Origin of the sequence: Maribacter polysiphoniae (genome assembly GCF_003148665.1) — a bacterium.
GTDB lineage: Bacteria > Bacteroidota > Bacteroidia > Flavobacteriales > Flavobacteriaceae > Maribacter_A > Maribacter_A polysiphoniae.
Window position 1 is genome coordinate 173,015 of sequence record NZ_QGGQ01000004.1, and the last position, 57,671, is coordinate 230,685.

Here is a 57,671-nt window from a genome sequence, read left to right on the forward strand (position 1 = left end):
TTGGGAGTGGCAATCAATGGTTGCGGTTTTGATGAAAATTCAGAACATATATTTTCGTGCTATTTCTAAAAAGCCATATCAAATGTACTTGTACAAGTGATATGGCTTTTGTTTTGGTACAACTCCATCTTTAGGCGATGAACAAAATGGGTCAAGTACAATTTCTGGGTATTTGGATATTTATGCATATAGTTGAGTTAACCTAAATAGGAAGAATTCTTTATTTCTAACGCCTCTGAACGGAATCCTAAAGAAGGAACGGCCTATTTTCGATTTCGTTTTAAATCAAGTGGTTTCCGCATTGGGCTGAGGAAGCCGTACATAGAGCATTTCACTTTAGTGAAAGCGGCCTGGACGGTGTGGCCGCGGAAAGTGCGTGGATTTAAAGAAATTTAAAATCAGCCTAGCGTTTTTTGTTTCTTTTTTGGGCAATGCAAAAAAGAACGGAACACGAACTACGGGATAGTTTATACTTTCTTTTTCTAATTCACACCCAACTTTTGGGATTGACCCAACAAAATCGAAAATCGTCGAATTCCAATTGATTGAAATATCCTTCACTAAGACACCAAAAGGTTTTTAAAAACAATCCGTAAAGATTTTTTGTATTCCTAACTATATATAAAAATACGAATACGGAAAGTTCCGTGGTTCTATTTTCCCATCCATGAAGTACACAATTTTTGGTACTGCCCTGTTTTCCACTTCACAAAAAGAAACTTTTCCATTATAAATAATCCGCAAAACACAAACAATCGGCAGGGCATAAAATTGTATATTTGTTCCACTAAAATCAAATTACACAATACATGCCAAAGATTTTCTATACCAAGACCGATGAGGCTCCTGCCCTAGCAACACAATCATTCCTACCTATTGTCCAAGCTTTTACCAAGACTTCGGGCATTACCGTAGAGACCAAGGACATTTCATTGGCTGCAAGAATACTTGCTGCCTTTCCAGAATTTTTGTCCGAGGAACAGCGAATGCAAGATGATCTGGAAACTTTGGGAAACCTGGCCAAGAAGCCAGAAGCAAACATTATTAAATTACCGAATATCAGTGCTTCGATTCCCCAATTGAACGAGGCCATAGCGGAACTCCAAAGTAAAGGCTATGCCCTACCCGACTACCCCGACGATCCTCAGGATGATGAAGAACGGAAATTAAAAGTACGTTACGACAAAATAAAGGGGAGTGCGGTTAACCCTGTACTACGTGAAGGCAACTCTGACCGTAGGGCTCCAAGGGCCGTTAAGAACTACGCCAAACAAAATCCACATTCAATGGGTGCATGGAGTAAGGACTCCGCAACCCATGTGGCCACCATGGACCATGGTGATTTCAAATCAAATGAAAAATCATTGACCCTGCCTGAAGCTACCAATATTAAAGTGGTACTTAAGGGGAATGATGGAACAACCACGGTTTTAAAAGAGAATCTTCCCCTCTTAAAAGGAGAGATCATTGATGCTACGATTATGAGTAAAAAAGCCTTGGTGGCTTTTTTGACCGAACAAATCGAAGATGCCAAGAAAAAGGGTGTTTTATTCTCCATTCATATGAAGGCCACCATGATGAAGGTCTCCGACCCTATTATCTTTGGTCATGCCATCGAGGTCTTCTTTAAGGATGTGTTTGCCAAACATGGCCCTACATTCGAATCAATAGGTGTAAATGCCAATGATGGATTGGAAAATTTATTGGATAAACTCAATGAACTTCCTGCTGACAAAAGAAATGAAATTGAAAACGATATAAAAAACGCGATAAAACAAGGTCCTGACCTGGCTATGGTAAATTCTGACAAAGGCATTACCAACCTTCATGTACCAAGTGATGTTATTATCGATGCCTCCATGCCTGCCATGATTCGAAATTCAGGTAAGATGTGGAATGCGAAAGGAGAGGCTCAGGATACAAAAGCGGTCATACCCGACAGCAGTTATGCAGATATCTATTCGGCTACCATCGATTTCTGCAAAGAGCATGGCGCCTTTGACCCAACTACCATGGGTACTGTACCTAATGTTGGACTTATGGCCCAAAAAGCCGAGGAATATGGTTCCCATGATAAGACGTTCGAAATTGGAACAGACGGTAAAGTAGACGTTATTGACATAAATTCAGGAGAAACCCTCTTGGAACACACCGTGGAAAAAGGTGATATATGGAGAATGTGCCAGGTAAAGGACGCTCCTATCCAAGATTGGATCAAATTGGCGGTTTCGAGAGCCCGTGCCTCCCAAATCCCTACTATTTTTTGGTTGGATGAGGAAAGGGCCCATGATAGGGAAATAATGAAAAAGGTTAAAACCTATCTACCAGATCATGATACCACAGGATTGGACATTAAGATCCTATCCCCGCTTGAAGCCACAAAAGTCACCTTAAAACGAATGAAAGAAGGCAAAGACACCATTTCCGTTTCAGGTAATGTCTTACGTGACTTCCTAACCGATCTTTTCCCGATCCTTGAAGTAGGTACAAGTGCAAAAATGCTTTCTATAGTACCGCTAATGAATGGTGGTGGCCTTTTTGAAACTGGAGCTGGAGGTTCGGCCCCCAAACACGTTGAACAATTTTTGGAAGAAGGCCATTTACGATGGGATTCTTTGGGTGAGTTTTTGGCCCTAGGCGTTTCATTGGAATTCTTTGGTGATAAGAACAACAATCCAGAAGCCCGTATTTTAGGGGATGCTTTGGACGCAGCAACCGAAAAATTCCTATTGAACGACAAATCACCCTCACGTAAGGTAATGGAATTGGATACCCGTGGCAGTCATTTTTATTTGGCCATGTATTGGGCAGAGGCTTTGGCGAACCAAGAAAAGAATACAGCTTTGAAAAGCACCTTTTCCAAGGTTGCCGAGGAAATGAAGGCCCTAGAAACCCAAATAGTCAACGAATTGAAAGATGCCCAAGGCAAGCCTCAGGATATTGGAGGATATTACTTGCCCGATGCCCAACTTGTTGCCGAAGCTATGCGACCAAGCAAGTCTTTGAATGCTATTTTGGAAAAAATATAACACATTGTTATCCAGAGAAAAACCCTTGGCTTACGCCGGGGGTTTTTCTTTTAAATAAATGTTAACACCCCCTTATACCCTATTATTCTTCATACATTTACTAAAAATCGCATCAATGAATAAGAGGCCATTATCATTTATAATTTTATTCTTCCTTTTTTCTTTTATTCTATTTTCCCAACAAAAATATACTTTAAGCGGTACCGTATCGGAAGCTTCCAGTAACGAAACCATGATCGGCGTTACTATTGCCATTCCTGAGTTGGCTACCGGTGTGACCACCAATGAATATGGTTTCTACTCCATTACACTGCCCGAAGGGGAATACAACATACAAATCAGTTATTTAGGGTTTCAAGCGCAGACCCAAACCATCAGCCTAACCGAAAATAGCAAATTGAATTTTCTAATGGTTGAGGAAGCCCAACAATTGGAAGAAGTGGTTGTTACGGATTCAAGTGACAAATTGGATATTCGAAAACCACAAATGAGCGTAAACACCATGTCTGTGGCAACCATTAAAAAAATACCCGTGATCTTGGGGGAAGCCGATGTCATTAAATCCATTTTACTACTGCCCGGGGTCACCAATGCCGGTGAGGGATCTTCCGGTTTCAATGTTCGGGGAGGTGCCGTAGACCAAAATCTCATACTTCTGGATGAAGCCACCATTTTCAATTCCTCCCACCTTTTTGGTTTTTTCTCGGTTTTTAACCCTGATGCCATTAAGGATATAAAACTATACAAAGGAGGAATCCCTGCCCGGTATGGCGGAAGACTTTCCTCTGTTCTGGATATCTTTCAAAAGGAAGGCAATAGCAAGGAACTGAAAATCAACGGGGGTATTGGTCTGGTAGCAAGCCGTTTGCTTGTAGAGGGACCCTTGAAAAAAGACAAGGCGGCTTTTCTCATAGGTGGTAGATCGTCCTATGCCCATCTATTCCTACCCTTGTTCGATATAGACAATACCGCCTATTTCTATGACCTGAACACCAAAATCAATTTCAAGATAAACGGGAACAACAACATCTTTTTGTCCGGTTATTTTGGGAGGGATGTATTTAGCATCAGTGACAGTTTTGTGAACACCTATGGCAATGCGGTCGGTAATTTTCGTTGGAACCACTTGTTCTCCAACAAGTTGTTCTCCAATCTTTCCTTGATTTATTCCGATTACTATTATGGACTCAAATTGGATTTTGTCGGATTCAACTGGAATTCAGGGATTCAAAACTTCAATGTGAAGTATGACTTAAAGCATTACCTGAATGATAACCTGCAAATAAACTACGGCCTTAACAATATCTATTACCGCTTTAACCCTGGAAAAATAGAACCAAGCAATGCTACTTCGGGAATTGTCGAAGATCAACTTATTCAAAAATACGCCAATGAGTTTGCCGCATATATTGATATTGAACATGATATTACCCCAAATTTAAGTTTGGGCTACGGATTGCGCTTTAGCAACTTCAATCGATTGGGGCAAGAGGAAGTAAACGTATATGAGAATGACAATCCGGTTGTCTACAATCCTTCCCTTCAAATCTATCAGGAAGCGGACCCCATATCCGTTTTGAATCCCAAGCGTAGCGAAAGTCTGGCCAAATTCAACAATTTTGAACCTCGGATCAGCGTATCGTACATTATTAACGACAACAGTTCGGTAAAGGGCAGTTACACTCGATTGGCACAATACCTCCACCTAATATCGAATACAAGTTCACCAACCCCTCTGGATGTTTGGACCCCAAGTGGCTCTTTTATTGAACCACAGCTTCTGGATCAATATGCCTTAGGATATTTCCGGAATCTTAAGGATGGGGATTATTCCGTCGAAACCGAGGTATTCTATAAGGACATCCAAAACCGTATTGATTACATCGACGGCGCCAATCTTATCGCCAATGATGCCATTGAACAGGTTATCCTTAATGGTGAGGCCAGGGCCTATGGACTCGAATTCCTATTTCGTAAGAATACCGGAAAGCTTCAAGGTTGGTTGGCTTACACCCTTTCCAAATCCGAACAAAGGACACCCGGTAGAACTACGACCGAACCCGGTATCAATGATGGTCAGTGGTACAATACACCCTATGATAAGACCCATGATTTTTCCATCTATGGAAATTATGACCTTAATAGTAAATGGAGTTTCAATACAAATTTTGTTTTTCAAACAGGGCAACCCACCAATTACCCCATAGGGCAATATGAATACCAAGGATTGACGGTCCCCTACTATGGATTAAGAAACCAAGAAAGGCTACCGAGTTATCACCGCCTCGACCTATCGGCCAGCCTTACCCCTAGAAAGAATGCGAATAGAAAAGTACAGGGAGAATGGATATTCAGCCTATACAACGTATACAACAGACGTAATGCTGCCTCCATTTCGTTCGGCAGAAATGAGGATACCAATGTGAATGAAGCGGTACGAACTTCGATTTTCGGGATAGTACCTGCCGTTACCTATAATTTTAAATTTTAGGCCATGAAAAAATATATACTTATAATATTTGTGCTTTCCATAGTTATTGGTTGTGAGGATGTGGTCGAAATAGACGTACCCAAGGATGACACACGTTTATCGATTGACGCCTTGATCCGTATTGATACCGAGACATCAACAACACGCGTAGCGATAAAGGCTACCGAAACCACCAGTTTTTTCGAGGAAATTGAACCAGCGGTCTTAGACCAAATACAATTATTGAATACATCCTCAAATACGATAACAGACCTCGTGGAAGACCCCTCTGACTCTGGTGTTTATGTTGCAAATTTGCCAACCCGTGAATTGATGGAAGGTGATTTTCAATTGAACATTCTGTATAATAATGAACAATATGAGGCCACGACCACCTTTGTGCCCACGGTACCTTTCGATGATGTAAAACAAGGGGATGGCACATTATTCTCTGAAGACGAAACGGAAATCGTGGTTTCGTATACCGATGTAGCCAATAGCGATGACTACTATCTCTTCGATTTTGGATTTAATGAATACCTCGTATCCGAGGATACCTTTTACCCTGGACAGTCCTTTGAATTCTCTTACTTTTATGAAGACGGACTTGAAGCAGGAAGAAAACTGAATATCAGTATCTTAGGTGTAGATGAAGCATTTTACAATTATATGAACCAATTGATTGTTCAAAGCGGGGGTGACCAAGGTCCTTTTCAGACCCCAGCAGCCACGGTCCGGGGAAATATCATTAACACCACGGATTCGGACAACCTGGCCCTAGGATATTTTGCCCTGTGTCAGGAATATAGGGAAACCGTCATACTGGAATAAAATTATGATGTGGCGTCACCCATTTATTACGCTAGAATGGATACTTTTATTGTTCCAACATTTTAAACGACATGAGAACCAATAAGGACCTTTTGATTAAAGGCATCAAGCATTTCGCTTATACCTTCCTTTTAATGTTTACCGCTCCCACAGTGTTATGGCAGGCTTTCAAAAACCAGGAACACTCCTTTTACATCCCTGTTCTGATTGTAGGCCTTATTTTGGCCATTGCGGCAATTGCCATGGCCTTCTACAGTGTACATTTAATCATGAATGCCCTATTCAATACCCCCAAAAAGAAAAATAACGGCTAAGCTACTTTTTTGCGAATCCAAAACATTATTTTTTATCGGTACTTGCGGTACGCCATTTGTTCTCCAAATCCATATAATCGAAATCCAAAGCCGATTTTTGCGGTTCCAATTTACCGGCGGCGAAAGCCCGTTGTAAAATATCCTCGATAAGGTAGTCTTCCTGAACCATTTCAGGATTATACTCCTCCTTTAAACTGATATTGAACATTTTGGCGGTCGTATTGTACCAGAAGGCACGCCAACCATTTCTTAGTTCCTTCACCAGGTCAAAAGCGTTATATCCCGTTTGTCGGTAAATAAGTTTCACCAAAATCTGTCCCTCGGTCCGCGTCAGTTTTTTCAGTTCATCCGAAAATTCCCCTTCAATATATTTTTGGACTTTCTTCGTGTATTTTTTTCGCTTTCTTGGCTTTTTTATTTTTGAGAGACTATCATTGAGCTCCTGCAAACGCTCCGCAGCCATCTTCGCATAAGGGAATACCTTAATGGTCTTTCTTCTCAGGATATAATATCTGAGCTTTTCTTTATAGGATGGGAATTTCAGTCGGCTAAAGACATACACTTCCTCAAGGGGAATAGAGTTGTATACGATCGAATCCCCTTCAATAACGATCATTTTTTCCATGATAGAATCCAAAGGCTGTTCTTCCACCTGTGCGGTAACAAGCAGCGCGAAGAAACCGAAAACAAAAAACAATATGCTCTTTTTCATCATTGGGGTTAAAGCAAAAGCCTTGCCAAATTTAACGATAATTAACCATGGTTATTATTAATTGGAAGTGAATATTGTTAAGTTTGTATACAAATTTATTATATATGGCCACAAAGAATATTCTCAACAAAAAATCAATGGATTTTTTGGAAAAATACCTTAATAACGCAGCCCCAACAGGCTACGAATGGGAAGGACAAAAGATTTGGATGGAATATCTAAAACCTTATGTAGACACTTTCATTACCGACACCTATGGCTCTGCCGTTGGAGTCATTAATCCGGATGCCGAATTCAAAGTAGTTATAGAAGGGCATTCTGACGAAATTTCATGGTATGTCAACTACATTACCGATAACGGACTTTTGTATGTAATCCGAAATGGTGGTAGCGACCATCAAATTGCACCTTCAAAATGGGTGAACATCCATACGAAAAACGGCATTGTGAAAGGTGTTTTCGGTTGGCCCGCGATCCATACCAGAAATAAGGCAAAGGAAGAACCGCCTAAATTGGATAACATCTTTATCGACATAGGCGCAAAAGACAAGGAAGAAGTTGAAAAAATGGGTGTTCATGTGGGCTGTGTCATTACCTATCCCGATGAATTCCAGATTCTAAACAAAGATAAATTCGTATGCCGAGCTATAGACAACAGGGCCGGTGGCTTTATGGTCGCGGAAGTTGCCCGATTGTTGCATGAGAACAAAAAGAAATTGCCTTTCGGATTGTACATAACCAATTCCGTTCAAGAGGAAATAGGGTTACGCGGCGCTGAAATGATCACCCAGACCATAAAACCCAATGTGGCGATCATTACCGATGTGTGCCACGACACGACGACCCCTATGATCGAGAAGAAGACCGAGGGCCATACCGAAATAGGTGCTGGTCCGGTTATTTCTTATGCCCCTGCGGTACAGAATAAACTACGGGAACGAATTATAGAAACAGCGGAAGCCCATAAAATCCCATTCCAACGAATGGCAGCCTCCAGATCAACGGGAACCGATACCGATGCCTTTGCCTACAGCAATGGCGGTGTAGCTTCTGCCCTTATCTCCTTACCGCTACGTTATATGCACACCACCGTGGAAACCGTGCATAAGGATGATGTAGAGAACGTGATCCGTTTGATTTATGAAACGGTATTGAATATAAAGGACGGTGAGACTTTCAGTTATTTTGATTGATGGACTCTTGTAAATAATTTGATTATGGATGAATTGGTTGATATACTGGATGCTGAAGGCAACTTCACCGGAAAAACAGCCATGAAATCCGAAGCCCATAAACATGGACTGTTCCATCCGACAGTCCATGTTTGGTTTTATACCAAAAACGGACAGGTAGTACTGCAGCAACGAGGAAAGGATAAGGATATACATCCCCTACTCTGGGACGTTTCCGTAGCCGGACATGTAGGAGCGGGCGAAAATATTGAAACCTCCGCCATTCGTGAAGTCTCCGAAGAAATAGGTTTGGATATCACCTCCAATGAATTGGAAAAAATCGGGGTTTTCAAATCCATTCAAAACCATCATGAAAACTTGATCGATTGTGAATTCCACCACACCTATCTCTGTGAATTGAAAGTGCCTTTTTCGCAATTACAAAAACAGGACTCCGAAGTCGAGGCCTTGGCACTTACCCCACTCCTGAAATTTTCAGAGGAAACCTGGGGATTGGCCAATCCACAAAAATATGTCCCCCACAGCGTGGATTATTATAAAACCATAATCAAGGCCATCAAAAAGAGGTTATAGCCCTTTTATAAAATCATTGATTTCATCCAAGCTATACGTATGTTGTTCACCGCTGGCCATATCCTTGACCACGAAAGTCTTGGTGTTCATTTCATTTTCGCCGATCAGTACAACAAAAGGCACCTTGCGGTTATTGGCATATTTCATTTGCTTCTGCATTTTGGCCTTACTGGGGTAAACATCTGCGGTTACCCCTTGCTTTCGCAACTGGGTCACCAATGCCAAAGCCGACATCGATTCCCTTTCCCCAAAGTTGATGCAAAGCACATCCAGTGACTTGTCCAAGGTTTCAGGAAATAAGTCCAATTCTTCCAAAACCAAATAAATCCGGTCTAAACCAAACGAAATACCCACTCCACTCACATCTTTCAGCCCAAAGATCCCCGTTAGGTCGTCATAACGTCCACCACCGCCAATAGAGCCCATTTTAACGCCTTCTGGCGCTCCAACCTCAAAGATGGCCCCAGTGTAATAGTTAAGCCCCCTAGCCAACGTTACATCGATTTTCAGGTTAGCGGATTCCAAATCCAAATCCCCAATGGCATTGATAATAAATCCAAGCTCTTCGACTCCCTTACTACCTTGCGTGGAATCCGCAAGTAATTGCTCTAACGCCTCCAATTGGGAAGCATTGTCCCCGGAAAGGTCAAAAAGCGGCGCTGCCTTGGCTATTGCCTCTTCGGAAATGCCTTTGGCCAACATTTCCTTCTGCACCCCTTCTACCCCTATCTTATCCAGTTTATCCAAGGCCACGGTGAAATTCACCAAATTATCCTGGGCTCCGATAACCTCGGCAATACCGGCAAGTATTTTTCGGTTGTTCAGCTTTATGGTAACACCTTCCAATTTCAAATCGGTAAAAACGGCATCGTACAATTGAATCAATTCCACCTCCTGCAAAAGGGAATTTGACCCAACCACATCGGCATCGCATTGATAAAACTCCCTAAAACGTCCTTTTTGGGGTCGATCCGCCCGCCAAACCGGCTGTATCTGATAGCGCTTAAACGGAAAATCAATCTCATTCTGGTGCATCACGACGTAACGTGCAAAAGGTACCGTGAGGTCATAACGTAATGCCTTCTCCGAAATCTTCGCTGTCAATGATTTAGAATCCTTGGAGCTGTAAGTCGCATCATCCACCTTACTTATATAATCACCGGAATTCAATATCTTAAAAATCAAACGATCCCCTTCATCCCCGTATTTACCCATTAAGGTCTCCGAATTTTCAAAGGAGGGGGTTTCAATAGGCTGAAAACCAAAAATCTTAAAGTGCTTTTTTACAATCTCGAAAATATAGTCGCGTTTTGCGATTTCGGTGGGTGAAAAATCACGGGTTCCTTTAGGTATACTTGGTTTTTGTGCCATTTGGTTGTTTTCTAATGCAAATATATAGTTTTGTTGATCCTAGCCTTCGTCTGAACATGATATTATTGTTCCCCGATCATGCTGTCGAACCATTTATACAAATCGCCTTTGGTGATGGTAGCTCCTTGTTTGATCAAATTGAATTTGTCCAGGTTCTTATCTTCGGTGTACGCTTTTGATGCCATTAAATATTCAACAAAATCGGACTGCCAGTTTTTCTTGAACCAACCGAACCCTTCCTTGGTCATTAAATCGACATCCGGGTTCATCACCTTAACCGAAATAAGCTTCATCTCCTTATCGGTCAATTCGAACAAATGCATCTGTTGTGCGGAAATATTCTCTAGATACGCAACCTTGGTCAATACCCCTTCCCAAATTAAATCACTGAAAACATCCAACTCCTCTTCTGCCACTTCCGGCTTCTTGGCCTTTAGTTCTTCCCACTCTTCGGCCGTAATGGATTGTGTTGCCAAGAAATTTATGAATTCCTGATGCAGTTCTTCCAATTGTTGCTTGGTCAATCTCGTATATTTCATCGATTATCTGATTTGTTACTGGTTTCAGTCTGCAAAAATAAAAAGCCCTGACAGAATCGTCAGGGCTTTTAAGATTATTTTCTGTATTCTTCCTAAAAAATATAACGTACCCCTATTTTACCCCCCTCTACGCTTCCATAAACAGTCATCTTATCCTTTTATATTTTGAAGCGGGAGCTTGACCGTTAACGGCAAACTGTATTTACAGCATATTCAAAGTATTAATGCTATACAACAGATTTTATTCCAAAAATAAAACCGAGACCCTGACCTTCTATCTATATTTTAACGTTCACCAATGGTTGTCGTAAGTTTGGATAGTTTAGCCTGTTCCAGTATCTGCAAGGTTACGTGAACAATATTATACAATAAGATATATTGCATTTGCGTTGCCTCTTTGTTCGTGGCAAGCAATTGGGTGCTTATATCCTTGAGCATATTTTCAATCGGTTCTATTTCACTATTGTGTTGTGTTGTCAACCAATTAAAGGCATCGTCCAATGCTTTTAAAATGTCATTCTCAAACTCCAGCACCTGTAAAGTCCCTCCCTTTTCCTGTGCCCTGTGGGCCCCTAATGCCGATAAATACGACAACAAGGCATGGTTTAAATAGGTTAGCGTAAAAGCCGTTTTATTCAGTTGTTGCTGTTTTTGGGGATCTAACTGCATGTTTTGCCAAACCTTAACCAAGGCATTATCGGCACGATGGGCTTCCCTTCTGGCTATTCTATATTTTAAATCATCTGTTGTAGGGTTTTGGTATTGATCCAAAATAGCCTTAAAATAAGCTGTATTTTTATGGATAACCCCACTCAACAAACTTGGTAGTTTTTTGTATTGCCACTCCGGCCATAAAAACCGGACTACCATAAACGAAATAAACGCACCTATTAGTGTGGCCAATAAACGAGGGGCCATAACGTCTACCCCTTTGTTGGACATGATATTAAAGGCGCATAACACAAAAATGGTAATAAAAACAACCCCTACTGAGTAACGTCGTTTCATCCAAATAAAAAACAAATAGGCCGAAGTGATCAGTAGTACAATTTGTCCAGAAAAAGAAAACAGTCGAATTATCAAAACACCAACAACCACCCCCGTTAAGGTTCCTATAGTTCGTTCCAATAAGCGTTTTCTTGTTTCACTGAAACTGGACTGTAATACAAACAAAATGGTAAGGACTACCCATTCCCCTTTGTCTATATTAAAATATTGATAGACCGTAAATCCAATTAGAAAAGACACACTCAACCGCAACGCATGTCGCATTCTCGGATGATTGATGTTTAATTGCAATTTTAACCGTTCAAAATACGAACGCGTTTCTTTTTCCAATTTTGGCAAGGAATCCGTGTCGTAATTCTTATCAATGCACTTTAATGTTTCATGGCACTGCGTAATATTATTGATCAATAAACGCAAAGGAAGCGAACCTTTTAATGAATTGGTTTCCAATAATCCGTTCATGGTTCCTACCAACCAACTTAACGCCATTGGATGTTTGTACGGACTACCGGTAAGTAAACTTTCGGCAAAATTCTTGGTAGCAAGTGCCAATTCATGCAATAATTGGCGAATACCCGCAATCAATTCAATGTTGGCTGGATCCGTAGTCAATAAATCGTACCGTTCATGACTTGAGGTCGCCCGTTCGTGCAATCCTTGCAACACCATAAAATAATGCAAATAAGGCAATAAAGGTTGCTGATTTTTAAGCGCCTCCCCATAGCTGTTCAAAACTTCCTTACAGGAATCCAATGCCTCAACTATTTGTATGTTCAACAGGGCAAGTTTTGTTCTTACTTCTTTTTCTGATTGCCCATCACTGGGGAACAGTTTGGCCTTTTCATCAAAATAGTCTGAAAGCGCATAAAACCCTCTGGCCAATTGTTCATTTAGAAGACTATATGGCTTTAGAAGCAATATAACATACGAAAAAACACCATAAATAAAGGCCCCCAAAGAAAGAAGGATAGGTTGTATATACCAATTAGGACTTATTTGCGCTCCAATCATTGTATAAACCCCTATGAGCAAGGCTCCAAAAGTCACACCCCTAAAACGCTCACTGATACCCCCTATCAGTATAAACACAATGGTTGAAAGGGATAGACCAATACCTAGCAGTATGGGGTATGGTTGCAATAATTCAACTGAAAAACTGGAGATAGCAAAACTGATAATTTTTAAAGCCATGGACTTTAAGCGCCCGTTCGGGTGGTCCTCCGTTTCTGAAAGCACCCCGGCAAGTGCACCCAAACCCAATGTTACAGCATAAAATGGCAATCCCAAGATCACCATAAAAATAACCAGTGAACCTATGACGATAGTTCCTTTAAACGCCAATAGCCTATTAGGGTTCTTTAAAAACAGATTCCGATAATATTTATACCAAGAAATTTGTTTTAAGTTGAAAGAAAGTCGTTTCATCGCCATGGCTATTTGTGCCTTTTGTAATAAAACCACAAAAGTAAACAATAGCACTGGCTTCGTCTGTATTATTAGATCATATCAGTCAATTTCTTGCAAGGGTGAAGTACCCCTTCCCTACCCAGCCACATGGTTTCAACTTCCTGAAATGACGTTTTTCGAAGCTTGGATGTCCTATCATACCGTAAACAAAAAGCCCTGACGATGCTGTCAGGGCTTTTAAGATTATCTTCTGTATGCTTCTTAAAAAATGTAACGTACACCAAATTGCCCTTGCCATCTAGACAAAAGACTTGCATCATACCCAAAAGTCTCGGTCAACTCAGGATTAAACGTATAGGTAGGTACATTTGTGTTTGGATCTACCGAAACACTTAATGGATTCAGATTATTTGGCTGTTGAACAACACCCCAATCCGAATTCAATAAGTTTCCTACATTCAAAATATCAAAACTCAACTGAATGGTATGGGTCTTACCCCCTGCAACCTTAAAGTTATAGTCCTGAAGAATCTTTAAATCCCATTTTCCCCTCCATGGGGCCAAAGCACCATAACGCTCGGAATATTCCCCTCTATGGTCACTCAAATAATCATCTTGCTGAATATATGATTCAAAGGCCGCCGCTTGATTCGCTCCGGTAAATTGCATTTGTTGTACTTCGGTAGCGGTGGGAATATAGATTAGGTCATTGTTTTGGAACGAGCTATCGTTGTTTATATTACCCGCATAGGTATAATTGAACCTACCCCCTTGGGCATATTCAAAGAAAGTGGAAATGGTGGTTGCCCATTTATTGTCTGTACCGTACTGGAATTGTTTTGAACCTACACCGATAAAACGATGTGTATCCCCATATTTTGAAAAGCCCAACACATCGGCATTGGCATCACCTAAATTAGGATTGAAATCGAAAGCATCCCCTGTGATTTCAGCTTCAATGGAATTTACATCCTTGGCATTTAAATAACTATAGGCCAACATGGCGTAAATACCATTATCAAATGTTTTTTGTCCTTTTAGCGATAGGTTCCAGATACGTCCCTTGTCCGAATTTGTAAATACGTAAGCACTTGTTGGCCCTCCAAAAGCATTGGAGGAAACATCACTCCCCAAATATATCGGTCTATTATCGCCAGGAGCATTCAAGGTTCCTGATGGGTCACTGTACGCCCAATTCTGTACGTGGGAAGCATTCAAATCCTTCGTATAGGAAACATCGGCGGTTAAAACGAATCCGTTGTCAAATGCCTTATCCGCACCAAGGTTGGTTCTCCATACTTGAGGCCATTTAAAATCTGGATCTACAGCTTGATAAAAGAAGAAGTCCACACCCTGCACTTGGTTACCCAACCATACAAAAGGCAATCTTCCTGTAAACACCCCAGTTCCACCACGTAGTTGTAACGTATTATCACCTTGTACATCCCAATTGAACCCTACCCTTGGGGATATCATCCAATCATTGCTTGGCAACTGCTCAGAATCGATCGTTGTCGGTTCCCCCGTATTGGGATTGTAATAAAGATTGTCTGGCTGATAATTCGCTGATTTCCTTTCAATGTTTTCCCTGATTTTTTCCTTGGTATCAAAGTACAACGGCTTATCGAAACGAACTCCGTAGGTCAACTTAAAATCGTCCGTGGCACTCCATTCATCCTGAAGGTAAAAAGAAAGTTGGCCAACGTTTGTTTCCGCTAGCGTCCATCCACCATCCGCTCCATCCTCAAACTGATTATTGTTCGCATAAGTCGCTTCAGCACCTTGGATCATTCCATCGATCATCCCTCCTGGCTGGGCATTATCCAAAAATTCCTGTACGCTTCTAAAATTACCGAAATAGTCATCCGAGATAGGAAATCCAAATGTGCCTCCATAAAAACCTAGGTTGAAGGAATTATCGAACTGGAATTTTTCAAAGGCGAAACCAACGGTATACGTGTGATTACCTTTGAAGATATTCATATTATTTGTAATCTGAAACACTTTTTGATCCAATCTATTGTGAATGGAAAATGGTTCATGACCCGCAATAATATAGTTGGAACCTGCACCATCTTGAATAATGATACTCGGTGCCGGTGATGAAAGTGGATCCCTAAAATCATCGAAATGGGAATAGCCAATCTGTAATTTATTGGTTACTTCGTCGGACAGGGTGGAGTTCAACTCCAATTGTACGGAGTTCAATTTATTATTGATCTCGTACCCTGATTTTTCGAACTGCAACGTTGTAAAACTAGGACCCCGTACCCCAATTGCCGTAGGGTGCGCAGGTTTTTCCTTGGAAGCTTTCAAGAAATTATAAATAACCGCCAATCGGTTTTTATCATTGATGTTCCAATCCAGCTTGAAAATACCCTTGGTAGATTCAGAGCCATAGGTAAACCCTTCATAGGCCCCGGTATCGTACCCCAATGTTCCTAAAGCCGATTGTACGGCCATAAGGTCACTTTCCAACACCCTGGACTCATTGATGGCACCAGAACCCGTATTGGGTATCCATCCGTTTGTACCCAAATCATCCCGTTGTTCTTTTTCAAAGTTTGCAAAGAAGAAGAGTTTATCCTTAACGATGGGACCTCCAATGCTAAGACCGTATTGGCTTTGATTCAAATCAGGCTTTACAACACTTTCGCCGCGGATTTTTCCTCCCGTCAAACCTTCATTACGCGTAAAGCCATATACCGTACCATGAAAGTCATTGGTACCACTCTTTGTTACTGCATTTACGGTTGCCCCCGTAAATCCGGATTGGGTTACATCGTAAGGCGCGGTTGACACTTGGATCTGTTCAATGGCATCCAAGGAAATGGGCTGTGAATCGGTTTGTCCACCAGGCGTCGGGGAATCCAATCCAAAAGGGTTGTTGAAAATTGCCCCATCCAATGAAAAGTTGTTGTATTGATCGTTTCGACCCCCAAATGAATTACCACTTGCGGTAGGCTCCAAACGGGTAAAATCCTGCGCTGAACGCGAAATAGTGGGTAAACGGGTCAATTCCCTTCGCCCCACGCTGGTCTCGGCACCTGTTCGACCATCGCCAAAGGTACCTGACCGATCCGAAACCACGATAACTTCATCGAGTGCCTGGCTGTCAGTAACCATTGCAGCATCCAAATCAAAGGTTTGCCCTAAGGTTAAAAACACATTGTCCAGTTCTTGGGTCTTAAAGCCGATATAAGACAAGGTAACCGTGTAAGGTCCACCTACTCTTAGGTTTAACAGGTTATAACGCCCATCCTCATTGGTAATCGCACCATAAGTAGTACCCGTTGGGGTATGGACTGCGACAATATTAGCCCCTAATAAGGGTAAATTCCGATCATCGACCACCTTACCCCTAATATTAGAAGTCGTGACCTGTGCCATTGCCGTAATAGAAACGAACAACAACACCATACTAAGTTGTAGTTTTCTGTACATATGTTTGGTTTGAGTTAGGTCCAAAAATAGCACAAAAAAAGAGCTATGCAGGCATAGCTCTTAAAAGTTATTAACGGTAAGTTCCTATTTATCAGCAACTACCTCAAATGGGAAATCGATAATCACATCCCTGTGAAGTCTTACCTGTGCAGAAGCTACACCGGTTCTTTTTACCGTACCTCCGAGAATATTGATGAATTTTTTATCAATCTCGTGTCCTTCTTTTTCAAGTGCAGCGGCTAAATCTATTGATGTAACCGATCCAAAAAGTTTATCACCGGCACCAGCCTTTGCCTTAATTTTAAGTTCAAGGGTCTTTAATGCCTCAGCTACTTTATTTGCAGCGTCAATGACTTTCTTTTCTTTATGGGCTCTCTGTCTTAAATTTTCTGCCAATACCTTTTTTGCTGAAGGAGTAGCCAATGTGGCCAACCCTTTAGGTATTAGAAAATTTCTTCCGTAACCGTTCTTAACACTTACTAAATCGTCTTTAAAACCTAAGTTTTGTACGTCTTCCTTTAATATAAGTTCCATGGTTCGTTTCTTTTATTTTAATAAATCACCAACATAGGGCATAAGTGCCAAATGGCGGGCTCTCTTAACGGCCTGTGCCACTTTTCTCTGATATTTCAAAGAAGTACCTGTTAACCTTCTTGGAAGAAGTTTTCCTTGTTCATTAACCAATTTCATTAAGAAATCAGCATCCTTATAGTCAATGTATTTAATACCTGACTTTTTGAAACGACAATATTTCTTTTTTGTGTTGGTTTCGATATTCAATGGGGTCAAATATCTGATTTCCCCATCTTTTTTACCTTTTGCCTGTTGTTCTATAGATGCCATAGTACTTACGCTTTAGATTTTAATCTTGTTCTTCTTTTCTCAGCCCATTCAATGGCATGCTTGTCTAACTTTACAGTCAAGAAACGCATTACACGTTCGTCTCTTCTGAATTCCTGCTCATAAGGAGCGACCACCTCTCCAGGTGCTTTGAATTCAAATAAGTGGTAAAAACCACTTTTTTTGTTCTGTATTGGATAAGCCAATTTCTTGAGCCCCCAATTTTCTTTGGATACCATTTTGGCATCATTCTTGATTAAGAAATCCTCGAATTTCTTAACTGTTTCCTCTATCTGTACATCTGATAGAACGGGATTTAAAATGAAAACAGTTTCGTAATTGTTCATAAATATTTTGTTTTAAGGATCGCAAAAATAAGAATATTTGTGAGTTAACACAAGAAAACGAGAAAATCTTCGTTATAGATAGGATAAATATAATAATTGAACGAAACCAAATCTTAACTTAATGATCATTGCAGATTACACAGTATTTAATACAATGTTTACAACTTTAATTGCAGTTCAGCGTGTTTTTTCGGTAATTTGTCGATGATTTAACCCCACAAATCAACCCTTTATGAAATTAAGAAGTATTATTGTTGATGATTCATCAATGCAGCGGATGGCAGTCGCAAAATTGGTCAACAACCATCCTAACCTAGCCATGGTTGCTGAATATAGCAACGCGATCGAGGCAAAGAACGGTATCAAAAACCATGAAATCGATTTGATTTTTCTTGATGTCGAAATGCCCATCATTAATGGATTTGACCTACTCGAGTCCCTAGAAAACAGTCCTCAGGTGATTTTGATCACCGGTAAACCTGATTATGCCCTTAAGGCATTCGACTATGACGTAACAGATTATTTGCACAAACCCATTACGATGGCACGTTTTGATGCATCTGTTAAAAGAGCAGTCGCAAAATACGAACAAATGAACAGGGTTCTTGAGGATGAAGAACACATCTTCGTCAAGAGTAACCTTAAGAAAAGAAAAGTTATACTTAACGATATTAAGTGGATAGAAGCCCTTGGTGACTACATAAAACTAGTGACTGATGAAGCGAATATCGTAATTTTATCAACAATGAAATCTTTCGAAAAGCAACTGCCTGAAGAAAAATTTCTTAGAATCCATAAGTCCTATATCGTTAACCTTGAAAAGGTTGAGAAATTCAACAGTAAAAATGTTGAAGTAAGCGGAAGGTCTATTCCTTTAAGTAGGAACAAAAAAGCCGAACTGGCGGAAGCGCTAAGTAACGTTTAATTTTTCCTGGGAAATTTCTGGGATTTACAATTCTAGATGTGGTCTACATTGTAGATTACCCTAACACTTCTGAACTGCGAAATAGCATTAAAGGAATTTTCTATTCTTTTAATGCTATTTTTTGTTTTGCCCAATGGTTGTCCCAAAGGGATCTTAATAATCACATTCTTCAGGTATTGATTCCGTATTCGTGCCACAGGAGGGTATTCTGGCCCTAAAATGCCTGACCTAAAAATAGTTCTCAGGCCTTTGGCGAACCATTCGGCAGCATCGTTCAACGTATTGTAATTTTTGTGCTTGAAAGTAATCTTGATGATTCGGTTTACTGGTGGATAAAGAAACTGTTCCCGCTCGTATAACTGCTCTTTGAACATTCCCAAATAATCATTGGTTGAAACCTGTTTCAATATTTGATGATAGGGATTGAAACTCTGGACGATCACCTTTCCCCTTTTTTGGGTACGCCCTGCCCTACCCGCAACTTGGGTCAATAGTTGGAAACTGCGTTCATGGGCGCGATAATCCGGGAAATTCAATAAAGAATCCGCATTCATTATCCCTACCAGGCTCACATTTCTAAAATCGAGTCCTTTGGTAAGCATTTGCGTACCCACAAGCACATCCAATTCCTGTTGTTCAAAGGCCGTTATTATTTTTTCATACCCATATTTTCCCCGGGTCGTATCCAAATCCATCCGGCCCACTTTTGCATCGGGAAACAATTTCTTAAACTCATGCTCCACCTGTTCGGTTCCAAACCCTTTCGTATCCAAGGTTGGACTACCACAGGCCTCACAGATTTCCGGAAGGGCTATATGGTGTCCGCAGTAATGACAACGCAATTGCTTTTTAAACTGGTGATAGGTCAAACTTACGTCACAATTGGGACACTGGGGGGAATGCCCACAGGTGGTACATTCAACAATAGGCGCAAAACCCCTACGGTTCTGAAACAGGATCGCTTGTTCCCCATTATCCAACGTATCCGTGATTTCCTCCAACAATCGTTCAGAGAAATGTCCCTTCATTCGTCTTTTTCGGGTCTGCTCCTTTAGGTCGACCAATTCAATATCGGGCATTAAAACATCACCAAACCTTCTATCTATTCTTGCATAACCGTATTTTCCCGTCTGCGAATTGTAATAACTCTCTATGCTTGGGGTGGCTGACCCCAAAACAACTTTGGCCCCGTGCAGATTGGACAACACGATTGCCGCATCCCTCGCATGGTATCTCGGCGCAGGATCGAACTGTTTAAAAGAACCTTCATGTTCTTCATCGACAACAATGAGCCCTAAATTCGAATAAGGAAGAAATAATGCGGAGCGAGCGCCAATCACGATTTGTGCCTTGGCCTTTTTTGTCAGGACATTATTCCATACCTCCACCCTTTCGTGTATGCTATATTTAGAATGGTAAACAGAGATCTTTTCCCCGAAATACTCTTGAAGTCTTGAAATCAATTGCGTGGTCAATGCTATTTCAGGAAGTAAATACAAGGCCTGTTTCCCTGCGTTGATACATGTTTCGATAAGCTTCATATAGACCTCGGTCTTGCCTGAGGAGGTAACACCATGAAGCAATGCAACCTTACGATCATCAAAACTACCTTGAATTTCATCCAAAGCTTTTTGCTGATGTTCATTCAGACTTTTTAAATCAAGATCCCCCGCAGTACCGTCATAATTGACCCTATCGACCTGTATGTGGTATTCCTCCAAAACACCTTTGTCTATCAAGGTCTTGATCACGGCCTTGGAACTGCCACTCATCTGTTCCAAATCGGTGATCTTTATCGGCTTCTTATCCTTTACTTCCAATTGGAAAAGGGATAAGACCACTTGACTTTGTTTCGGAGCCCTTGTCAATGATTGCAGTAACTCCTCCAACTTCCCTTCGGATTGGTATGCTGTACCTAATTTTACATACCGTACCAATTTTGGTTTATATTGCTCGTAAATCTCGTCTTTTAGAAGAATGACCTGCTTTTCGATCAACCTGTTCAATATGGGCAGTACATTTTTCCGGTCGACAATGGCACTGACCTCATCAACCCTAAGCATCGATTGATGCTGTAAGGCCTCATAGACCAAAAATTCATCATCCTTTAGATCACTTTCATCGACCTCTCCCCTTTCATTCCGCAAGATCAGGGTTTCACTCTCCAACAAAAATGCGCTTGGCATGGCACTTCGGAACACCTCCCCAAGCGTACACATATAATAATCGGAAATCCACCGCCAATGTTGCAACTGTAAGGTGTTTACCACTGGGGCATCATCCAATATCTTATGGATTTCCTTAGCCTCATACACCTCAGGAGGGGTGGTATGGATTTCAAACACCAAGGCCGTGTATATCTTTGATTTACCAAAAGGAACCGCTACACGCATCCCAGGTTGTAAAAACTGGGATTCAGGTTCTGAAATACTGTAGGTGAAAAGCTTTTCTAGCGGAATGGGTAAGATGACGTTGATGAAATGTTGCATACACCCCGTCTTCTAACTTTCAACGCGCAACCAAGTTTGCGTTCTATAAATAAAAGCCAAATAACCCCGAACCTTGAGCTCATTGTGATTTTCCGGATTCAACCAGATCTTACATCGAAATGTCATAGCCTGCTGTGGATCGAATAGTTTTTTGCCTTTCCATTCCCCATTATGATGCTTTTTAGCTTCCTCAATGATCATCATACCTAAAATTGGCCGATCTTTTAATTCACCCTCACATTTGGAACAAACGGCATCTTCTTTGCCATCTTCCACAATCTTGACTACCTGGCCATACATGAGGCCATCTTTCTCATAAATATCAATAATGGCTTTGGGCTTGCCTGTACGGTCATCAATGGTCTTCCATTTGCCGAATACACTTTGCGATTGTACGGTAAAGGAGAACATGACCAACATTCCCAATAGTAATAGTTTACTTCTCTTTGTCATCTATATTGATGTTTTTTCGTAATGAATTAAGTGATGCGTTCAGTTCGAACCCGAGTAGCAATATATTGGAATTTAACCAAATGAACACCATTAGGATCAATAATCCTCCCAATGCCCCATATAATTCGTTATATCTCGCAAATTTCTCAACATAAACACCAAAAAGATACGAAGTCAAAACAAAGAGTATGGTGGTCATTAAAGCCCCTACCGAAAAGAATTTAGCCTGTTTTCCTTCTGCGGTACCGAAATAATATAAAATGGCGGTTGTGAAATAGGACAAAATCACAAAAAAGAGAACCTTGCCAATCTGGGCCCCTATGATGTCATTCTCCGACAAATTAAAACCATTGGATTTTGCTGCCCATTCACTTAGATAATCCAGAATATAAAATTCAAAATACACGTAGATGGCGGCCCCAATGATCAAAAGTACCGATAGGATCAACCCCACCATAAGCGCATAGGCATATTGTCGTATAAAATTTCGGGTTAATTTAACGTGATATGAATTCTCAAACCCCCCAAAAATAGCATTCACCCCATTGGCCATTAAGAATATCGAAATAAAAAATGCCGAGGATAGCACCCCGCCACTTTTCTGATCTTTAATCTGCTGATAAATATCCCCAAAATACTCACTGGTCGCCGATGGGAGAAAAGATTCCAGGAACAATAGGAATTGAGCATCAAAGTTCTCATTGCCCACACTCGCATAAGGCACGATAACAGGCACGAGGGATACCAAAAATATCAAAAGGGGAAATAGTGCCATAAAAAGACTAAAGGCAATGGAACTTGCCCTAGAGGATAATGCCCCCTGTACAATACCCAGGATATACATTTCTGCAAGATCATACAGTGAAAGCCCTTCAAAAGCAGGTAATTTCACCTTTTTCAAAAGGGATACCAGCCAATTGACTACGGGGATTTTATCAAGTTTAGCTTCTATTTCCTCCGACATTTATACCGCTTTAAGGCTAAGGTCCATATTGTAAACCGAGTGTGTTAAAGCCCCTGAGGAAATGTAATCTACCCCACATTCCGCATATTCCCTAATTGTTTGTTCGTTGATTCCTCCTGAGGATTCCGTTTGGCATTGGTCGCCGATCATGGCCACCGCCTTTCGGGTATCGGCATAATTGAAGTTATCGATCAAGATACGATGAACGCCTTTGGTTTCAAGAATCTCCCTAATCTCATTCAAATTCCTTGCTTCGACAATAATTTTGAGGTCCCGTTGGGTTTCCTTTAAATATGCCTGTGTTTTTTGTATCGCCTTGGTTATCCCACCCGCAAAATCGATATGGTTATCCTTAAGCATGATCATATCATACAGGGCGAACCTATGGTTTTCACCGCCCCCTATTTTTACAGCCCATTTTTCAAGGGCCCTAATCCCAGGGGTGGTTTTTCTTGTATCCAGTATTTTAGTTCCCGTACCTTCCAGCAAGGCAACGTAGGAATTCGTCTTGGTTGCGATGGCACTCATGCGTTGCATTGCATTCAACACCAAACGTTCTGCCTTTAATATACTTTGTGAACGTCCGGAAACATAAAAAGCAATATCCCCATATTTCACCCTAGCCCCATCCTCGATCAACGTTTCCACCTGCATTTCATCATCTACTTGGGCAAACACCTGCTTGGCAAAATCAATTCCTGCAATGATCCCCTCATCCTTGACCAAGAGTTTCGCCTTTCCTTTGGCGGTTTTAGGAATACACGCCAAGGAGCTGTGGTCCCCATCACCAACATCCTCACGAATGGCATTGGCAATTATCAAATCGATCTCATGTTGAAATTGTGCTTGTGTAATCATTGGAAAAAATGGTTTGTGCTAAATTACTAAAAACAATATCCAATATGAATATCCTATTGGCTGAAAGTTTTATTTTTGGGACATGACCATAAAACTACTTGCCATCGGAAAAACCGATAGTGCTTCTTTACAGCATCTTATATCCGATTACGAAAAAAGACTCCATCATTATATCAAGTTTGAGTTGGAAATTATCCCGGACCTGAAAAATGTAAAAAATCTTTCTGAAGTCCAACAACGAGAAAAAGAAGGTGCATTGATCCTGAAAAAACTCAACAACACCGACGTTTTGATTCTTTTGGATGAAAATGGAAAACAATTTGATTCCGTTGGATTCTCGAATTACCTTCAGAAAAAGATGAACTCAGGCATAAAACAATTGGTTTTGGTCATCGGTGGGCCCTACGGTTTTAGTGATGCCGTATACGCGAAAAGCCAAGGCAAAATCAGTTTATCAAAAATGACCTTTTCCCATCAAATGGTTCGCCTTTTCGTGGTTGAACAACTCTATAGGGCTTTCACTATCTTAAAAAATGAGCCTTATCACCATCGCTGATCTTTAGGGACCATTGATCTCTTTTTTATAGGAATCACTCCCTTTTTTTGGACCGTACCTCCCCCAGTTTTAGTAAAGCACCCTGAACTTAATCGTATTCTCAATCTTACGTAAGGCTTTGATGACCTCCTTGTTGTACTCCTTATCCAAATCGGTGATTACATAACCCAACTCAGAGTCGGTTGACAGATATTGCCCATTGATGTTCAGTTCATATTTGGCCAGTACCTTGTTGATCTTGGCCATAATACCGGGAACGTTCTTGTGAATGTGCAAAAAGCGATGTGCATTGGTTTGTTTAGGCAACCTGATATTCGGAAAGTTCACGGCATCCACGGTGTTCCCCGAATTAATATAGTCCATGATCTTATTGGGGACAAAATCGGCAATGTTACGTTGTGCCTCTTCGGTACTACCCCCAACATGTGGCGTAAGTATTACGTTGGGAAGTCCCTGTAATTTGGAATGGAATTCCCCATTGGCCCTAGGCTCCTCAGGATATACATCCACAGCGGCACCAGCAAGCTTACCGCTTTCCAACGCTGTGGAAAGTGCATCGATATCAACCACAAAACCTCTTGAGAGATTGATCAACATCGCTCCGTCCTTCATCTGGTTTATCTCACGCTCCCCAATAAAATTCTTATTGGCCTTGTTGTCATCGATATGCAAGGTAACCACATCGGAAATATTCAATAAATTTTCCAGGGTCTCACAACGTACGGCATTACCAAGGGCCAGTTTATCATCGATATCATAATAATATACCCGCATACCAATGGCCTCTGCCAAGACCGATAATTGCTTACCTATATTACCATAGCCTACGATTCCAAGGTTCTTACCCCTGACCTCCCTTGAATTGCTGGCTGTTTTGTTCCATTGTCCCCCGTGTATCTCGGTACTACGTGGAAAAACACTACGCATAAGCATAATGATCTCCCCTATGGCCAATTCCACGACAGACCGCGTATTGCTATAGGGTGCATTGAAAACCACAACCCCCTTAGTCTTACAGTAGTTCAAATCTATCTGTGTGGTGCCAATACAAAAGGCTCCTACGACCAATAATTTGTCGGCCGCATCCAGGACTTTTTGCGTTACTTGGGTTTTGGATCGGATACCCAACACATGAACACCTTTTATCCGCTCTATCAGTTCTTCTTCCGATAAGCTCGTCTTTACCAACTCCACAGAAAAACCATCTTCCGAAAGATTATGGAAAGCGGCTGGGTGAACATTCTCTAAAAGAAGGATTTTAATTCTATTTTTAGGATAGGAGATATTTCGTGGCAAATCGTTGACAAAAAGAAACTCATCCAAGTTGGGTGTCACGTGGTCGGCATGTTCAGCGGCTTTTTCCCGATGCACATTTTCAGTATAGGCGAAGAACTTATCGGCTATACCCGCTTCGCGCATTACGTAATCACTATAACCATCACCGATGACCTGAACCTCCCCTTGTAAATCGAGGTTTTTTAAACATTCAATCTTACCATTATGGGTCGCCAGAACATTTTTCTCATCAAAACCAATGATGTTTCCTTGTTCATCGAATTCGAAGGTATTTGCAAATACCCTTTCAGAGGGAATATTGTATTCCTTGACAATAGGATCGATAAATTCTTTGAAACCACAGGAAATGACGTAAATGTCATCAGAGAATTTTTCAAAAAACTCCTTGTTGGATTCAATGGACTTCGAAATCTTATGACGCAACTCCTCCACTAATCCATCCAAATCATCCTTATGGGCCTCCAATAGTTTAATGCGTTGCTCTAGGGATTCTGTAAATGAGATATCCCCATCGATACCTAAATTGGTTATTCGTTGGATTTCCCCAATTATCTCTTCACGGTTCGATTTACCCTGTAAGGTCATCTCCGCCAAAACATCCAAAGCCTCAACCCTGGTCAAGGTACTATCAAAATCAAAAACGTATTTACGTGCCACTTCGGTTATCATATTTAGATTATTGCCTAAAACTTACAGGTTTCCATAAAGATGGAGCAGACCCGATATCCTTTTTAAATCAAGCGATAAAAGTAAAAATTAATTCGTAAGCCATGGGTGGAATCTTATCAAAAGTTATCCCTATCACCAAAAGCCTTCATTTTGATAAATAATTCAATCCATTTTTGGCAAAATCAAGAAAAACCCTTTCCAGATAGGTCCATTAGTTCAAAAAAGTCAGCACAGCCTTGGAAAAATCCGATGTTTTATACGTGCCATTGTGATCACCACCCACGATTTTCAACTTAGCCTTGGGTATGGCCCTTTGCAATTCACGGGGATCTCCATTATCGACATCCTTGTCACCCGCTATGACCAACACTTTCTTTCGTATTGCTGCCAGTTCCTTGAGTGAGGCCACTGGTTGGTATTTTTGTTGCAGGTGCAATGAATGTAAATCGGCGTGAATTGACCTAGCGTAATCCACTGCCCCTTGGGTAAACTCGTTGGTATCACCCGCAAAAGCCGCTGCGAACATCATTCGCCGATTCCAATCGGGAAGGGTGAAGTCTATCCCCATTCCCCCCAACACAGCCTTTTTAACACGCTTATCCTGAGTCAATAATTTAGCTAAAACGATACTTCCGCGGGAGTAGCCCACCGCCTTGTATTTTGTGATTTTCAAATGGTCTATGAGCAACATTAAATCCCTAACCTCGGCATCATTGGAATATGCCTTATCATCCTGAGGTTTATCCGAATCACCATTACCCCTTAAATCAGGAATAATAACGCGATAACCCTTGGCCAGGAGATCCTTCTTCAATACGGTTTGCTCCCATGATTTCCGGGTATTGATAAAACCATGTATGAGTAGGACCGGTTTACCTTCACCTTCATCGGTGAACACCAACGTTGTGCCATCAAAAGAAGTAAATTGATGGGTTTGGCCCCTAAGCCCCCTACCTATGAACAAAAGAAAGAGGAAAACAATACGTATACCAACCATACTCCACTTTTTGATTTATAAGTGATTCCCGACGAAAAATCAGGGTTACGAACTAAAATTCATATACAGGATACCCGCTATGATGGCAAAGCCAAAACTCAATAATGTGCCGATCAAAATATATTCGGTGAGTTTACGATTGTTACTTTCCTTAAGATCATTGAACCTAAAGACCGATTTTGCCGTAATCAATAGTCCGATGGCCTCCCATCTACCCAGTATTATGAAAGTAAGCACAAACAACCTTTCTATGATACCGATATACTTACCGGCATTCGGTAATGACTTATGGTCCAATTCGATCTTACTCGACATACCTTCCAACAAAACACCCATTATGATGGCCGTGGGATAGCTTACAAAAACGATGGCCGTAACCAAGGGCCAATTTATCATATCTATCAAAAGCAAGGTATGTTCATATAGATTTTCAAAATAGACACAGGCATACAGGACCGCTACATGCAATACTTGATCGATAAAAAATGGAATGGTTTTTCGCTTGAACAATGGATTTGCATACAGCTTGGCCAAATCCAAAACATAATGGGACAAGGTTATGGCCACAACGATCTTCCAATAGCTTAAATCCCATAACAACAACATCATTAGTGCTGCATGAAGCAGTACATGCAGGTATAGGTATTTTGATGTTATCTTATTTGCTTCCTTATGGATCACCCAACGGAGAGGTTGCAATAAAAAATCCCCGATCAAATGGGCCAATAAAAGTTTCGTGAACAGCATTATTCCTTAATGGTATTTATGGTGGTTTGATAATATGCCAATAATTCCAAGACCAAATCCAATCTGGCCCTCTTGGTTCTTTGGCTTACCGCCGATTGTTTTATGTGCAATTGATCGGCCAAGTTTTGTTGGGATGTATTGGGGTGACTCAAGGTCAGGTACACCATTTCGGCGGAAACCGTACTCCAATCATCCATAAAATCCGAGGCAAGTTTTAACATGAGGTTCAAAGTACGGTTATATTCCGCATTAGCCGTTGTCAACATTAAATTGACCTTGCTTTCCTTTAATGCCTCCAAGGTTGTTCCCGATCGCTGATAGGCCGTACCATTGGATTCACTTACACCCGAACCGATAAACGATTCATCACCTACGCCAATGCCCATGCGAATGTCTAGCCCTTTTATGGTTTTTACCAAGGCCTTTACCTTAATTGCCGCCATTAAGGCTTCCGTTACCGGTATTCGCAATTGGATTTCATCCCCCCGATAAATCTCCCATGTTGTTGGGGTATCCCCCCATTGGGAGAGGCATGATTTCAATTTAGCCATCCATTCGGTTGAATCATACCCTCTGGAATTAACAATATCGCCTGTAATTACTGCTATCATTTTATAATCTAAAAAGCTAATATTTATTATTTATAAGCTAATTTACTAATATTTATTGATATAAGCTAAATATGTAATGAAAAAAGGCAACTACTTAAAACCATCGCCTAACCTGTGTACAATAGTGGCGGAATTCCTTACCATAGGTAGCAGCCAATTCCTCCTCCTCCGGAATAATCTGAAACCTGTTCATATACCCTACAAAACCAGCGGCCAATAAGGTATTAAAAGCATTGCCCCACCAAAGTCCCCATGCCAATAAAACCATTAAAAGTGCCAAGTACATCGGGTTTCTTGAGTATTTATACAAACCTTTTGTAACCATAGAGGAAACCTTTGATGGTGTTCTGGGGTCAATGGATGTTTTTACAACATAAAATTGTATTAATGAGACCAACCCCACTATTGCTCCCGATCCCACTAAAAAAAAGGCCAAAAATTGCCTGCCAAAAAAATCGAAATCACCAAAAGGCAGCACAATCGACAACACGTACATCAGTATTGAGAATATCACAAAGACAAGTACAGGAGGTAGTTTCAACTTCATAAATCTAATTAAATAATGGCAAATAAAATTACTACTTTTACGCCAGTTATAATTCCTCCCCAATTCTTTCCTTACCGAAATCACGCTATTACTTTGGTATAAATCCGTTATAATAGGCGCATTCATTAGGGCCACACCATAAAATGAAATTTTTAAATTATTGTTATGAAATTGGTTTTTGCCACACATAATCAAAATAAGGTAAAAGAGGTGCAAGCCTTACTTCCTAAAAACATATCCCTTTTATCATTGACCGATATCGGTTGTAATGAAGAAATACCGGAAACCGGGAAAACCCTAAAGGAAAACGCCATTATAAAAGCCGATTTCGTCACAAAGCATTTCGGTTTGCCGTGTTTTGCAGATGATACAGGTTTATTGGTTGACGCATTGAATGGCGCCCCTGGCGTATATTCCGCCCGTTACGCAGGGGAACAAGGGAATTCCGATAATAATATGGACAAACTACTATCGGAATTAAAATCAACAACCCATAGATCCGCAAGGTTTGAAACCGTAATTGCCCTAAACCTTGAAAACAGTCAGCATATTTTCACCGGCACCGTTGAAGGAGAGATCATCGACGAAAAAAAAGGCGATAAAGGTTTTGGGTACGACCCCATTTTTAGGCCAAAAACCTATTCACAGACCTTTGCCGAACTGCCAATGGCCGTGAAAAACAAAATCAGTCACCGAGGTAAGGCCATTCAAGAATTACTAATTTTCCTAAAGAATTTAGCCAATGATACCGAGTAATAAAAAAGGGGAAACCATAGAGGTTTCGGTTGCTTCTGAGAACGCGGAGGCCATAGGCGGGGTACTTATCGCCTTTTTTGCCGCCCTAATGGCCATTGCCCAGATGGTAAACGGGGAGTTGGAAGAAGAAATGATGATAGCCCACAATAAAGTGGTCAACTATTCAAACTGGTATCAATCCAAAAGCATTAAAGAAAGTCTTAACGAAAGTGAACTCCATTACCTTGAGACCCTTATAGAGGCCGGTTTGATTTCCGAAGAAAACCACGAGGTAATAACCTCAAAAATCACGAATACCAGTTCTAAAATAAAAAAGTACGATGCCGAAAAGACAGAAATATTACTAGGATCATCGAACATACCCAAAGAAAAATGGGCACAGGACCTAGACGGGAAAATGGGCGAGATCATCGGTATTAAGGAATGGGAGCTATTGGCCAATGAATATGATGTTGCTACACAAAAATTCGATATTGGGATGTTGTTCTTTCAAATAAGTATCGTTCTTGGCGCTATTTGTATCATCATTTATGACAATCCGAAACTACAGAGAGGTTTTATATTTCTTATGGTACTCTTTGGTATCATTGGGTTTACCTTATCTATTTATGGTTATTATTTAGCTCCTTAGGGGCCAATATACCCATGTAAATAAATAACTGTATCTTTGCACTTTTAATAATTGCCGCCGGTATGGCACGTGTTGCGCTGAGTCTAATGGGTTATAAACGATAATCGCTCTATACAACACACATATTTGCGATTAAGTAATAAACATTATGACAAAATTTGAAGCACTGGGACTGCAGAAGTCCCTATTGGACGCTGTTACCGATTTAGGATTTGAAACCCCTTCAGAAGTACAGGAAAAAGCAATCCCCATTTTATTGGAGCAAGAGACCGATTTGGTCGCCTTAGCCCAAACCGGAACAGGTAAAACAGCCGCTTTTGGCTTTCCGCTCATCCAAAAAATACAAAGTGACAGCAGAACAACCCAAGGGTTGATCCTCTCCCCCACCAGGGAACTCTGTTTACAGATTACCAACGAATTGAAATTATACGCTAAGTATGAGAAAAACATCAATGTCGTTGCCATCTACGGTGGTGCAAGTATTACCGATCAGGCCAAACAAGTAAAAAGAGGTGCCCAGATTGTGGTTGCCACACCAGGCCGAATGAAAGATATGATAGGCCGTCGACTCGTTGACATCTCTAAAATTGATTATTGTATTCTAGATGAAGCCGATGAAATGTTGAACATGGGCTTTTTCGAGGATATCAAGGATATTCTATCAAACACCCCCAAGGAGAAATCCACATGGTTGTTTTCAGCCACCATGCCAAAAGAAGTTTCGGTTATTGCCAAAAAATTCATGCATAACCCAAAAGAAATCACCGTAGGTGATAAGAATTCGGGTGCAACAACCGTACAGCATGAATATTATGTTGTTGGAGGACGAGATCGTTATCCTGCCTTAAAAAGATTGGCTGACACCAATCCTGATATCTTCTCCGTGATTTTTTGCCGAACAAAACGGGATACCCAAAAAGTTGCCGAAAAGCTTATTGAGGATGGCTATAATGCAGGGGCACTACATGGTGACCTTAGTCAGAACCAAAGGGATTTGGTTATGAACTCCTTTCGAAAAAAGCAAATACAAATGTTGGTCGCTACCGATGTGGCTGCCAGGGGTATCGATGTGGATGACATAACCCACGTGATCAACTACCAATTGCCCGATGAAATAGAAACCTATACACACCGAAGTGGTCGAACAGGCCGTGCTGGTAAATCAGGTATTTCCATGGTCATCGTGACCCGAAGTGAGTTGCGAAAGATAAAATCCATAGAAAATAAAATAAAGCAGAAATTCCTTCAGAAAACCATCCCTACGGGAATAGAAATCTGTGAGATACAGCTTTATCACCTAGCCAATAAAATAAAGGAAACGGAAATCAACGAAGAGGTAGAAAGTTATTTACCTGCTATCAATGATGTATTCAAGGACCTTGACCGTGAAGAACTTATAAAGAAAATCATCTCTGTAGAATTTACCCGTTTCTTCAATTACTACAATAAGACCCGGGACCTGAACAGCGCCGATGCAGGTAGTAGCGGTGAAAGACATAGGGAACGTGGTGGTGATGTTCCAACAAGTGGTTCGGTTCGTTACTTTATCAACGTTGGTGAAAAAGACGGATACGACTGGATGTCGTTGAAGGACTTCATCCGTGACACGGTAGGTCTTGATAAAGACGATGTTTTCAAGGTCGACGTAAAAGAGAGCTTTTCATTTTTCAACACGGATGCCGAAGCCACTGAAAAAATATTGGCAACCTTTACCGAATTTAAGGTTGATGGAAGATTCGTAAATGTTGAAGTATCCAAAAATCCCGGTGGCGGCGGAGGCCGAGGCGGAAGGGACAGAAAAAGAAGCGGAGGCGGCAAAGATCGTAGCCGATCATCTAGCAGAAGCAGGGACCGGAATAGTTCCGGAAAAGGAAGGGATAGAAAATCTTCTGAAGGCGGCGCTACATATTCGGGCAAAAGAAGGAGTAAACGTAAAAGTGATTTCTTTTAGTTAATTGTATATTAAAAATACGGTTCTTAGTCTTTTTTGTTTTGATTAGTACCCAATTATTCGGATTTTAGACCAATGATAAAATATATTACCATTGCCTTTCTATTCATAGGTATTATGGGGTTTTCCCAAGAAACCGAATCAGAGGCACAGACATTCAGTGCAATCATTGTGAATGCACAGACAGACAAGCCTTTAGAAAGTGTCCATGTCGTTAATCTAAATAAGGTATTGGGTACAATTACCAATCAGCGAGGTGAGTTTTCAATAACCGCCTCCGTAAACGATACCTTGTATTTTTCCTATCTCGGTTTTAAATCGCAGAAAATAAGGGTGACCAATGACATGTTCAAGTTCGAGGATACCAAAATATCGCTTACCGAATTGGCATATGCCTTGGAGGAGGTCATTGTACGCCCATACCAACTTACCGGCTATCTGGAAATAGACGTCAAAAACGTGCCCATCAATAATGCTTACCAGTATAGTATTTCAGGACTGAACGTGGGTTATGAAGGAGGAAACAAGAACCCTAGTGCCGTAACCAAGGTGCTTGGTGCGATCTTGAATCCTGCCGATTTATTGCGGAACCTCTTCGGGAAAAAACCCAATCAAATGCGAAAGCTAAGACAGGTAAAGGAAGATGATGCCATACGCGATCTTCTTGCCTCGAAATTTGACAGGGAAACCCTTACCGAATTGCTTCAGATTGAAAAAGTGGATATCGAGGATATTCTTAACAATTGCAGTTATTCCAAATCTTTTATCACCACGGCAAACGATTTGCAGATCCTAGATGCCATCAGTAGTTGTTATGAAGAGTTCAAAGTGCTAAATAGGAAGAAATAAATTTTCTTATTCCCCCTGCATTTTATAGCTTTAACCAAAATAGACAACTATGCATCGATCATTGGTATTGCTTTTGGTTTTGGCCTTTTTCTACTGCTGTAAACCAGAGAAAAAAGAAACGATAAAACAACCCGAAATCGTTGCAAATCAAAGTAATCCGGTTGCAACGGAAACGGTTCCTTTCGTTTGGGAAGGTGCCAATATATACTTTTTGCTTACAGACCGTTTTAACAACGGCAACACTACAAACGATGTAAATTTCGAAAGAACGAATGAAACCGGTGAACTTAGAGGGTTCATGGGAGGTGATTTGGAAGGTATTACCCAAAAGATAGAAGAAGGTTATTTTTCCGATTTGGGCATTAATGCCATTTGGTTCACCCCCGTTGTTGAGCAAATTCACGGTGACACTGACGAATCCACTGGGAACACTTATGGTTACCACGGTTACTGGGCAAAGGATTGGACCGCATTAGACCCCAATTTCGGCACAAAAAAGGATTTGGAAAAATTGGTGAAAACCGCCCATAAAAATGGTATCCGAGTTTTGATGGATGTCGTTTTGAACCATACGGGACCGGTTACCGACAAAGATCCTGTATGGCCAGAAGAATGGGTCAGGACCAAACCTACCTGTGAATTCACGACTTATGAGAATACCACGGCATGTACACTGGTAGACAATCTTCCCGACATTTATACAGAATCCGATGAGAATGTTGAGTTACCTGATGCCCTTTTGGCCAAATGGAAAACCGAGGGACGTATCAGTACAGAACTCGATGAGTTGCAACTTTTCTTTGATCGTACCGGTTACCCTAGGGCTCCCCGTTTCTATATCATAAAATGGTTGACGGATTACGTCAATGACCTGGGTATCGATGGATTTAGGGTGGATACCGTTAAACATGTTAATGAGAATGCATGGTCCGAACTTTATAAAGAAGCCTCGGCAGCCTTTGAATCCTGGAAAAAGAAACATCCGAACAACGTATTGGATGACAATTCCTTTTACATGGTCGGTGAGGTATATAATTATAATATCTCCAACGGAAGATTGTTCGATCTTGGTGATAAAAAGGTTGATTATTTCAATCATGGATTCAAAAGTTTGATCAATTTTGAATTGAAACAAGACGCAGATATGGATTACGAATCCATATTCAAAAAATACAACAAGCTTTTACATACAGACCTTAAAGGCAAAAGTGTCCTCAACTATCTAACGTCCCATGATGACGGCAATCCCTATGACAAGGATCGCAAGAAACCCATTAGGGCCGCGAATGTACTATTATTAACACCAGGGGCCTCCCAAGTATATTACGGGGACGAATCCTCTAGGGATCTAACGATAGAAGGGGCTGTTGGTGACGCTACCTTACGGTCCTTTATGAACTGGAAAGACCAAGACAGTTTGCCTGGGACCAAGAATATTTTGGCCCATTGGCAAAAATTAGGCAAATTCAGGAAGAACCACCCGGCAATCGGTGCTGGCAAACACAAAAGACTTTCCAAAAAGCCTTATGTCTTTAGCAGAACCTATATCAACGATGATTTTAAGGATAAGGTTGTTGTGGGCTTGGACCTTCCAATAGGCAAGAAATCACTATCGGTCAAGGGATTCTTCGGTGATGGCACAAAACTACATGACACCTATTCAGATACCTATATGGAAGTTAAGGATGGTAAGGCCATCTTTGAGAGCGGGTTTGATATTGCTTTATTGGAATTGGCCCAGTAATTAGAAATAATAAATCCACATTTTAATGAAAAATGAAATTAAGTAGAAGAGGCTTTGTGATAAAGTTTTTCTTAGGTGTTTTGGGATTGTTCTTCTTGGATGCATTTTGGTTAGAACAATATTTTATTGAATGGAATATATTTGATATTTCCAATGGTAACCAAAATAAAATAAAGGCTATTCAGTTGAGTGATCTTCACCTCAAGGAAATAAAAAAAGTCCATAAACCAGTTGCCAAACGTATCAATAAAGAACTTCCTGATGTACTGCTGATTACCGGGGACTCCATTACAAGGAATTCGAGAATACCTTTGTTAAGTGAATTCCTTTCCCTACTTGATTATAAAATTAAAAAAATAGCCATATTGGGTAACAAGGAATATTCGGGCCGTGTCAACCTAAAAGACTTAAGAGAAACGTTAGAATCCCATAATGGCATCCTATTAATCAATGAATCTTATGTTTTTGATATTAAATCAAGAAAAATAAACATATTGGGCGTTGATGATTTTGTATTTGGGAAACCTGATTTTGCCAGAGCCTCCCAAGATATCGACTACAAATTGCCCACAGTTGTCCTAAACCACTGTCCTGCATATCGAAAGACAATTGATGAAATAAGTTCTTCCTTAGATATAAAACCAACGATTCTATCGGGACATACCCATGGTGGCCAAATAACCTTTTTTGGCAGACCTTTAATGACACCTTATGGAAGTGGCGAATATGTAAAAGGTTGGTACCCCGGTGAAACCTCCCAAATGTATGTTTCAAAAGGGGTAGGCACTACAATTCTCCCCATTCGGTTTGGAGCCCGTGCCGAAGCTTCAATCCTCTATTTTTAGGATTATTTTTGAGAATGCAAAGCGATTCTATTACCCTCAGTGTCCTTTATCAAGGCCATAAAGCCATACCCGCCCCCTATTTCCGTCTTTTGCTTAAGTATGGTGCCAGAAGCCCCTTCTACCCGGCTAAGCTCTTTGGTGAGATCCTCACAAGTAAAATACAATAGAGGACCTTCGGTAGTGCTCGGGATATACATACTATGTTGAACCAAAGATCCAGAAGCACCTTTTTTTTCGGGTGCATTGGGAAACCATCCCATTATCAGCCCATCTAAATCATGAACACTTATGGTAATGTCAAAAACCGTTTCATAAAAAGCCTTCGCGCGATCCATATCAGTCACAGGTATCTCGAACCAACCTATCATATTATATTCCATAGGTATCAATTTTCCAGATTTTCCTTTAGGGATTGAAGTCCCTCTTCAAAATCCTTTCCCACCATTTTATCCATGCTCATAAACAACATCATGATGCTCATGGGAAACTTATTCCTACCTGAAAATCCCCAAGTAACTTTTGTCGTATTGTCACTAAGGCCTTCCACTTGTAAATAACAATCGGAGGTTGACTTGAACGGCTTAAAAAACCGCAGTTCCCCTTCAACGCGTTCCCCCTCAATGATCTTTGTGATTTCCTGCTCACCTTCACCCACATCTTTATTGCCATTCCAATAACTAATGGCACCAACTTCACCATCGGTTCCCGTAAATTTATGATCCATATTCGGGTCTTTCTTTTCCCATGGAGACCATTCCTGTTGTTTTTTAAGGTATTTCAGATATTCGAACACCTCCGCTTTGGGTCTGGCAACCTCAATGCTCCTAAAAACATTGTACTTTTTTGGTGCAATCATGGCTAGTATCACAACTAGGACCACGATTCCTATCAGGACATAAAATAGTATATACATTTGTCTATCAATTGATTACTTACCATTAAATATAGTGAATATTTACATTCACTCGTAATATCGTGATAATATATCATCGATACTTCTGATGGATTTTTTGGTCCAATCCAATCGTTTATCAAGTTTCTCAGCATCACTTAAATGCCACGGCAACTGTTGTTTTTTCATTTTTGTGGTAAGATGTTGCAAAATAATCGCTGCAGATACGGATATATTCAGGCTCTCTGTAAACCCGACCATCGGTATTTTTAAAAATCCATCAGCCTCCCTAAGTACTTCTGCACTAAGCCCTTCTTTTTCCGTACCAAAAAACAATGCTGTTTTATCCTCGATTTCAAATTCCTCAAGATAACAGGAATCATTATGCGGTGTCGTTGCAATAATCCGATAACCTTGCTTGCGTAAATCGGAAATACAGGATTGTGTGTCCCCATGCCGATATACATCGACCCATTTCTGGGCCCCCATGGCTATGTTCTTATCCAAGCGCTTCCCAAAACGACTTTCAATGACATGGGCTGTCTGCAATCCGAAAACTTCACAGCTACGGATTACGGCACTCGTATTGTGGAATTGATAAACATCCTCAATGGCAACCGTAATGAATTTAGTACGTTCCTCGAGCACCTTTATAAAACGTTCCTTTCTTTCTTCCGAAATAAATTCTTCGAGATAGTCTAAAAGTTGTTGATTTAACATAAATCGAATATAAGAAAAGTCTAATTTTATACCATGAAAAAAAATGTGGTAATCCTAACAGGTGCTGGAATGAGTGCTGAAAGTGGACTTAAGACTTTCCGTGATGCAGATGGATTATGGGAAGGTCATGATGTAATGGAGGTAGCTTCCCCCCAAGGGTTTTCGAAAAACCCCCAATTGGTATTGGATTTTTACAACCAACGTAGACGGCAATTGTTGCAGGTCTCCCCCAATAAAGCACACAAAGCACTGGTAACCCTAGAGGAAAAATACAATGTGAACATCATTACCCAAAATGTAGACGACCTTCACGAAAGGGCCGGTAGTACGAATGTGGTACACCTTCATGGGGAGCTTTTGAAAGTTCGGAGTACAGGTGGTGGAGATCCCATTCCCTGGCGTAAAGACCTTGTCCTTGGTGACCGCTGTGAAAGGGGATATCAATTACGCCCCCATATCGTTTGGTTCGGTGAAGACGTGCCGCTCATGGGCAAAGCCATGGAATTGACCTCTAACGCTGATTTCCTGATCATTATCGGTACATCGATGAAGGTCTATCCAGCGGCTAGTTTAATTGACTTTGTTCCCTCGGGAACCCCCATATATTTCATCGATCCAAAACCATCGATTGAAAACCGCTCCACACAGAACCTAAAGGTAATTCCTGAAAATGCAACCAAAGGGGTTCCTATTGCGGTTGCTGATTTAATTGATAAAGCACCCTAGAACGCTTGGCCCATTCGATTACCGCATTCCTTTGCTCGGCAGTCAATTGAGCCTCGGAATGGATCCAAGTATATGACTTTAGGGGCATTTCCCCATTTTCGAGAACCTCGACGACCTCCTCGAGCTTATGACTTTTTCTTGTGTCTGAATAAGTATCCCAAGTCGAGAAATTCAATTCGTCCTTACCTTCATCCACATGCTTGGAAAGAAAAAATGAAATGGGTGCGACCGTATTGTACCATGGGTAACGGGTGTTATCACTATGACAATCGTAACAGGTATTCTGCAGCATCATTCGAACCTCGGGTAAGGGATTGGTTTCCTTCAAAAAATCCGCTGTATGATTGCCCTGCGACAAATTCCTTTGGGGACGGTAAAATTGCAAGGCAATTAATATCAATAGGAGCGCTACTCCTATTTTTTTCATTATTTTCATTGGGGCGAACATTTATTCAAAAATACAAATAATTGTGACTCAAGACGACTTGATAAAATCTTTGGACTATGTAAATGCAACAAGGGAAAAACGCATGCATATGTCCAATTATATCTTGCAAACCCCCGAATTAATTGAACCTTTGTTACAAATCGCTTTTAAAGGCAAAGCCCCCGTTTCCAATAAAGCGTGTTGGATATTGGAATTTGTCCTCAAGAAAAACCTAAACCTCATCGTGCCTTATATTGACGTTTTCACCCAAAATCTACATACGCTAACCTTGGATTCCTCGGTGAGGCCCATGGCCAAAATATGCGAGATCATGATCCAGGCCTATTATTCAAAAAAGCAGAACAACATACAATCCGTATTAATCCCTAAGCACCTCGAACTTATGGCCAGTGCCTGTTTTGATTGGCTTATAGGCGAACACAAAGTCGCTGCACAAGCCTATTCCATGACCTCGTTATTGCTTTTAGGCCGTACTTTTGATTGGATACACCCTGAATTGAAAATGGTTTTGGAGCTAAACTATGCCTCGGGGAGTTCTGCCTATAAAGCCAGGGCAAGAATGACCCTTGAAAGCCTCAACCCTCTGAAATAGTGTTGAAAAGAATATACAAACAATGTTTTCCAAACCTTTTAAACTCCCTTATGAATAAGTATCTTTGCTGCTTTTAACCAAAACCAAGCACATCAGCCATGTCACTATCCCAATTGAATGCCATTTCACCGATTGACGGTCGATATAGAAATAAAACGGTTTCCTTATCCCCTTATTTTTCTGAGGAAGGATTAATCAAATACCGGGTCCTTGTTGAAATAGAATATTTTATAGCACTCTGTGAGCTTCCCCTACCCCAACTTGAATCGTTTGACACCTCAAAATTCGATGCATTAAGGGATCTCTATAAAAAATTCGATTCCTCCGATGCACAGGCCATCAAGGATATTGAAAAGACAACCAACCATGATGTAAAGGCGGTAGAGTATTTTATAAAGGATGCCTTTGACACCTTAGGTTTAAGTAAACATAAAGAATTCATCCATTTTGGTTTGACCTCACAGGATATTAACAATACCGCCATTCCCTTATCGATCAAAGAGGCCATGAATGATGTGTATGTTCCCCTTTACTTTGATCTCGTCGACAGATTGAAGGAATTGGTGAAGGAATGGGCAAATGTGCCTCTATTGGCCAGAACCCATGGCCAACCCGCTTCCCCTACCCGTCTGGGCAAGGAGATTGAAGTTTATGTAGAGCGATTGAAGGAACAATTCAACTTATTGAACGATGTTCCCAGTGCCGCTAAATTTGGTGGGGCAACGGGTAATTACAACGCACATAAAATAGCCTATCCCAATATCGACTGGAAAGCCTTTGGCCAAAAATTCGTGCAAGAGAAATTGGGGTTACATCATTCTTTCCCAACAACACAGATCGAGCATTATGACCATATGGCCGCACTGTTCGATACCTTAAAGCGTATTAATACCATCGTCTTGGATTTGGACAGGGATTTCTGGACCTATGTTTCCATGGACTATTTTAAACAAAAAATAAAGAAAGGGGAAGTTGGATCATCGGCCATGCCCCATAAAGTCAACCCGATTGATTTTGAGAATTCTGAAGGCAACTTGGGCATAGCCAATGCCATTTTCGAACATTTATCGGCCAAATTGCCGTTGTCAAGACTGCAACGTGATTTAACCGACAGTACGGTTCTAAGAAATGTGGGCGTCCCCTTTGGACACACCCTAATTGCTTTCCAATCGACATTGAAAGGACTGAACAAACTTCTTTTGAACCAAGAGAAGATTGAATTGGACCTAGAGAACAATTGGGCCGTAGTGGCCGAAGCCATACAGACCATATTGAGAAGGGAAGGGTATCCGAACCCTTATGAGGCCTTAAAGGGATTAACGCGTACCAACGCAAAAATAAATCAGGCAACCATTGCCGATTTCATTGACACTTTGGAAGTTTCGGATAGCATTAAGGCGGAGTTGAAAGTAATCACCCCTGCGAATTATACAGGTATTTAAATGGGTTAAAAGGTTGATCTAAATCAACCCTTTGAATAGATCTATAAAAAAGCCCCCTAACAAATGATGAAAGGGGGCTTTTTATATTTTGGATTTTATTATCCTTCCTTATGGATTTCCACGGAGTGTGGGTAAGGAATCTCGATACCGGCTTCATCCAAGGCCAATTTACAGTTTTCCATAGTACCGAAATACACATCCCAATAATGCTCTGGTTTAGCGTAGGGTCGCACGGCAAAATTTACAGAACTATCAGCCAATTCAGATACATTTACCGAAGGTGCGGGATCTTGTAACACCAAGGGGTTCGAGGTCAAGACATTCAGCAAGACCTCTTTGGTCTTTTTAATATCCTCTCCATAACCAACACCAATGGTGATGTCTACACGAATAACACCTTCTGCCGTATAATTGACAATATTCCCATTGGCCATGGCCCCATTGGGTATTATGGCCAGTTTATTCTGAGGGGTAGTCATTTTAGTCGTGAAGATCTCAATATCCTTTACGACCCCCAATTCGCCTTGGGCCTCGATAAGATCCCCGATTCTGTAGGGTTTGAAAATCATGATCAAGACACCTCCTGCGAAATTCGAAAGTGACCCCTGCAAAGCCAAGCCGACTGCCAAACCTGCAGCGGCTATTACGGCTGCAAATGTCGTAACATCAACCCCAAGTTGGGAAATAACCACAAGAATCAAAAATATCCTTAGTGCCCATGAAATCAAATTCAATAAAAAACCTTGCAGTGATTCATCGTAATTGCTTTTGGCCATCATTTTTCGGGCCGCACCTACAATTTTCTTGATTACCCAAGAACCAATGATGTAGATGATAATTGCAGTCAATAATTTTGGTCCGAATTCCTTGGCCAATGCTATGCCATAATTGAACCATTCTGTTGCTTTTTCCATTTTTAATAAAGTGTTATAGTTAATAGTGGAACGAAGGTAATAAATAGTCGCTGAAATAAGGAAGCTTCGCACCATCTTCTAATTATGTGTAAAAAAAGCAGGGTTGTGATATGTGTGTTGGGAATGATTCGACTCAATCCCGCTAGGTAAGAATAAAAAAACCAGTCCATAAGCCCAAAAAGAGGTTCTTACCAACTGTTTTCTTGAAAATTCCAATATTTCGGAAAGGGATGTACTTTAACCTTTAATGAAATCGGCAATTTCGTTTAGGCCCTCCCCTTTATAATCCGATTTTTGAACGGCTTGCATAAACTGCACCAGATTCGCCGGCTTCATATTGTTGCCCAATACCCTGATCAGCATAAAACCTTTCTCATCGTTGTCGCCATATATAATCACCTCATCGATTTCCTCATCATTACCTATGTATTTAACAACACCTTTACCATAGCTGGTTTTGAGCTTCATTAAATCGATAAACTTCCCATCCTTTAAAATGGCCTTCACATTGGCCTTTTCCGCTTCAAACTCCACCGTATTGGCTTCATTCTTTTTAAATGCCAATACGTTCATTTTCTTCAAGGAATTCAATGCTTCTCGTTCAGCTTCACTTAAATCCACTTTATCCATATTCAAAAGACTGGCCGGAAGATCTACGGATAGGAAATTGGGATTATCCGAATTATCGACAAAATACTCCTGAAGGCTTTGGGTGGATGAGCAACTTCCTGCAAACACAACCATAATGACCAATAGGCCTTTTATAACATTTTTCATTCTTTACGATTTATTAAGTGTAGCTAATTACAAAAAACCGGTTGTCATGGTTAATGGCAACCGGTCTTGGATTTTATCTTTTATGCTTTCCCGCTTTGTTCAATTCTTCGGGCAGGTCCATTTTCTTGGTCAAGGCACTTATTTGGTTTAAATCGATATCCCCGGTCATAGAGACCAAAACCGTCTCGAATTTTCTGCCATTTACATCGACATCCATGTCCTTCAATCCCGAGACGAACATCAACAATTCGGTCACGTGGTCTTTTTTCTTTCCGTTCCTAATATAGAACTTCACGTTTACATCCTTATCCTTGACCCGCATCAACTCTTCCAAAGAAGATGACCGCAAGTATTTACGAACGGTTGCGGACATGTCTGCCGCAACGGCTTTGTCCTCGGTGATAAAAACCTTTATCCCGTTTATTCCCTTTGCCATTTCAACAAAGTCCTTGGCTTCCTTATCATCTTCCAAGTTACCTATGGTAGTCAAAAGATCTATCATGCCTTTGTTGACGATTACGGAGCCCACATGATCCATATCCTCAAATTTATCAAAGATAGATTGGGAGAATCCTGTTAAAGGTAATAAGGCGATTGCTAAAATTAAGGTGATTTTTTTCATGATTGTCGTTTTTTTTGCCTGTTGGCATTTTGATTATTGATGATTGATTGATGAATGTGGTGGCCCAAGTGGTTTATACTTTAAACCACCAAGTTTTTTTTGATTTTAATTCTTTTTCCCGGCTTCGTTCAATTCTTCCGGTAGGTTCATCTTTTTGGTAAGTGACCCAATTTTACGTAAGTCAATGTCGCCGGTCAATGAAAGTAAAACGGTTTCGAACTTTCTTCCGTTTACCTCTACATCATTATTGATACCCGTTACAAACATCAACAATTCACTGACATGGTTTTCGTCCTTACCACTCTTGATATAGAACTTAACGTTGGCATCCTTATCCTTAACCCGCATGAGTTCCTCTAACTGTGCGCTTTTGAGGTATTGGTTCATGGTCTTCAACATATCCGCGGAAATATTCTTATCCTCGGTAATAAAGACCTTAAGGTTCTTAAGGCTTTTGGCGATATCCATAAAGTCCTTTGCTTCAGGATCATCGACCTCAACATCTATATTGGACAGCAACCGGAACATACTCTGGTTGACCACTACGGCACTTACATTGTCCAAGTCTTCGAATTTATCGAAGGTAGACTGTGAAAAGCCCAGTATGGGTAAAACTGCCAATGCAATTGTGATTATAATTTTCTTCATCATATTAATTTTTAATTTTTATTGTAAATCTTTTGTTTTGTGTTTTCAAATTCATTTAAATAAGCCACTTTTTCAGTACCTCTACTAAAGTTATCGGCCAAAAGGGTCAACGCTTTTTTTGTTTCATTATAGGCGAACTCGGCTTCTTTCTTTTCTTGGTATTCCTTACCAAAGTATATGCCAAATAACATAACGGCCATTGCGGCTATGGATAGCCATTTATAGTTTATACTTCTCTTTTTCAAAGGCAACTCCTTGGTATACCGTTCTTCCTTAGCCACGGAAAAGTACTGGAACATTGGGGCATATTGCTTTAGATGTGACGCTACACTTTCCTGTGAGAAATAAGCCCTTAGCTCTTTCTCTTCGGCTATCGTAGTAGAAGCCTCTAGGTATTTTTCCAATAGTCTTTCTATTCTATCCAATTCCATAACTATGTTTTTGCATTAATTTTTCCCTAACTGTTTTTCGTGCCCGTGATAAAGCAACGCGTATTGCCGTTGGTTTCATATTCAATAATTCACCGATTTCGTCAAAATCATATTCCTCAACATCACGTAGCTGTAATACCATTTTTTGTTGTTCGGGCAGTTCCTCCATAATCTTTTCGACCCATCCCAGACTGTCCTTGGCTTCTACCTGTTTCTGCAACGAAGAACTATTATCCCCGTAATTACTGTGAACCAGCTTTAGATTACCAGCTTGTTTTGATTTTAACCGGTCCAAACAAAAATTCTTCGTCATTGTCATGGCAAAAGCCTCTACATTTTTGTATTTACCGATATTTTCATTTTTAGACCACAACTTCATCAGTATTTCCTGAGTGGCATCCTCAGCCTCCTCCCTGGAGACCAGTAGGCGTTTGGCCAACCTATAGAGCTTATCCTTAAAAGGCATAACCACATTGAGAAATTCCGATTGTTTCATTCCTTTGATTCGTTGTTCGTACTACTTCTTCCTAGTCTACATAAGCAAGACGAAGTACAACTAATTTTGTTACAAATAATTTTTATTTCTTGTTATTGTCTTTAAATTGGGCGTCTAAACAACAAAAAGTTGCGTATATAATTTATTCAAAAGTAAATAAGTCCCCCTTTTCTTTTTTCAATTTATGGAATGGTAATTGAGGTTCTTCTTTAAAAATTGCAAAAGAAAATTTATGAAAAAGTATTTTTTGTTATTCCTTTCCCTTGGAATACTATTGGTTTCCTGTAAAAAAAGTGATGATGACCTTACCCCTCCCGATGGCCTAGATCCAGACTCTGCTGAAGTAGAAGTACAGGATTTTATGTGGAAAGCCATGAATTTTTGGTATTTCTGGCAGGAAGACGTTCCCAATCTGGCCGATGATAAATTCCCAAACACAACGGATGGAATAGCGGATTACACCGAATTCCTATCCTCTGAATCAGATCCTGGGGCATTCTTTGACAACAAATTGTTGTTTACCGAAGATCGCTTTAGTTTTTATTCTGATGATTACAGGGAATTGACACAGGCATTTGCCGGAATCAGTAAAAGTAACGGACTTGAGTTTGGATTGGTCAAATTCAGCGATAGCGATGATGTCTTTGGATATGTCTGGTATATTATACCCAACTCGGATGCCGCCACAAAGGATATCTCCCGAGGTGACCTCTTTACCGGGGTTGACGGACAAACCTTGAATGTCAACAATTACATAGAGCTCCTTTTCGGGGATAATGACACGTATACCCTGAACATGGCTGATATCGCCAACGACCAAATTACCCCCAATGATAAGGAGGTTACCCTAACAAAATTCGAGGGCTTGGTAGAAAATCCCGTTTTCCTCTCCAAAATCTTTGATATTGGAGGCGAAAAAATCGGATACTTGGTTTACAATAGGTTCACCAATGAATTTGACGAAGACCTGAATGATGTATTCGGTGAATTTAAAGCAGATGGAGTCACAAATCTCATATTGGACCTTCGGTATAACCCAGGGGGTTCGGTTAACTCTGCCCGATTATTATCAAGTATGGTTTATGGCACGAATAAGGATGAATTGTTCTTAAAACAACGCTGGAATTCAAAAATACAAGGACAATTGAGTGATTCACAATTAACGGATTACTTTGCAGAAAAAACCAGTGATGGCTCTTCCATAAATACGTTAAACCTTTCCAAGGTATATATCATTGCTACCAATAGTTCGGCTTCAGCAAGTGAATTGGTCATCAATGGGCTCGCCCCTTATGTCGATGTCGTACATATCGGCGAAACCACTAGAGGGAAAAATGAATTTTCCTTGACCATGGTAGATGACTTCGACGGCAGCTACATTTACAATGCAGAGCGCGAAAATAAAATCAACCCTGATAACCAATGGGCCATACAACCTTTGGTGGGTAGAAACGAAAATGCCGATGGCTTTTCCGATTACACCTCTGGTTTGGTTCCCGATATCGAACTTGAGGAGGACTTGGAAAACCTAGGAGCTTGGGGCGACCCTAATGAACCCTTATTGGCCAGGGCCATACAAGAGATAACCGGTACAACCGGAAAACGGGGTTTCGAGGTTAAAATGCCTGCCCATATTATGACAAATTCCAAAATGTTCTCAGTACAAAAGGACAATATGTTTTTGGACAAACCCATGCAAATGGGGAATATTCCTCAATAAATAAAATAGTATTCCAAAAAAAAAGGGCTCTAGTTATAGAGCCCTTTTTCATTTATTCCATTGGTGTTTCAGTACCTGTGCAATTGATTAACGTTCCGCAGTACCATTAAAATAAATCTCACCTGGTATGATAGATACCTCTTTAGAAGCCAATAACGAATAATCACTTAGGTCATATATTTCCAAAGACCCATTACTGGTATAATCCTTGGCATCAACACCGTAGAGCTTACCATCATTCACGGCCATATCATAAAAACTAAGTCCTGTTATTATTCCTGTTTCCGGAAGGGCAGCACTTGAAGCTTCCATGGCGTAAACCGAACTTGACATATAATAATAAAGGCTACTACCTTCAACAACCAATGCCCCTGGATGTTCTGTGGCTGCAAAATCAAAAGTATCGGCAACAGTATTGTCCGCTGTATTTATTTTATCCAATTGGGCCAAGGTCTCATTACCTGTCCAGGCAGGATTACCTCCTGAAAGCACCCATAGGTTGCCTTCCGCATCCAATTGTATGGAATTTGGTCGATCTCCAACAGTTACGGTAGTGGTTACCGTATTTGTGGTCGCATCAATAACGGTAACAATGTTATTTTGGTTATACCCTCCTTGCATGGCCACATAAATCGTATTTTCTTTTACTACTAGTCGTTCTGGGCCTTCCGCAACCGGAATCTTGGATACTACCGTGTTTTCATCAAGATCGATTACCGCAACATAATCATCTTCAGTATCACTACCATCACCCCAATTGGTGACGTAACCCTTGCCGTTGGCAATGGCCATATATCTTGGGTTCAAAAGTTCCTTATCAATAGTGGCGACAGACTCGAATGTATAACGATTGACCACTTCCACTTTTTGTGAATTATTTACTACAATATATCCGAATTCACCATTAAAGGCCATACTCTGAATATTATCGGCCCACGAATCAACATCGTTTACTGTTGCATAAACATCATTTTGGACTGTTGCATAATCGTTGGATACAAAAGAAACCGAGGCATTACCTTGGAAAAAATTACCTTCATGGGTAACTATGATACCATTTTCATAGGGATACGAGTCATTATCGGTAATTGTCAATGTCACCGCATCTTTCACCCCTATCACTAGGTCTTCCCCACCTGTTATGGTCTTAATGGTCAAAACAAGGGTCTCAAAAGGTTCAATCTCCTCATCGTCAATAAGTGTAAGGCTTTGGGCTATGGATAGGTCACCTGCGGGTAAAACTATCGAACCGGGTAGTGCCTCATAATCCTCTCCCGAAGTAGCCGTTCCGGTTACTTCATAACTAATGGTTACATCCGTATCCATGGCCATTGCAGTGCTAAAATTTATTTCAACGGTACCTACTCCTTCTTCATTGGTATCGGTAGCTGTTGACACCTCCAGTGCGCCTATTACCGGTTGATCGTCATCATCATCATTGTCGCATCCTACAAATACGAATGATGCCAGTGCTGCTGTAATAAAAAAATGTTTGAATTTCATTGGTCTTAAAAATTTAGTATTAATTGTGATTGAATATTTCTGTTTGGCATTGGTCGTAATGCAATATTTTCATAATAGGTGTCGTACACGTTGTTGAAGCTAAGACCTAGCGTATATTTTATCTTTTTTTGAAGGGTACCCGAATAATTTATTCCGACATTGGCCACATCATAACCATCCAACTCCCCTCCAATGATAGATACGGGACCATTATAGAGATGCTGATAAAACACGTTAAAATTGGATACACTATAGGAAAAGGAGGCATTGGCCTTATGAAACGGGACGTAAATCAGTTGTTCCTTGGTCGTTTGGTCTTCAGAAACGGTATAGGCGTAGTTTGCTTTGAATGCCACCTTCTGGTGCTTACCTATATCATAGCCAAGACCTAGTTCCCCTTCCGCACCATAAATCCGTACATCATCAATATTTATAGGGGACCAGATCCCGTTGCTACCAGGTAGCCATTTGATCATATCCTTGGTGGTGATATAATAACCATTTAGATTGAAGGTAACCCCTCCAAACTGCAGACGATGTCCCAAATCAACTTGATACGATTGTTCGGCCAATAAATCCAGATTACCCCCAGGCTGCCAGTAAAGATCATTAAAAGTAGGCGTCCTAAAGTTCTTTGAAGCATTCAACTGAATATCATAATGCTTATTGACGGTGTATTTTCCATCCAACGAAAAAACCAAAGGACTACTGTAGTCCGAGGAAAAATCCTGACGTAAACTTATATTATAAGCCAATTTAGGGGAAACCTGATGCTTAAGTAATGCCGTTGCGGAGAAGTCATTTCGGTTGGGGTTCCCAAAACTATCACCTTCTCCCTTATAATTATCGAATTCTAAAAAAGAGTTTAACCTAAAGGCTTTTGATAATTTCATATCCAATGAATACCGAGCCAAAAAGGTCGATACTTTCCCAAAGGAATGGTTATCGGAGTCTTTATTCTCATAGTACCTAAATTCTTCCTGTAAATAGGCCACCTTTACCTTTGAAATCGTCTTTTCCCCAAAACGGCCCCACTCCAATTGGGTACGGTAATGATTGTCTTTGTACTTGCTTCGGCCTACCGACACAAGGGTTCCCGATAAATTCCTGTCCCCGATGAAGCTTTGATGGTATAATCGCAGTACCTGTTTTTCAGAAAGCACATAGCCCGCATTGAAATTAAAGTTCAATTGTCCAAACTCCCCATTGACATTCTTTTCGTCGTTTTTTAAATATTTATAGTCGTTATCCGATTTTTTGTAATTGACCCCGAAGTTGGAAGACCATCGCGAATCGCCATAACTTTGGGTGTAATTAATGTTTTTGGTTTCAAAACTTCCGTATCCCAAAACAACCCGATGATCAAAATGGGGATCAAACCGGAGGTCGTTATTCAAGTGAACACTACCCCCAATGGCACCCGATCCATATTGAACACTGCCACCACCGCTGCGAATACCTATGGAATTATAACTCAAGGGATCTATGGTATTAAAATCGACCTGTCCGTTCAATTGGGAATTGATATTTATCCCATTCCAAATTACGGCCGTATGGGAAGCATTGGTACCCCTGAAAGCGGGAGACGAAACCATTCCATAACCATTTTCCTTAAAATAAATATTGGAATTGAAGGCCAAGAGGGAGGTCAGGGAATTATTTTGACGTCTTATGGTGCTATCCCTTAATTCCGTAACCTTATGTCCTTCAGCATATCGTTTTAACCGAATATCGGAAACAACGACTTCCTTTAATTTGATTATTGGGTTCTCTTGTGCAAAAGCACTGTTGAGGCTTAAAAAAACAAGTAATGAAAATAATGGCGTTTTATTCATACCAATGACCTTTTACCCGAAAGTCTATCGAAATTCTTAGTTTGTGAACTTGGCAGGTCTCCTGACTTGCAATTTGCGATACAACCTTCCCGATATTCTCAGTGGTATAAAGTGTATGGCAGCTATTCTTGACCGAATAGGTACTGACCAATGCGTTCAGCACATGCTTACAGTTGCGGGAACAGTTCCAGATTTTCACTGGATTCCCTTTTAATTTAGTCACCGTGAAAGTGACAAAACCAAATTCGGGGCAAAATTAAACTAAAAAATTACTTATCCCCCTTTTTTTTACTAAGTTTTACGGCCAACCAGATAAAGCCCACCACGAAGTGAAGTATTATAATCCCTGCGACTATATAAATGATGGTATTGGAGCTATCGCGCATGCTTGAATTTTTAACAAAAGTAAAATACTATCCATTCTAGAATTGTGACATTTGTTACCTTGCGGTCATTTTAACCAAACATATTAAGAATACAACCAACATTAAAATGAGATCCACTGTACTGCTTTCCCTGATTTTCTGTTTGTTTCTTTCCTGTAAGGAAAAGACAAAGGATACCTTACCCCCAACATTGGAAACCAAAACCATTGCTATTGAATATGCAAAAGGTTTTACCATAGAAAAAACAGGTTCGGGAGTTACCATTATCACTGTTTCCTCTCCTTGGCCCAATGCCCAGACCAATTTTAAATATGCGCTGGTACCCAAAGACAAAATGGCATCGATCACCCTAAACAAAGAAGAATACAATGCCATAATCGGGGTGCCCGTAAACAATATCGTCACGACTTCGACCACGCACATCCCATCATTGGAATCCCTTGGGGTGATTGATGCCTTAAAGGGCTTTCCGGACACCCAGTATGTCTCTTCGGTAAAAACAAGGGAACTTATAGCGGCTGGCAAAATAAAGGAATTGGGGAACAATGAATCCATCAATACCGAAATGGTCATTGAATTGAATCCAGAGGTTATTTTCGGTTTCAGTATCAATAACCAAAACAAAGCCTATGAGACCTTACAACGTTCCAACATCCCTGTAGTTTACAATGGGGACTGGACAGAGGAAACCCCCTTGGGCAAAGCGGAATGGATCAAGTTTTTTGCTCCTTTCTTTCAAAAGGAACAAGTGGCAGACAGTATTTTCAAGGAGATTTCCGATGCCTACAACGAAGTGAAATCGATGGCGAAGAACTCAAAGAACAAACCTACTGTTTTAAGTGGGGCCCTTTATAAGGATGTATGGTACCTACCTGGGGGGAATAGCTGGGGTGCCATGTTCTTGAAGGATGCCAATGTGGTTTACCCTTGGTCCACAACAGATCAGACCGGTAGCCTTAATTTAAGTATTGAAAGTGTTTTGGCCAAGGGCATAGATACCGATTTTTGGATTTCACCTTCCCAATTCACTTCCTATCAGGAAATGGAAGACGCCAATCGACATTACCTGAAATTTAAAGCTTTCCAAAATAAGAATGTATATACCTTTGCAAAAACAAAAGGTGCAACTGGTGGTTTACTTTATTTTGAGTTGGGACCCAATAGGCCCGATTTAATATTGAAAGATCTTATCCATATATTCCACCCTGAAATATTGCCCGAACATGAATTGTTTTTCTTTAAGCCGTTGAATTAATTGGAAAATACCGCTAAATACAAAGTTTCCTTACTCCTACTAATACTGGCATTGGTTATTTGTTTTGTGTTGAACATTAGCCTTGGTTCCGTATCCATTCCCTTTAAGGGTACTTTAAATGCCATTCTGGGGCGCGGAGTTGCCCATGATTCATGGGAATATATCGTTTGGAATTATCGTATTCCCAAAGCTTTTACCGCTATACTTGTGGGTAGTGGACTTGCCCTTAGTGGGCTTTTGATGCAAACCCTGTTCCGAAACCCACTAGCCGGCCCGTTTGTGTTGGGAATCAGTTCTGGTGCGAGTTTAGGGGCAGCCTTATTGATTATGGGCAGTGCCTTAATTTCCAGTTTGTTTTCCTATGGAATGGTCAACGATGTTTCTTTGGCAGTAGCCGCCAGTATCGGAAGTTTTTCCGTTCTTTTGGTGGTGGTGGTGGTTTCTTACCGCATCAAGGACACTATGGCCCTATTGATCATAGGCCTCATGTTCGGAAGTATGACCGCTGCCATTGTTAGCGTGCTTTCCTATTTTACAGATGCCGAGAAATTGCAACAATATATCTATTGGTCCTTTGGTAGTGTTGGCAACCTCTCCTGGTCCCAATTACTGCTACTATTGATCATTATCCTCATTGGGATTGTCCTAAGTATTATATCCATAAAACCCTTGAATGCATTTCTTTTGGGGGAAAACTACGCCCAAAGTTTGGGGGTCAACCTAAAAAGATCCCGCTATAAAATCATTATAGCCACGGGATTGTTGGCCGGGGGCATTACGGCCTTTGCCGGTCCGATCGCCTTTATCGGTTTGGCAGTACCCCATTTGACAAGACAAATCTTCAACACCACCGACCATAAGGTTTTGGTCCCCGCTGTACTGGTATATGGTGCCATTTTAATGTTGATATGCGATACCATAGCCCAATTGCCCACTTCAGCAAATGTGTTGCCCATCAACGCCATTACCTCTATCGTTGGTGCCCCCGTGGTCATTTGGCTATTGGTAAGAAAAAAGAAAATGATCTTTTAATGAAGGTATGAACAAGAAAATAACAACACATACCGCCCTGAAAGTCGAAAACCTAAGTATTGGTTACTTCTCGAAAAAGAATACCACCGTAATCGCTGACGGGATAAACTTTAAGCTACAACAGGGGGAATTGGCCGCAATCATTGGGGTAAACGGTATAGGAAAGTCAACCTTACTGAGAACATTAGGAAACGTACAAGCGAAATTATCGGGTTCAATACAATTGGATGGAAAAGGCTTAAAGAGTTATACACCGATTGAAATGGCATCGACCATAAGTGTGGTACTCACCGAGCCTCTAGCCTCAAAGAACCTTACGGTCGTAGAACTTATTGCCTTAGGACGGCAGCCCTATACCAATTGGATCGGTAAATTATCGGAAACGGACAAAACCAAGATACAAGAAGCCATCAGCATGGTAGGATTGCAGTCCTTAAAAAACAAAAAATGTTACGAGCTTAGTGATGGGCAACTGCAACGGGTTATGATCGCAAGGGCTTTGGCCCAAGACACTTCGATAATATTATTGGATGAACCCACCTCCCATTTAGACCTTCACCACAAGGTTCAAATTTTGAAACTTCTAAAGCAAATTGCCCATAAAACCTCTAAAACCATATTGGTAACCAGTCATGAGATTGAAATGACCATACAGCTTTGTGACAAGATCCTCATCATGAACAAGGGTTCCCATGAGTTCGGCGAGCCTTGTGAATTGATCCAAAAAAAGTCTTTTGAACGACTTTTCCCATCTGATACGGTGGCATTCGATCCAAAAACAGGTTCTTTTAAAATAAAAAAGTAAACCGAGGTGGTTTAAATTTTTAAAGTCAAACCTTTATCTTTACTCCAAAGAAGTATTACCCTAATGAATGTATATCTCATATATCTGCTTATTGGACTCATATGCCTGGCCATCGGTTATTTCTTGGGCAATTACATCCAAAATCTAAAAACAAAATCGAACCAAGGCACCTTGGAAGAGGAAATCAGACAGCTTGCGCTTTCCAAAACCAATTTGGAAAATCGGATCCTAAGCCTGGAAAATGAAAAAGACGAACTGCGTTCGGAAAAGGAACACCTAGGCAATGAAATTGTTCGATACCAGTCGGACTTAGAGCATTTGGACTTGAAAAACAAGGAACAAAAGGCGGAAGTCGAAAAATTACAGGAAAAGTTCACCAAGGAATTTGAGAATTTGGCCAATAAGATCTTAGATGAAAAAAGCACCAAATTTACCGAGCAGAACCAAATAAACATCAAAAACCTACTCTCACCCTTACAAGAAAAAATAAAAACGTTTGAAGAAAAGGTAGAGACTTCACAAAAAGAAAGTATCAGTATGCACTCTGCCTTAAAAGAACAGTTGCTCAACCTTCAAAGTCAAAACCTTAAAATCACCCAAGAAGCGGAAAACTTGACCAAAGCCCTTAAAGGGGATAGTAAAATGCAAGGGAATTGGGGCGAATTGGTCTTGGAGCGTGTCCTTGAAAAATCAGGTTTGGAAAAAGACCGCGAATATTCCGTTCAACAAAGTTTTACCCGTGAGGATGGTTCCCGTGTACTACCCGATGTCATCATCAACCTTCCGGATGGAAAAAAGATGGTGGTCGATTCCAAAGTGTCACTCACCGACTATGAGCGCTATATCAATGCAGAGGATGATCTACGGGAGAAATTCCTAAAAGACCATATCAATTCCATTCGAAAACACGTAGACCAATTATCGGCCAAAAAATATGAGGATCTGTATGAAATGGAGAGTCCGGACTTTGTCTTGATGTTCATTCCCATAGAACCCGCCTTTGCCATTGCCATCAACCATGACAACTCCCTGTACAACAAGGCATTTGAACAGAATATCGTAATTGTGACACCATCTACCCTATTGGCCACTTTACGGACCATCGATAGTATGTGGAACAACGAAAAACATCAAAGAAACGCCATTGAAATCGCCCGGCAAGCTGGAGCCCTATATGATAAATTCGAAGGTTTTGTGACCGACTTGACCAGGGTGGGCAAAAAAATGGATGAAGCGAAGAGCGAGTACAAAGGCGCCATGAATAAATTGGTAGAAGGTCGTGGCAATTTAGTGACCAGTATTGAAAAACTGAAAAAAATGGGGGCCAAAGCAAAAAAATCCCTTCCAGAACCTATTCTGAAACGCGCCCAGGAAGATGATTTTGAGGAGGAACCTAAACTTAAGTTATGAAAAAAGCCTTTGTATTGACCCTAACGGCCATCGTGGTCATTTTTCTTTTGATATACGCTTTTATTTACTTTGTGCCCTATAGCGAAGGGGTACGCTCCGGCGAATTGATCAAAATAAGTCGTAAAGGGGTCTTTGCAAAAACTTGGGAGGGTGAATTGAGCCAAGGGATTTCAGGGGCCCAAATATTCTCTTTCTCTATACTTGACAAGGATAAGGAAACCATTGACAAACTGAAGGAATATCAAGGAAATTACGTAAAACTGGTATATGTTGAACGTTATGCCACTTTTTTCTGGTTGGGGGACACCAAGTTCTTCGTTACCAAAGTTGAGAAAGAACAATCACCCCATTTTAGACAATAGCAAATGAAAAAATTTAAATCGGCAGAGGAATCACATGTCTCCATTACGGAATTGATGCTTCCCTCCCATTCCAATTTTAGTGGTAAGGTCCATGGTGGACATATTCTTAACCTTATGGATCAAATCGCATTTGCCTGTTCCTCGAAACACTCCCAACATTATTGCGTAACGGCATCGGTGAACAAGGTCGATTTTTTGAACCCCATCGAAGTCGGTGAACTGGTTACCCTGAGAGCCTCCATAAATTACACGGGAAGAACCTCAATGGTGGTTGGGGTACGTGTAGAATCGGAAAACATTACCACAGGGGAGAAAAAACATTGCAACTCATCTTATTTTACCATGGTCGCGAAAGACGATGATGGCAAAAACGTACCCGTACCTGGTTTAATCATAAAGGACCATCAGGGCGTAAGGCGATTTAGTCGTAGTATGAGGCGTAAAGAGCAAGCGACTAAGAGAAGTTCCAAATTCAAGGCCGAAACGTTTAAGACCGATGATCATTTGGAAAATCTGGTAGGGGAAAATGTTAAAATTGAATTGAATATATAATTTTAGGTTTATGGGACAAAAAAGGTATGATTTTGGATTGGTCGGACTTGGGGTCATGGGACGTAATTTCATTTTGAATGTGGCAGACAAAGGCTTTTCGGCTTTTGGTCATGATCTGGATGGGAACAAGGTGGCGTCCCTTCTGGAAGAAGGTGGAAATACCGATAAGATCAACGCTTCAACAGATAGCAAAACCTTTTTGGAATCCTTATCATGCCCTCGAAAGCTAATGCTTTTAGTCCCTGCCGGCAAAGCTGTCGATGCTGTCATTGAAGGTCTTTTGCCTTATTTAGATCAAGGGGATATTATTATTGATGGTGGAAATTCATTTTATAAGGATACGGATAGAAGGGAGTCCTATTTAAAATCGAAAGGGATACATTTCTTCGGTGCCGGGGTTTCAGGAGGTGCCAAAGGAGCCAGATGCGGCCCTAGTATCATGCCCGGGGGCTCCAAAGAGGCTTACCAAGAGGTAAAACCCATATTCGAAGCTGTAGCAGCCAATTTTAACGGTGAACCCTGTGTAGCCTATTTGGGTCCTAAATCAGCAGGAAACTACGTTAAAATGGTCCACAACGGCATTGAATACGGATTGATGCAGTTGACTTCCGAGATCTATGATATCCTAAAAAAAGCCGGGAATTATTCCAATCCAGAATTACAGCGACTTTTTGACTCATGGAACCACGGTCGGTTACAATCGTTCCTAGTGGAGATCACCGCAGACATCCTAAAACAGAAAGACGATAAGACCGAAGGGTATTTGGTCGATATGATCCTGGATAAGGCCAAACAAAAGGGTACCGGTAAATGGACTTCCCAAAATGCAATGGAATTGGGCATACCCATACCTACGATTGATGTCGCAGTGAGTATGCGGGAACTTTCGGCCTTAAAGGATGAACGTCTTCAGGCCCATTCCATATACCCCAAAAAAGAGTTTGAAAAAATAGATAAGGAAGCATTGGGAAAATGGGCTGAGGAAGCCCTATACTTTGGCTTTATACTTACCTACGCCCAAGGCTTTCATCAATTGACCGAGGCATCCAAAGCATATGGTTACGACCTCAATATGCCAACCGTGGCCAAAATATGGCGTGCCGGTTGCATTATCAGGGCTGGCCTTTTGGCAGACATCGCCAACGCATTCGACAAAAACAAAAGTACTACCCACTTGGTATTGAACGAGGATTTTGCCGCCAAGATCAAACCTACGCTGCCTGCTGTTCGCCATCTGGTAGCCTTTGCCGTAAACAATGGTATACCACTTCCTGGGTTAAACAATGCGTTAACCTATTTTGATGGTTTCACCACAAACCGCTTGCCCTTGAACCTGATCCAGGCCCAAAGGGATTACTTTGGCTCCCATACCTATGAACGCACCGATATGGGCGGTATCTTCCATACCGATTGGGAGATTTGAGAAAACAATAACCTAAAGAATTGAGGTAATATAATTAGGGCTATTTAAACAGTATGTTTAAATAGCCCCAATTCAATACAAAGTACACTAATTACTTCGTTGGAGTGCTGGTATTTTATTATTTGGAGAGGTACATCTTTCTTCTTGAATAAAGGTTGTAAAACTCATCATCCTTTAAACTATCGATAAACAGTATGCTTTCCCCCGTACTCTTCATTTCCGGACCTAGGTTTTTATTGACGTTCGGGAATTTATTGAACGAAAATACCGGCTGCTTTATCGCAAAACCTTCCAGTTGCGGATTAAAGTTGAAATCCTTTATCTTCTTCTCCCCCAACATTACTTTTGTCGCGTAGTTTACATACGGTTCTTTATATGCTTTGGAAATAAATGGAACCGTTCTTGATGCCCTCGGATTGGCCTCTATGATATATACAATATCGTCTTTAATGGCAAACTGAATGTTGATCAACCCAACGGTATTCAAGGCCAAGGCGATTTTTTTGGTATGATCTTTTATCTGTTGCATGACAAACTCCCCTATATTGAAAGGAGGCAAGGTCGCATTGGAATCCCCGGAATGGATACCACAAGGTTCGATATGCTCCATGATTCCAATAATATAAACATCCTTACCATCGCAAATAGCATCCGCTTCCGCCTCGATGGCACCATCCAAATAATGGTCTAAAAGCAACTTGTTGTTAGGTATTT

The 57,671-nt window shown here is 40.9% G+C and carries 55 protein-coding genes and 1 riboswitch (1 of these 56 cut by a window edge); of the genes, 25 read left to right on the top strand and 30 right to left on the bottom strand.

Annotated features, from left to right (window positions below):
- Window positions 1–809 precede the first annotated feature (809 nt).
- The 4 genes from LX92_RS10535 to LX92_RS10550 all read left to right on the top strand — a co-directional run bounded on the left by LX92_RS10535 (window position 810) and on the right by LX92_RS10550 (window position 6,644).
- Window positions 810–3,029 carry an NADP-dependent isocitrate dehydrogenase gene (locus tag LX92_RS10535; RefSeq protein ID WP_109650285.1) on the top strand — a complete coding sequence of 740 codons (2,220 nt, stop codon included), beginning with the start codon at window positions 810–812 and terminating at the stop codon, window positions 3,027–3,029.
- A 115-nt stretch (window positions 3,030–3,144) separates the two neighbouring features.
- Window positions 3,145–5,520 carry a TonB-dependent receptor gene (locus LX92_RS10540; RefSeq protein WP_109650287.1) on the top strand — a complete coding sequence of 792 codons (2,376 nt, stop codon included), beginning with the start codon at window positions 3,145–3,147 and terminating at the stop codon, window positions 5,518–5,520.
- A gap of 3 nt (window positions 5,521–5,523) precedes the next feature.
- Window positions 5,524–6,330, top strand: a complete 807-nt coding sequence (locus LX92_RS10545; RefSeq protein WP_109650289.1) for a DUF4249 family protein — start codon at window positions 5,524–5,526, stop codon at window positions 6,328–6,330.
- 71 nt (window positions 6,331–6,401) lie between these two features.
- On the top strand, window positions 6,402–6,644 hold the full coding sequence (locus tag LX92_RS10550; protein WP_170117828.1) for a DUF6095 family protein: 243 nt from the start codon (window positions 6,402–6,404) through the stop codon (window positions 6,642–6,644).
- A 25-nt stretch (window positions 6,645–6,669) separates the two neighbouring features.
- On the opposite strand, the gene LX92_RS10555 is transcribed toward LX92_RS10550, so the two are convergent.
- A complete protein-coding gene (locus LX92_RS10555) occupies window positions 6,670–7,356 on the bottom strand; it encodes a DUF4294 domain-containing protein (protein ID WP_109650291.1) in 687 nt (228 codons plus the stop codon).
- Between the two features lie 104 nt (window positions 7,357–7,460).
- On the opposite strand from LX92_RS10555, the gene LX92_RS10560 reads away from it, so the two are divergent.
- Together LX92_RS10560 and LX92_RS10565 are read left to right on the top strand one after the other, a co-directional pair.
- Window positions 7,461–8,549, top strand: a complete 1,089-nt coding sequence (locus LX92_RS10560) for a M42 family metallopeptidase (RefSeq protein ID WP_109650293.1) — start codon at window positions 7,461–7,463, stop codon at window positions 8,547–8,549.
- Window positions 8,550–8,573: 24 nt separating this feature from the next.
- Window positions 8,574–9,122 (top strand): NUDIX hydrolase, encoded by a 549-nt coding sequence (locus LX92_RS10565; protein WP_109650295.1) that lies wholly within the window; start codon window positions 8,574–8,576, stop codon window positions 9,120–9,122.
- Here LX92_RS10565 and hisS read toward each other — a convergent pair.
- From hisS to rpsF, 7 genes are all read right to left on the bottom strand, one after another.
- The gene (gene hisS / locus LX92_RS10570; protein WP_109650297.1) at window positions 9,117–10,493 is read right to left on the bottom strand and encodes a histidine--tRNA ligase; all 1,377 of its coding nucleotides are present in this window, start codon (window positions 10,491–10,493) and stop codon (window positions 9,117–9,119) included. The two genes, LX92_RS10565 and hisS, sit on opposite strands and share 6 nt — an antisense overlap.
- A 62-nt stretch (window positions 10,494–10,555) precedes the next feature.
- A complete protein-coding gene (locus tag LX92_RS10575; protein WP_109650299.1) occupies window positions 10,556–11,032 on the bottom strand; it encodes a DUF6495 family protein in 477 nt (158 codons plus the stop codon).
- 285 nt (window positions 11,033–11,317) lie between these two features.
- Window positions 11,318–13,465, bottom strand: coding sequence for a YccS family putative transporter (gene yccS, locus LX92_RS10580; RefSeq protein ID WP_211315854.1), 2,148 nt, complete (start codon window positions 13,463–13,465; stop codon window positions 11,318–11,320).
- A gap of 243 nt (window positions 13,466–13,708) precedes the next feature.
- Entirely contained in the window at window positions 13,709–16,891 is a 3,183-nt protein-coding gene (locus LX92_RS10590; RefSeq protein ID WP_109650306.1) for a TonB-dependent receptor, read from the bottom strand.
- Window positions 16,892–16,975: 84 nt separating this feature from the next.
- On the bottom strand, window positions 16,976–17,425 hold the full coding sequence (gene rplI, locus LX92_RS10595; RefSeq protein WP_109650308.1) for a 50S ribosomal protein L9: 450 nt from the start codon (window positions 17,423–17,425) through the stop codon (window positions 16,976–16,978).
- 12 nt (window positions 17,426–17,437) lie between these two features.
- On the bottom strand, window positions 17,438–17,734 hold the full coding sequence (rpsR, locus tag LX92_RS10600) for a 30S ribosomal protein S18 (RefSeq protein WP_013307341.1): 297 nt from the start codon (window positions 17,732–17,734) through the stop codon (window positions 17,438–17,440).
- A gap of 5 nt (window positions 17,735–17,739) precedes the next feature.
- On the bottom strand, window positions 17,740–18,078 hold the full coding sequence (gene rpsF / locus LX92_RS10605; RefSeq protein WP_109650310.1) for a 30S ribosomal protein S6: 339 nt from the start codon (window positions 18,076–18,078) through the stop codon (window positions 17,740–17,742).
- Window positions 18,079–18,310: 232 nt separating this feature from the next.
- Between rpsF and LX92_RS10610 the strand changes: the two genes are divergently transcribed.
- Complete coding sequence (locus tag LX92_RS10610) at window positions 18,311–19,003, top strand: LytR/AlgR family response regulator transcription factor (protein WP_109650312.1); 693 nt, start codon at window positions 18,311–18,313, stop codon at window positions 19,001–19,003.
- Between the two features lie 32 nt (window positions 19,004–19,035).
- Here LX92_RS10610 and priA read toward each other — a convergent pair whose 3' ends face one another.
- Genes priA through nadC form a run of 4 tightly spaced genes read right to left on the bottom strand, consistent with a single transcriptional unit; the run spans window position 19,036 to window position 23,767 of the window.
- Window positions 19,036–21,492 carry a replication restart helicase PriA gene (gene priA / locus LX92_RS10615; RefSeq protein WP_109650313.1) on the bottom strand — a complete coding sequence of 819 codons (2,457 nt, stop codon included), beginning with the start codon at window positions 21,490–21,492 and terminating at the stop codon, window positions 19,036–19,038.
- A 12-nt stretch (window positions 21,493–21,504) separates the two neighbouring features.
- Entirely contained in the window at window positions 21,505–21,945 is a 441-nt protein-coding gene (locus LX92_RS10620; protein WP_109650315.1) for a DUF2147 domain-containing protein, read from the bottom strand.
- Window positions 21,929–22,909 (bottom strand): YihY/virulence factor BrkB family protein, encoded by a 981-nt coding sequence (locus LX92_RS10625; RefSeq protein WP_109650317.1) that lies wholly within the window; start codon window positions 22,907–22,909, stop codon window positions 21,929–21,931. Before LX92_RS10625 ends, LX92_RS10620 begins: the two co-directional genes overlap by 17 nt.
- Window positions 22,910–23,767, bottom strand: a complete 858-nt coding sequence (gene nadC, locus LX92_RS10630; protein ID WP_109650319.1) for a carboxylating nicotinate-nucleotide diphosphorylase — start codon at window positions 23,765–23,767, stop codon at window positions 22,910–22,912. It lies immediately after the preceding gene.
- An 82-nt stretch (window positions 23,768–23,849) separates the two neighbouring features.
- Between nadC and rlmH the strand changes: the two genes are divergently transcribed.
- Window positions 23,850–24,323 carry a 23S rRNA (pseudouridine(1915)-N(3))-methyltransferase RlmH gene (gene rlmH, locus LX92_RS10635; RefSeq protein ID WP_109650322.1) on the top strand — a complete coding sequence of 158 codons (474 nt, stop codon included), beginning with the start codon at window positions 23,850–23,852 and terminating at the stop codon, window positions 24,321–24,323.
- 69 nt (window positions 24,324–24,392) lie between these two features.
- Here rlmH and serA read toward each other — a convergent pair whose 3' ends face one another.
- From serA to LX92_RS10660, 5 genes are all read right to left on the bottom strand, one after another.
- Entirely contained in the window at window positions 24,393–26,288 is a 1,896-nt protein-coding gene (serA, locus tag LX92_RS10640) for a phosphoglycerate dehydrogenase (protein WP_223308363.1), read from the bottom strand.
- A gap of 211 nt (window positions 26,289–26,499) precedes the next feature.
- Window positions 26,500–27,285 (bottom strand): alpha/beta fold hydrolase, encoded by a 786-nt coding sequence (locus LX92_RS10645; RefSeq protein WP_109650324.1) that lies wholly within the window; start codon window positions 27,283–27,285, stop codon window positions 26,500–26,502.
- A 45-nt stretch (window positions 27,286–27,330) separates the two neighbouring features.
- Window positions 27,331–28,032: a DUF3307 domain-containing protein gene (locus LX92_RS10650; protein WP_223308362.1), complete on the bottom strand. Its 702-nt coding sequence runs from the start codon at window positions 28,030–28,032 to the stop codon at window positions 27,331–27,333.
- The gene (locus LX92_RS10655) at window positions 28,032–28,643 is read right to left on the bottom strand and encodes a SatD family protein (RefSeq protein ID WP_109650328.1); all 612 of its coding nucleotides are present in this window, start codon (window positions 28,641–28,643) and stop codon (window positions 28,032–28,034) included. Before LX92_RS10655 ends, LX92_RS10650 begins: the two co-directional genes overlap by 1 nt.
- 94 nt (window positions 28,644–28,737) lie before the next feature.
- On the bottom strand, window positions 28,738–29,190 hold the full coding sequence (locus LX92_RS10660; protein ID WP_109650787.1) for a methyltransferase family protein: 453 nt from the start codon (window positions 29,188–29,190) through the stop codon (window positions 28,738–28,740).
- 165 nt (window positions 29,191–29,355) lie between these two features.
- Here LX92_RS10660 and LX92_RS10665 point away from each other — a divergent pair, with 165 nt between their 5' ends.
- From LX92_RS10665 to LX92_RS10690, 6 genes are all read left to right on the top strand, one after another.
- A complete protein-coding gene (locus LX92_RS10665) occupies window positions 29,356–29,946 on the top strand; it encodes a non-canonical purine NTP diphosphatase (RefSeq protein WP_109650330.1) in 591 nt (196 codons plus the stop codon).
- Window positions 29,933–30,577: a DUF4337 domain-containing protein gene (locus LX92_RS10670; protein ID WP_109650332.1), complete on the top strand. Its 645-nt coding sequence runs from the start codon at window positions 29,933–29,935 to the stop codon at window positions 30,575–30,577. The genes LX92_RS10665 and LX92_RS10670 overlap by 14 nt, the downstream gene beginning before the upstream one ends.
- 148 nt (window positions 30,578–30,725) lie before the next feature.
- Window positions 30,726–32,528: a DEAD/DEAH box helicase gene (locus tag LX92_RS10675; RefSeq protein ID WP_109650334.1), complete on the top strand. Its 1,803-nt coding sequence runs from the start codon at window positions 30,726–30,728 to the stop codon at window positions 32,526–32,528.
- A gap of 75 nt (window positions 32,529–32,603) precedes the next feature.
- Window positions 32,604–33,377 (top strand): carboxypeptidase-like regulatory domain-containing protein, encoded by a 774-nt coding sequence (locus LX92_RS10680; RefSeq protein WP_109650336.1) that lies wholly within the window; start codon window positions 32,604–32,606, stop codon window positions 33,375–33,377.
- Window positions 33,378–33,426: 49 nt separating this feature from the next.
- Window positions 33,427–35,121, top strand: coding sequence for an alpha-amylase family glycosyl hydrolase (locus LX92_RS10685; protein ID WP_109650338.1), 1,695 nt, complete (start codon window positions 33,427–33,429; stop codon window positions 35,119–35,121).
- Between the two features lie 32 nt (window positions 35,122–35,153).
- Window positions 35,154–35,966 carry a metallophosphoesterase gene (locus tag LX92_RS10690; protein ID WP_109650340.1) on the top strand — a complete coding sequence of 271 codons (813 nt, stop codon included), beginning with the start codon at window positions 35,154–35,156 and terminating at the stop codon, window positions 35,964–35,966.
- A 2-nt stretch (window positions 35,967–35,968) separates the two neighbouring features.
- On the opposite strand, the gene LX92_RS10695 is transcribed toward LX92_RS10690, so the two are convergent.
- Genes LX92_RS10695 through LX92_RS10705 form a run of 3 tightly spaced genes read right to left on the bottom strand, consistent with a single transcriptional unit; the run spans window position 35,969 to window position 37,578 of the window.
- Window positions 35,969–36,346, bottom strand: a complete 378-nt coding sequence (locus LX92_RS10695; protein WP_109650342.1) for a VOC family protein — start codon at window positions 36,344–36,346, stop codon at window positions 35,969–35,971.
- Between the two features lie 5 nt (window positions 36,347–36,351).
- Window positions 36,352–36,879 carry an SRPBCC family protein gene (locus LX92_RS10700; protein ID WP_109650344.1) on the bottom strand — a complete coding sequence of 176 codons (528 nt, stop codon included), beginning with the start codon at window positions 36,877–36,879 and terminating at the stop codon, window positions 36,352–36,354.
- Window positions 36,880–36,927: 48 nt separating this feature from the next.
- Window positions 36,928–37,578, bottom strand: a complete 651-nt coding sequence (locus LX92_RS10705; protein WP_109650346.1) for a TrmH family RNA methyltransferase — start codon at window positions 37,576–37,578, stop codon at window positions 36,928–36,930.
- Between the two features lie 33 nt (window positions 37,579–37,611).
- Between LX92_RS10705 and LX92_RS10710 the strand changes: the two genes are divergently transcribed.
- Window positions 37,612–38,304, top strand: coding sequence for an SIR2 family NAD-dependent protein deacylase (locus tag LX92_RS10710; RefSeq protein WP_109650348.1), 693 nt, complete (start codon window positions 37,612–37,614; stop codon window positions 38,302–38,304).
- Here LX92_RS10710 and LX92_RS10715 read toward each other — a convergent pair.
- Complete coding sequence (locus LX92_RS10715) at window positions 38,267–38,740, bottom strand: heme-binding domain-containing protein (RefSeq protein WP_109650789.1); 474 nt, start codon at window positions 38,738–38,740, stop codon at window positions 38,267–38,269. The two genes, LX92_RS10710 and LX92_RS10715, sit on opposite strands and share 38 nt — an antisense overlap.
- 34 nt (window positions 38,741–38,774) lie before the next feature.
- Between LX92_RS10715 and LX92_RS10720 the strand changes: the two genes are divergently transcribed.
- Window positions 38,775–39,344 (top strand): adenylosuccinate lyase, encoded by a 570-nt coding sequence (locus LX92_RS10720; protein WP_109650350.1) that lies wholly within the window; start codon window positions 38,775–38,777, stop codon window positions 39,342–39,344.
- A 98-nt stretch (window positions 39,345–39,442) separates the two neighbouring features.
- A complete protein-coding gene (purB, locus tag LX92_RS10725; RefSeq protein WP_109650352.1) occupies window positions 39,443–40,786 on the top strand; it encodes an adenylosuccinate lyase in 1,344 nt (447 codons plus the stop codon).
- Window positions 40,787–40,884: 98 nt separating this feature from the next.
- On the opposite strand, the gene LX92_RS10730 is transcribed toward purB, so the two are convergent.
- The 6 genes from LX92_RS10730 to LX92_RS10755 form a co-directional block, all read right to left on the bottom strand.
- Window positions 40,885–41,700 carry a mechanosensitive ion channel family protein gene (locus tag LX92_RS10730; protein WP_109650354.1) on the bottom strand — a complete coding sequence of 272 codons (816 nt, stop codon included), beginning with the start codon at window positions 41,698–41,700 and terminating at the stop codon, window positions 40,885–40,887.
- Between the two features lie 237 nt (window positions 41,701–41,937).
- Entirely contained in the window at window positions 41,938–42,477 is a 540-nt protein-coding gene (locus LX92_RS10735; RefSeq protein ID WP_109650357.1) for a DUF4252 domain-containing protein, read from the bottom strand.
- 73 nt (window positions 42,478–42,550) lie between these two features.
- On the bottom strand, window positions 42,551–43,099 hold the full coding sequence (locus LX92_RS10740) for a DUF4252 domain-containing protein (RefSeq protein ID WP_109650359.1): 549 nt from the start codon (window positions 43,097–43,099) through the stop codon (window positions 42,551–42,553).
- A gap of 105 nt (window positions 43,100–43,204) precedes the next feature.
- Window positions 43,205–43,747 carry a DUF4252 domain-containing protein gene (locus tag LX92_RS10745; protein ID WP_109650791.1) on the bottom strand — a complete coding sequence of 181 codons (543 nt, stop codon included), beginning with the start codon at window positions 43,745–43,747 and terminating at the stop codon, window positions 43,205–43,207.
- Window positions 43,748–43,758: 11 nt separating this feature from the next.
- Window positions 43,759–44,178, bottom strand: a complete 420-nt coding sequence (locus LX92_RS10750) for a hypothetical protein (RefSeq protein ID WP_109650361.1) — start codon at window positions 44,176–44,178, stop codon at window positions 43,759–43,761.
- Complete coding sequence (locus tag LX92_RS10755) at window positions 44,165–44,674, bottom strand: RNA polymerase sigma factor (protein ID WP_109650363.1); 510 nt, start codon at window positions 44,672–44,674, stop codon at window positions 44,165–44,167. The genes LX92_RS10750 and LX92_RS10755 overlap by 14 nt, the downstream gene beginning before the upstream one ends.
- Window positions 44,675–44,906: 232 nt before the next feature.
- Between LX92_RS10755 and LX92_RS10760 the strand changes: the two genes are divergently transcribed.
- Window positions 44,907–46,394 carry a S41 family peptidase gene (locus LX92_RS10760; protein ID WP_109650365.1) on the top strand — a complete coding sequence of 496 codons (1,488 nt, stop codon included), beginning with the start codon at window positions 44,907–44,909 and terminating at the stop codon, window positions 46,392–46,394.
- Window positions 46,395–46,481: 87 nt separating this feature from the next.
- Here the strand turns inward: LX92_RS10760 and LX92_RS10765 are convergent, their stop codons facing one another.
- A complete protein-coding gene (locus LX92_RS10765; RefSeq protein ID WP_109650367.1) occupies window positions 46,482–47,897 on the bottom strand; it encodes a Calx-beta domain-containing protein in 1,416 nt (471 codons plus the stop codon).
- A gap of 5 nt (window positions 47,898–47,902) precedes the next feature.
- Complete coding sequence (locus LX92_RS10770) at window positions 47,903–49,732, bottom strand: TonB-dependent receptor plug domain-containing protein (RefSeq protein ID WP_109650369.1); 1,830 nt, start codon at window positions 49,730–49,732, stop codon at window positions 47,903–47,905.
- Between the two features lie 34 nt (window positions 49,733–49,766).
- Window positions 49,767–49,991, bottom strand: a riboswitch (cobalamin riboswitch).
- A 233-nt stretch (window positions 49,992–50,224) separates the two neighbouring features.
- Here LX92_RS10770 and LX92_RS10775 point away from each other — a divergent pair.
- The 7 genes from LX92_RS10775 (at window position 50,225) to gndA (ending at window position 56,957) form a co-directional block, all read left to right on the top strand.
- The gene (locus LX92_RS10775) at window positions 50,225–51,373 is read left to right on the top strand and encodes an ABC transporter substrate-binding protein (protein WP_109650371.1); all 1,149 of its coding nucleotides are present in this window, start codon (window positions 50,225–50,227) and stop codon (window positions 51,371–51,373) included.
- Entirely contained in the window at window positions 51,374–52,405 is a 1,032-nt protein-coding gene (locus tag LX92_RS10780) for a FecCD family ABC transporter permease (RefSeq protein WP_109650374.1), read from the top strand. It begins immediately after the preceding gene.
- A gap of 7 nt (window positions 52,406–52,412) precedes the next feature.
- The gene (locus LX92_RS10785) at window positions 52,413–53,210 is read left to right on the top strand and encodes an ABC transporter ATP-binding protein (protein ID WP_109650375.1); all 798 of its coding nucleotides are present in this window, start codon (window positions 52,413–52,415) and stop codon (window positions 53,208–53,210) included.
- Between the two features lie 63 nt (window positions 53,211–53,273).
- A complete protein-coding gene (gene rmuC, locus LX92_RS10790; RefSeq protein WP_109650377.1) occupies window positions 53,274–54,620 on the top strand; it encodes a DNA recombination protein RmuC in 1,347 nt (448 codons plus the stop codon).
- Entirely contained in the window at window positions 54,617–54,982 is a 366-nt protein-coding gene (locus tag LX92_RS10795) for a 6-phosphogluconate dehydrogenase (RefSeq protein ID WP_109650379.1), read from the top strand. The genes rmuC and LX92_RS10795 overlap by 4 nt, the downstream gene beginning before the upstream one ends.
- A 3-nt stretch (window positions 54,983–54,985) precedes the next feature.
- A complete protein-coding gene (locus tag LX92_RS10800; protein WP_109650381.1) occupies window positions 54,986–55,534 on the top strand; it encodes an acyl-CoA thioesterase in 549 nt (182 codons plus the stop codon).
- Between the two features lie 10 nt (window positions 55,535–55,544).
- Complete coding sequence (gene gndA / locus LX92_RS10805) at window positions 55,545–56,957, top strand: NADP-dependent phosphogluconate dehydrogenase (protein ID WP_109650383.1); 1,413 nt, start codon at window positions 55,545–55,547, stop codon at window positions 56,955–56,957.
- 118 nt (window positions 56,958–57,075) lie between these two features.
- On the opposite strand, the gene carB is transcribed toward gndA, so the two are convergent.
- Window positions 57,076–57,671 carry the 3' end of a carbamoyl-phosphate synthase large subunit gene (gene carB / locus LX92_RS10810; RefSeq protein WP_109650385.1) on the bottom strand. 2,257 nt of this gene lie beyond the right edge of the window, so the window shows 596 of its 2,853 coding nt (coding positions 2,258–2,853); the start codon falls outside the window, past its right edge; the stop codon is at window positions 57,076–57,078.

Bases quoted from the DNA above. Each gene is read 5' to 3' on its own strand.
- LX92_RS10535 (WP_109650285.1), top strand. From the start codon at position 810: ATGCCAAAGATTTTCTATACCAAGACCGATGAGGCTCCTGCCCTAGCA.
- LX92_RS10540 (WP_109650287.1), top strand. From the start codon at position 3,145: ATGAATAAGAGGCCATTATCATTTATAATTTTATTCTTCCTTTTTTCT.
- LX92_RS10545 (WP_109650289.1), top strand. From the start codon at position 5,524: ATGAAAAAATATATACTTATAATATTTGTGCTTTCCATAGTTATTGGT.
- LX92_RS10550 (WP_170117828.1), top strand. From the start codon at position 6,402: ATGAGAACCAATAAGGACCTTTTGATTAAAGGCATCAAGCATTTCGCT.
- LX92_RS10555 (WP_109650291.1), bottom strand. From the start codon at position 7,356: ATGAAAAAGAGCATATTGTTTTTTGTTTTCGGTTTCTTCGCGCTGCTT.
- LX92_RS10560 (WP_109650293.1), top strand. From the start codon at position 7,461: ATGGCCACAAAGAATATTCTCAACAAAAAATCAATGGATTTTTTGGAA.
- LX92_RS10565 (WP_109650295.1), top strand. From the start codon at position 8,574: ATGGATGAATTGGTTGATATACTGGATGCTGAAGGCAACTTCACCGGA.
- hisS (WP_109650297.1), bottom strand. From the start codon at position 10,493: ATGGCACAAAAACCAAGTATACCTAAAGGAACCCGTGATTTTTCACCC.
- LX92_RS10575 (WP_109650299.1), bottom strand. From the start codon at position 11,032: ATGAAATATACGAGATTGACCAAGCAACAATTGGAAGAACTGCATCAG.
- yccS (WP_211315854.1), bottom strand. From the start codon at position 13,465: ATGAAACGACTTTCTTTCAACTTAAAACAAATTTCTTGGTATAAATAT.
- LX92_RS10590 (WP_109650306.1), bottom strand. From the start codon at position 16,891: ATGTACAGAAAACTACAACTTAGTATGGTGTTGTTGTTCGTTTCTATT.
- rplI (WP_109650308.1), bottom strand. From the start codon at position 17,425: ATGGAACTTATATTAAAGGAAGACGTACAAAACTTAGGTTTTAAAGAC.
- rpsR (WP_013307341.1), bottom strand. From the start codon at position 17,734: ATGGCATCTATAGAACAACAGGCAAAAGGTAAAAAAGATGGGGAAATC.
- rpsF (WP_109650310.1), bottom strand. From the start codon at position 18,078: ATGAACAATTACGAAACTGTTTTCATTTTAAATCCCGTTCTATCAGAT.
- LX92_RS10610 (WP_109650312.1), top strand. From the start codon at position 18,311: ATGAAATTAAGAAGTATTATTGTTGATGATTCATCAATGCAGCGGATG.
- priA (WP_109650313.1), bottom strand. From the start codon at position 21,492: ATGCAACATTTCATCAACGTCATCTTACCCATTCCGCTAGAAAAGCTT.
- LX92_RS10620 (WP_109650315.1), bottom strand. From the start codon at position 21,945: ATGACAAAGAGAAGTAAACTATTACTATTGGGAATGTTGGTCATGTTC.
- LX92_RS10625 (WP_109650317.1), bottom strand. From the start codon at position 22,909: ATGTCGGAGGAAATAGAAGCTAAACTTGATAAAATCCCCGTAGTCAAT.
- nadC (WP_109650319.1), bottom strand. From the start codon at position 23,767: ATGATTACACAAGCACAATTTCAACATGAGATCGATTTGATAATTGCC.
- rlmH (WP_109650322.1), top strand. From the start codon at position 23,850: ATGACCATAAAACTACTTGCCATCGGAAAAACCGATAGTGCTTCTTTA.
- serA (WP_223308363.1), bottom strand. From the start codon at position 26,288: ATGATAACCGAAGTGGCACGTAAATACGTTTTTGATTTTGATAGTACC.
- LX92_RS10645 (WP_109650324.1), bottom strand. From the start codon at position 27,285: ATGGTTGGTATACGTATTGTTTTCCTCTTTCTTTTGTTCATAGGTAGG.
- LX92_RS10650 (WP_223308362.1), bottom strand. From the start codon at position 28,032: ATGCTGTTCACGAAACTTTTATTGGCCCATTTGATCGGGGATTTTTTA.
- LX92_RS10655 (WP_109650328.1), bottom strand. From the start codon at position 28,643: ATGATAGCAGTAATTACAGGCGATATTGTTAATTCCAGAGGGTATGAT.
- LX92_RS10660 (WP_109650787.1), bottom strand. From the start codon at position 29,190: ATGAAGTTGAAACTACCTCCTGTACTTGTCTTTGTGATATTCTCAATA.
- LX92_RS10665 (WP_109650330.1), top strand. From the start codon at position 29,356: ATGAAATTGGTTTTTGCCACACATAATCAAAATAAGGTAAAAGAGGTG.
- LX92_RS10670 (WP_109650332.1), top strand. From the start codon at position 29,933: ATGATACCGAGTAATAAAAAAGGGGAAACCATAGAGGTTTCGGTTGCT.
- LX92_RS10675 (WP_109650334.1), top strand. From the start codon at position 30,726: ATGACAAAATTTGAAGCACTGGGACTGCAGAAGTCCCTATTGGACGCT.
- LX92_RS10680 (WP_109650336.1), top strand. From the start codon at position 32,604: ATGATAAAATATATTACCATTGCCTTTCTATTCATAGGTATTATGGGG.
- LX92_RS10685 (WP_109650338.1), top strand. From the start codon at position 33,427: ATGCATCGATCATTGGTATTGCTTTTGGTTTTGGCCTTTTTCTACTGC.
- LX92_RS10690 (WP_109650340.1), top strand. From the start codon at position 35,154: ATGAAATTAAGTAGAAGAGGCTTTGTGATAAAGTTTTTCTTAGGTGTT.
- LX92_RS10695 (WP_109650342.1), bottom strand. From the start codon at position 36,346: ATGGAATATAATATGATAGGTTGGTTCGAGATACCTGTGACTGATATG.
- LX92_RS10700 (WP_109650344.1), bottom strand. From the start codon at position 36,879: ATGTATATACTATTTTATGTCCTGATAGGAATCGTGGTCCTAGTTGTG.
- LX92_RS10705 (WP_109650346.1), bottom strand. From the start codon at position 37,578: ATGTTAAATCAACAACTTTTAGACTATCTCGAAGAATTTATTTCGGAA.
- LX92_RS10710 (WP_109650348.1), top strand. From the start codon at position 37,612: ATGAAAAAAAATGTGGTAATCCTAACAGGTGCTGGAATGAGTGCTGAA.
- LX92_RS10715 (WP_109650789.1), bottom strand. From the start codon at position 38,740: ATGAAAATAATGAAAAAAATAGGAGTAGCGCTCCTATTGATATTAATT.
- purB (WP_109650352.1), top strand. From the start codon at position 39,443: ATGTCACTATCCCAATTGAATGCCATTTCACCGATTGACGGTCGATAT.
- LX92_RS10730 (WP_109650354.1), bottom strand. From the start codon at position 41,700: ATGGAAAAAGCAACAGAATGGTTCAATTATGGCATAGCATTGGCCAAG.
- LX92_RS10735 (WP_109650357.1), bottom strand. From the start codon at position 42,477: ATGAAAAATGTTATAAAAGGCCTATTGGTCATTATGGTTGTGTTTGCA.
- LX92_RS10740 (WP_109650359.1), bottom strand. From the start codon at position 43,099: ATGAAAAAAATCACCTTAATTTTAGCAATCGCCTTATTACCTTTAACA.
- LX92_RS10745 (WP_109650791.1), bottom strand. From the start codon at position 43,747: ATGAAGAAAATTATAATCACAATTGCATTGGCAGTTTTACCCATACTG.
- LX92_RS10750 (WP_109650361.1), bottom strand. From the start codon at position 44,178: ATGGAATTGGATAGAATAGAAAGACTATTGGAAAAATACCTAGAGGCT.
- LX92_RS10755 (WP_109650363.1), bottom strand. From the start codon at position 44,674: ATGAAACAATCGGAATTTCTCAATGTGGTTATGCCTTTTAAGGATAAG.
- LX92_RS10760 (WP_109650365.1), top strand. From the start codon at position 44,907: ATGAAAAAGTATTTTTTGTTATTCCTTTCCCTTGGAATACTATTGGTT.
- LX92_RS10765 (WP_109650367.1), bottom strand. From the start codon at position 47,897: ATGAAATTCAAACATTTTTTTATTACAGCAGCACTGGCATCATTCGTA.
- LX92_RS10770 (WP_109650369.1), bottom strand. From the start codon at position 49,732: ATGAATAAAACGCCATTATTTTCATTACTTGTTTTTTTAAGCCTCAAC.
- LX92_RS10775 (WP_109650371.1), top strand. From the start codon at position 50,225: ATGAGATCCACTGTACTGCTTTCCCTGATTTTCTGTTTGTTTCTTTCC.
- LX92_RS10785 (WP_109650375.1), top strand. From the start codon at position 52,413: ATGAACAAGAAAATAACAACACATACCGCCCTGAAAGTCGAAAACCTA.
- rmuC (WP_109650377.1), top strand. From the start codon at position 53,274: ATGAATGTATATCTCATATATCTGCTTATTGGACTCATATGCCTGGCC.
- LX92_RS10795 (WP_109650379.1), top strand. From the start codon at position 54,617: ATGAAAAAAGCCTTTGTATTGACCCTAACGGCCATCGTGGTCATTTTT.
- LX92_RS10800 (WP_109650381.1), top strand. From the start codon at position 54,986: ATGAAAAAATTTAAATCGGCAGAGGAATCACATGTCTCCATTACGGAA.
- gndA (WP_109650383.1), top strand. From the start codon at position 55,545: ATGGGACAAAAAAGGTATGATTTTGGATTGGTCGGACTTGGGGTCATG.